Genomic DNA, 57,671 nt, shown 5'->3' with positions numbered 1-57,671 from the left:
CGTGACCACGGCTTCTCCGGCAGGACCGGGCGGCGAGCCCCACGGCGCGCCACGCCCGGGCGCGCGAAGCGGCGCCGGCGTGCGCGTCGCGCTGATCGACTCCGGCGTCGATGCCTCGCACCCCGCGCTGCGCGCAGCGGTGCTGCGGCACGTCGCCCTGGTCCAGCGCGGCGCTGCCGGTGGCGCGTACGGGGTCGCGCCGTGCGCTCCGGGAGATCTCAGCGGGCACGGGACGGCGTGCGCGGGCATCGTCCACCGCATGGCGCCCGCGGCCGAGATCACGAGCGTCCGTGCGCTCGGCGATGACGGGCGGTGCTCGCGTGACGGGCTCGTCGCCGCGCTGCGCTTCTGCGTCCGCGAGCGATTCTCCGTGGTCAACCTGAGCCTCGGCATCGACATCCCGAAGAACGCGCCGCTCCGCCCGGGCGACTACCGCTCGCTGGTCGAGCTCTACGAGGTCGCGGACGCCGCCTACACCGCGGAGGTCGTGCTCGTGGCCGCCGGCCCGAACGCGGCGGCGTTCCGCACCTATCCAGGGCGCTTCAAGTCGCTGATCGGCGTCGGCAGAGGGGCCTTCCAGGACCCGGAGGCGCTCCGGAGCGAGCTCACGCTCGACCACGAGATCCTCGCGCCCGGTGACGACGTGCTCGCGCCCGCGCCCGGCGGGGGCGAGCGGCGCTGGACCGGTACGTCGTTCGCTGCGCCCCACGTGACCGCGCACGTCGCGCGCATCCGCGCCGCGTGGCCGGAGCTCTCGATCGAGGCGGTGAAGGCGGCGCTGCACGGGCTCGCGCGCGGAGCGCGCGGCGAGGCGGTGGAGGAGCGCGGTGCTCCCGCTTGATCCGATCGACAGCGTGTCGCCGCTGTCGCGGCTGCTGCGGAGCGCGCCGGGCGCAGAGGTCCGCGCCGAGCTCGACCGCGTCGAGGCGCTCCTCGGTGTCGGCCGCGATCCTGCGGCGGCGGTGCTTGATGGCGGGCCGCTCGTCGCGGCGGCGCTCGGCTTCGGGCGCGGCGCGCTCGCGTTGCGTGAGGGGGCGCTGGACGCGGCCGTGCTGCACCTCGAGGGCGCTGTCGCCGCGTTCGACCGAGGAGGGGCCGCCGAGGCCCGGGACCTCGCGCGGTGCGAGGCGGCGCTCGCGCGCTTGCGCCGCGACGTCCGAGCGGCCTGTGCGTCCGCCATCGAGGAGCTCGACGCCATCGCGGCCGCAGGCGATCCCGGACGCCGCGCCGCGGTCGTCGCCGTCCACTACCGCGGTACGGCCGAGCGGCTCCTCGGCGACGCGGCGGCTGCGCAGCGCACGCTGCTGTCGGCGCTGCGCCGCTCGGAGCCGTTCCTCGGCGAGCGCGCGCAGATCCTGAACTCGCTCGGCACGCTCTACGTGACCCTCGGCGCGCACGGCGCGGCCGAGGCGCTGCTCGAGCACGCGGCCGAGCTCCACCGCCGCCGGGGCGACTCCGTGGGCGAGGCGATCGCCTGCGGCCAGCTCGGCGCGGCGGCGCTCGGCCTCGGCGCCCTGGAGCGCGCCCGAGCCCCGCTCCAGCGACAGGAGTGGCTGTGCGCGCGCCTCGGCGACGCGTTCGGCCGCGCGCGCGCGCTCACGTTCCTCTCCGAGCTTGCGCTCGAGCTCGGCCGCGCCGACGACGCCCTCGCGCTCGCGACTTCCGCCCGCGAGATTGCCGAGCACGCCGCGCCGCCACTCCGAACCTGGGTCGCTTACGCTTCGAGGGCGATCGGGCGCGCGCGGCGGGATCTCGGCGATCCGGGCGCGGCGGCGGCGCTGGATGAGGCGGGCGCGCTCTTCCGCGCGCTCGGCCTTCCGCTCGGAGAGGCGCTCGCCGCCTGGGATCGCGCCTCGACCGAGGCGCTCGCGCTCGCGGAGCCGGCGGACTGGTTCTCCGCTGCCTGGTCGCTCGGCTCCCTGGGTCTGTCCTCGCGGGTGGCGCAGCTCCTCCGGGAGCGTCTGGAAATCGAGGAAGCCGCGCCGCTGCCAGAGAGGGGAGGGCCAACGTCGGACGGCGGGGCCCGCGAGCGGGCGCTTGCCGCGGCGGCGCAGACCTCGCCTCACGTGGCGATGCAGCGCGAGGTCGAGCTCGTTTACGATCGTCCCGACCACCTTGCCGCGATCGCCGCTCGCCGGACGGCGGCTCAGCGCAACCTCGGTCGGCTCGCGGCGTTGACGCTCGCCCGGCCGGGGCTCATCGTCGCCGCGATCGCGGCATCGCCCCTCGGTGCCTGTGGCCGCGCGCTCCCCCCCGAGCGCGCGATGGCGGTCTGCGTGGCCGACCTGCCCGGTCTCACAGTATGGATCTGGCCGGCGGCTGCCACGCCAGCCACCATCGGCAACGATCTCGCCGTGCTGCGCGCGACGCTGGGCGAGCCGCTGCGCGCAGCGCTGGCGCTCGCGCCGGCAGGGCGCGTGCTGTGTCCGCCGTTCGCGGGCGACGCTGGCGCGGAGCTCGATGCGGTCGAGCTCGTTGATCTGATGGCGCTGCCCGCCGTGCTCGCGCCGGGCGAGCTTCGCCTAGATCCGCAGCTCGGCTGGGACGGCGACGCTCGCGCGAGCGTGGAGGCACTGGGATTCGTCGTCACGAACAACCCGTGCCACCCAGGTTGATCCGCGAGCCGCGCGCGCTACCTCACCCAGGTTGTCCCTGCCCTCTTACCCTCGAAGTACCTACATCGTGAGCACAACATCGGCCATATTGGCGCCGTGAAACGTGCACATCCACCACGTCCCTGCCGGGAATACCACGCTGCGCACGCCGGCACGCCACCGCTCGAGCGCCGCGCGGTACAAGGCGCGAAACCCGCGTACAGTGGCACGAGCCGCGCGCCACGCGTCACCCTGCTTGCGGCCGACAGCAAACGTCGGATTTCCAGCGCGCGGCGCCTCGAGGCTCGTGATGCGCTCATGGGGCGAGACCTTGCCGACTTGTTCGGCGCCGAGGAAGCGGCGCCCTCGCTGCTTCACCTCCGCTTGCGCCTGCAATTCTTGCCTCTCGAGCTCGGCGGCGATGGCATGGCGAAAGTCCTCCGCGCTGTCATGCTCGATGGTCGGCGGCAGCGTGAGTGACAGCGTTGCTTCCTCCGGCCACTGTGGATTTTGGGGGTCGAAGTATGCGGCGGGACGCGCCGCGCACAACACGCCCCGGCCGATCTCGCCCACGTTCACCTTGGCGCCCGGCCACTCATGCGCATGCGGGACGAGTCCAGCGGCCACAGGGTTTGCGAGGACATAGGCGATCTTCTCCACGACCGCCGCGTGTGTCAGCAGCCGCACCACGCTCGTGGCCTCATGATCCCATACCGGCCCTTCCCACGCGCGGAGCACCTTCGTGCCGAGCGCGACGATGCGATGGAAGAACTGCAGGAAGCGCGGCAGAACGCCGTTCACGTCGGTCACGACGAGGTGCAGGTGCGTCGACATCGCGCAATGCGCATGGACCTCGATGCCGTAGCGGTGGGTCGAGACCGCGAGGGCGTAGACCAAGAGCTGAGTGATGGCTGCGTCGGGGCGGAAGAGGAGATGCCGGCGCAGGACGCGACGGGTGATCAGGTAGGTTGCGCCGGGCGCGATCTGGCGGGGCTGGCTCATGGTCGGGCAGAATTCCAAGAGCCGTGCCGGCGATCGTGGTGAACGATCTCAAGTACTTACCAAGTACTTACCCATGCCTGCAGGTGGCGGCGCCATGGCGGACCGTGCTCTGTCACCCGGCGGGTCGGGTCAACCTGGGTGGGTCGGGTTTCCCCTTCCGGTCAACCTGGGTTGGGTCCTGGTTGGGTCAGGTCAACCTGGTTGGGTCGCGCCCGCGCGGATCGCCTTGCTGAGCCAGGAGCGCAGCCAGCGATGGCCTGGATCGTCGTGCACGCGCTCGTGCCAGACAGCCGAAGATCGGTCCACGCCGAGCTCGACGGGGGGCCGGGCCGCGCGTAGGCCGAAGGGCGTCGACACCGCCGCGACCGTCGCTGGACACGTCACCACGAGGTCCGAGGCCGCGATCAGGAAAGGCACCGTCACGAAGTGCTGGACCTGCGCGACGATCCGCCGCCGCCGCCCACGAGCTTCCAGCGCGCGATCGACAAGGCTGCCCGGCATGCCGTGCGGAGCGATCAGCACGTGCCCGAGCTCCAGGTAGCGCTCCAGGGTCAGCCGCCGTGACGCTGCGGGGTGGTCCCTGCGCATCAGCGTCACGAATCCCTCCTCCGGCAAGCGCAGCTGTCGTGATGACGGGGGCACGAGGAACTCCGGGACGAACGCCAGATCCGCCGTTCCCCGCTCGAGCCGCCTCACGAAGTCCGCTTCGGCGCGGTCGGCCTGCACCGTGATGTACGGTGCCTCGCGCGCCAGCATGGGCAAGAGCCGCGGCAGCGCAACCGCCTCCAGCAGGTCGTTGCCGAGCAGCACGAAGCGGCGCTCGGACGTCGCTGGGTCGAACGGCGCGCCGGCCTGGACCGCCGCCCGCAAGCTCGCGAGCGCCTGTGCCAGCGGATCGGCGAGCGCCTCGGCGCGCGGCGTGAGGGCCAGCAGCGGCCGCCCCGGAGCGAGCAGCGCATCGCCGAAGAACTCGCGCAGCCGCCCGAGCCGCTGGCTCGCAGCCGACTGCGTGATGCCGAGCCGCTTCGCCGCGCGCGTTACGTGCCGCTCGCGCAGCAGCACGTCAAGCGCGAGCAGGAGATTCAGGTCGTCGGGGAGCGTCTCGATCATTAGAAACACTAATATATAATATTAGAGCGATATCCTGTACTAATCGTTCGTGCCGCCTCAATCTCTGCGCATGGCCGTCGCTCGCGGAGCCCGGTCTGACGTCCTCTGGAGGATGGAGCGCATCATGGAGAGGAAACTCAAGGTCTCGCGGCGGCGCCTGCTGGAAGGCGTCGCGACGCTCGCCGTGGCCGCGGGAGCGGGCTGGTACGCTGCCGGCCGGGGTGTGTTCGACGATCGGACGGGCGAGCCGTTCGCCCCTTGGACCGCGTTCCGCGGGCAGCGCGGCGGCGAGCTCGCCGAGCTCGTGCGCGCGGCGGTGCTCGCCGCGAGCCCGCACAACACGCAACCCTGGCTGTTCGAGGTCCACCCGGATCGCATCGACGTGTTCTCGGACAGGTCTCGATCGCTCGGCACCATGGATCCGTTCCTGCGCGAGATGCACATCGGGCTCGGTTGCGCGATAGAGAACCTGGCGCTCGCGGCGGGTTCGATGGGATGGGCGCCCCGCGTTGAGCTCGAAGCCGGCCCTCTGCCGGGCTCCGACCCGGAGGGATCTCGCGCTCTCGAGCGCGCGGCGCCGCGGGCGATCCGGGTGGCGAGCATCCGTATCGAGCCAGGCGCAGCGGCGTCCCCGCTCGCGGAGGTCATCGCACGGCGACACACGAACCGCGGCCCGTACAAGGCGCAGCGCGTGCCTGTATCGGCGCTCCAGGAGCTCTCGCGCCTGAGCGAAGCGGGCTCCGATGGTGAGGTCGTCTGGCTGGAGCACCCCGATCAGCGCGAGAGCTTCGCCGCTCACACGCTGCGCGCCACCGAGACCATCGTCCGCGACGCGGCGATGGTGCGGGACAGCGACGCGTGGTTCCGGCTGGCGCCGGAGGCGGTACCGAGCCATAGGGACGGGCTGACCCTCGATGTGATGGGGCTCGGTCCGCTGCTCACCGCGGCGGTCAAGCTGCTGCCGCGCCCGTCGGCGGAACAGATGCACGACGACTGGCTCCGTGTCACCCGCGAGGTCCACCTCGCCGGCGATCCCGCCATCGGCGTCATCGCGGTCCGCGACCGCTGCGACCTGGGCGCGACGCTCCGCGCCGGGCGCCTGTGGCAACGCATGCATCTCTGGGCGACCGCGCGCGGCATCGCGATGCACCCGCTGAACCAGGTGCCGGAGGTCATCGACCGGGAGCGTATGCTCGGACGAGCGCCGGCGATGGAGCGCTCGTTCACCGAGGCGCTGGGTCCAGGCGACCGGCAGCTCACCTTCGCGTTCCGGCTGGGCTTTCCGGAGCGAGAGGGCGTGTGCGGCCCGCGCCGCGCCGCGGAGGAGGTGATCCGCGCCGCGTGAGCGCCGCGCCCCGGCTGGCGTGCTGACCGAGGGCGGCAAACCCTGGACGCCGAGGAACGACCGTCACCGCACGGCGATGCCCTGGGCGCCGCCGCCGGGCGTCAATCCACCCGCCTCCCCGCGTGGGATCAGGCCGCCGTCGCGGCTCACCTGGAATGCCGCGACCGTCCCGGTGCCCGCGTTGAGGGTGTACAGAAACCGGCCGTCGCGCGTCATCGTGAGGTCGATCGGCGCCGTTCCGGTGGGGAACGAGGCGGACACGCCGTCGTCGAGCAGCGTCAGCGCGCCCCGGGCGTCGACCTGGAGCCCGGAGAGCGTGTTGCTGCCCGTGTTGGCCGTGAAGACATAGCGGCTCCCAGGGGCGCCGGCGATCCAGCAGGTCGCCCGCTGGAAGGTGTCGACCGTGTCGCTGATGACAGCGAGGCTCCCGTCGGGCCCGATTTTATACGAGGACACCACGCTCGTGTCGCCGGTCGCAGGCACGCCGTCGCCGCCGACCTCCGCCACGATGAGATGGCCCCGACGATCGAAGGCGAAGTCGAACGGGACAAGGCCCCTGGAGATCGTCGTGACCGGCGCGTCGCTGGGCAGTCCGCGGCCGCTCATGGGGAACACGTGGAGCTGATTGGACCCCTTGCCCGCCACGACCAGCGCCTCGCCGTCGGGAGAGAAGCCGATCTGACCCGGCGTCGCGCCGAGCGACGGCGGCGTCGTGCCGCCGAGGCCGAGGCCGCGGTTCGATCCGTCGAGCGGGACGAGCTCGCCGCACGGGTTCACTTCAAAGCCGGCGATGTTGCCTTCGCCACCCACGTTGAGGACATAGAGCAGGTCGCCGTGCGAGGCGACGCTCACCGGGAAGTCGCCGCCCGAGTCGACCACGTCGAGCAGCGTCAGGCCGTGCGGGCCGACGCGGAACATCGACACCTCGCTGCTGCCCGCGTTCACGGCGAACAGGAGCTTTCCGTCCTCGCTGAGGACGAGCGAGCCCTGGGATCCGAGCGCGTTGATCGGCCGGGTCGGCGCGCCGAGCCCTCCGGTCGCGTACGTGCCGGCGTGCGAGAGTGAGCCGTCCGCCGCCCGGTCATACGCCATCACGGAGTTGCCGTCTCCGGCGTTGGTCATGACGAAGATCTGGCCGTGCCGGTGGACGCCGCTGCCGTGCGCGATGGCGTCGCCGGGCGCGCCCGCCGCGAAGAGACCGAAGCTCAGGGCCGTGATGCTCATCGTGCTGCGAAACATGAGAAAGCTCCTGGGGAATGGCGCCGCGAACCCAGCGGCGCGGGCTTGTCGGTGCGTCGATCGTCGAGGCGCATCTCCGTCGAGACGACGGGCACGGCGCGCCCCGAGCTCGCGGGCGCGCGACTCTGCGCGCTCCGTCGGGCGGGTTCATCCGCTGCTACGCGGAAGCCCCTCCGCGGTTTCGCCGCCATCGACCGGTCCGCTCCGGCGCGCCTCAGCCCATCACCCGGGCGTCGATCTGCCTGTGGCAGCCTGGTCGGCGGCGCGCGTGAGGCGGATCGCCCAACCTGGGTCGGGTTGCTGGGTTGCTGCCCCAACCTGGGTCGGGTCGCGGTCGTCCCAACCTGGGTCGAGGCGGATCGCCCAACCTGGGTCGAGGCGGATCGCCCAACCTGGGTCGAGGCGGATCGCCCAACCTGGGTCGGGTTGCTGGGTTGCTGCCCCAACCTGGGTCGGGTCGCGGTCGTCCCAACCTGGGTCGGGGTCGCCCCTGGGTCAGGTCGCTGCCCCAACCTGGGTCAGGTCGCTGCCCGCCCTCCCAACCTGGGTCGGGTTGCTGGGTTGCTGCTGCCCCAACCTGGGTCGGGTCGCGGTCCTCCCAACCTGGGTCGGGTTGTCGGATCGCCCCCCGGGTCAGGTCGCTGGGGCAGGTCGCTCCAGGGTCAGGTCGCTCTACCCCGGACGGGCGAGCCTGGCATTGCCGCTCGCAGGCGCCGGCTCTGCTTCTTGCGTACCTGAGCAACCGTTCGCTGGGCGCCACGGCACCCCCGCCCTCGGCGGCCCGGATCCAGCGCGAGGTGCCGCGGAAACCGCGCTTCTCCCAGGGCGATGACGTATGGCATCGCCGATGCTTTGGACGCGATCGCGAAAGTCCATCCACTCTCCAACGGGAGTTGAACCATGTCCGTCTCGAACGCCCCTCTCACTGGAACCCCCGAAGCTCGCCGGCCCGCCCGCGGCTACGAGCCCGACGCAGGCGCCAGTGTTCGGGACGAGTTCCTCATGCTCGCGTCGCACGAGCTCCTGACGCCGCTGACCTCGCTCAACTTGCAGGTGCAGCGGATGAAGCGGCTGAGCGAGCAACGGGCGGAGGACGGGTCAACGTGGGTCGCCTCGCTCGAGGTCGTCGGCCGGCAGGTCAACCGGCTCACCCGGCTCTGCGATGACATGCTCCAGGCGATCCGGCTCCGATCGGGTCCGCTCGATCCCGAGCGCGAGACCGTCGATCTCGGGGCGCTCGTCCGGGAGGTGATCGCCGAGCTCCCGGTGGAGCTCCGCTCCCCGTCCTCCACGATCTCCATCGACGCGCCGGAGGGCATCGTCGGCCGCTGGGATCGGGAGCAGATGGGACGCCTCGTGTTCCACCTCGTCAAGAACGCCATCCAGTTCGGCGCCGGCCGGCCGATATCCATCGAGGTGAAGGCCTGTCCCGGCGGAGCGGAGCTCCTCGTCCGCGATCGAGGTGCGGGCATCGCGGAGGAGGACCAGGCCCGCATCTTCAGGTGCTTCGAGCGCGTGGGCGGCGTTGTGCACTTCGGCGGCCTCGGGCTCGGGCTCTACATCGCGCGCGAGATCGTGCGCGCTCACGGCGGAACCATCGGCGTGGAGAGCTCGCCGGGCTGCGGCTCGACGTTCATGGTCGAGCTCCCCCTCGAGCCCGAGCCCGCCAGTCGCGCCGCCATCTCGCTCGCTCCCTGACACCATCGCTCCCTGCGACGCCCGCCCACACGCCGTCGCCCTCCCCATCCCCTCGTCGAGCGCGCGCCCACACCGCGAGGCGCCGCGCGTCCCCCACCATCGACGTGAGCTCACCGGTCACGCGCGGCGCGCCCGACGGCCGCCGCCACGCGAGGTCCGCCGCGCGAGGCAGCGCAGGCACGCGCCCGCGCGACTTGTCCGCTCGCCGCGAGATCTCGTGATCTCCCGCCTCGCAGAGGGCGCGCTCACCCGTCGACGACGGGGCGCGCCCTCCCTGGCACGCAATCCATTGCTCGATTGTGTAGCGGTCCGCGCGCTCATCCCCGCTCGCGCGGCCAGCGCGACGATATCCCCGTGAATCTGCGTGAGCTCCGCCGGCACGAGGTGTGCTCTGGCTCACGTGAGAGCTAGGGCCAGATAGGCAATCCGCGTTCGACGAATGCTCGAACGAAGCGGAGCCGATCGATCGATTGGGCGTCGTCGTGGCGCCCGCGTCGCAGGGAGAACCATGAAGATCGAAGCGACCAGCGACCTCATCAGCATTGTGCTCGGCAAAGGTCACCCCTCCATCGTCTCGGAGGCTGCGAAGAACACCGAGGCTCACGGCGCGCGTCATCCCACGAGCGCGCGACCCGCCGACCTCGCGGAGCTCGGCGGGGAGAGGAAGGCTTGCAGCGGCACCGCCGCCCCTCGCTACCAGAGCGCCGTGACCCAGCCGGCCGCCGGCCTCGCCAAGGCGCCGGAGCTCCTCGCCGCGAAGCAGCGCGTGCTGTCCGGCAGCAGGCTACCTGCGGCCTCGGTCCGCTTCGCCGGGCCTGCCGAGATCGACGTCTTCCTCGGCGAGCTCGATCAGGCGATCCGTTCATTCGAGGACTGCTTGCGAAAGGCAGGGGCCCGACACAGCGACAGGGCCGCCCAGCTCAAGGCCATCGTCAAGAAGGCCTCGATCCAGACCAGCAAGACCCGGTTCGAGTGCCCCCGCGACATGGCCGAGTTCGACGCCAGGCTCGAGCGGATCGTGCGGACGGGTGAGCCCATCGTGCTGGCCATGCCGGAGGGCGGCGGCAAGGTGCCAGTACCGCTCAAGACAGGCAGGTTCGGCCGGGGGCCCGATTTCGCGGAGTTCCTCGGCATCAAGATGCGAGCGGCGCTGGCGCGCGTCCTGCGCGAGTTCCACCCTGGCGGCGCCCACGTGGTCGTCGTGCCGGATACGTGCCTTCACACCCGCGACATGGGCTTCTGCGCGGACGAGGTCCGGAGCCACCTCGAGCAGCTCTGGCGCGATCTACCCCGCCTCGGCGTCCGTGACGAGGTGATCGTCGCCGATACCCTCGCGTACCTGCCCGCGGACTGGGACAGCGTCGTCGAGCGCAGCGCCGCGGAGGTGGTCGCCTCGATCGCGGAGGATGAAGCGGTGAGGGAGGCGGCCGCCGCCCAGTCGAGATCGCTGATGTTCATCAAGGACTGCGGCCTCTCCGACGAGGACGAAGCGGTGCTGTTCTATGCCGCCGTGGCCGGGCACCCGGACGGGATCCCCACCGGGCTCGTCGCCCAGGCCAGGGCCTTCCAGGCGGCGACGGACGAGGTGACGCCCCTCTACATGGCCATCAACCATCATGGCATCCGGGGCCTCGGCCTGATCGAGCGGGTGGTCGACGGGCTCGGCTTCTCGAGCGCCACCTACCTCCGCGCGAGCGTCCACGCCAAGCCCGGCTGTCCGCGGCCCGCCCTCAGCGTCTTCCATGCCCTGGCCCCGGTCGCCCTCTTGCCGATGCACGCCCTCGGCGTGCGCGTGATCGACGAGACGCCTCGCTGGGGGCTCTCGTTCGATGTCGTCGGGCGGATGCGCGGCTGGCAGGCCGTCTGCGAGGCGACCACGGGGCGCTTCCTGTTCTATGAAACGACGCAGGAAGGTGTGGAGATGGGCGGCGCCTGTGCCGAGCGGGCAGCCGCGTGACAGCGCTGCGGAGGCCGGCGGGGGCGCCGGCCTCACCCCCTGTCCAGGAACCGAGGAGGACGCGCGTGCAAGAGTTCGATACGATCGTGGTCGGCGCTGGCATCACCGGCCTCTACTGCAGCTTTCGCCTCGCCCGGCGGGACCCCGGCCGCACCGTCGGGCTCTTCGAAGCCTCGGAGCGGTTCGGGGGCCGGATCGAGACGGTCGACCTCGATGGTTTCCTCGCCGAGTGCGGCCCCATGCGCTTCGAGAAGCGCCGGCAGCGCCTGCTGATGGGGCTGCTCGGCGAGCTCGGCCTGAAGACCAGGCCGTTCACCCCTTATGCGGCCGAGCCCGTCCAGGGGCCGCGGTTCTCCCTCGCCCCCGACGACGCCGGACCCGCTCATCGCCCCCACACGACGCTCGAGCTGATGAAGCTCGGTATCCTGAGGATCTTGAAGGACACCCCGTGGGCGAGCCCCGGTAACCCGGACGACCCCAGGGACGCGAAGCACCGGGAATGGCTGAGGAGCCTCGCGGAGGACGACTATGCCAGCATGCGCCGCGGCGCCAGGCTGGGAGGCGCCTTCCTCTACGAACAGGGGTTCTGGAACGCGCTGAGCGACGTCCTCAGCCATGGGGCCGTGCTCGCGATCCGGGATCAGGGCACGTTCTTCCACCTGATTCCGGAGAACCCCAATGCCATGGACTGGATCGTCTTCTGGCTTCGCGCGCTGTCCAGCGAGGGGGAGGGGGACGCCTCGCTCGTCAGCATCGAAGGCGGCTCCCGGGCGCTACCCCTCGCCCTGGTGCGGGAGCTCGAGCGGCGCCCCGAGCAGGTCGCCATCCACCTTCGCCACGCGCTCACGTCGCTCGCGGCAGCGGAAGGAGGGAAGATCCGCCTGCAGTTCGCCCGCGGCGCGGAGACGGTGGAGGCCGTCGCGAAGCACGTGATCCTCGCCTTGCCCCGCAGCCCCCTGATGCGGCTCGCCGGCTGCTTCTCCCGGGAGATCCAGCGGGATCTCGACGCGGTCTTCGGGTTTCCGCTCCTCAAGTGCTTCCTGGTCACGGACGCGCCGTGGTGGACGGCGCGCACGCCGCCCCACAGGAACGCGTCGTTGATGCCCGCCAGGGAGGTCCACACCACCTACCGCGAGAGCGACGGCAAGGGCATGATCATGCTCTACACCGATCGACCGGCCACGGAGTTCTGGAAGGTCTATGTCCAGGGCGAGGCCCACGATCGCGCGGAGATCGACGGCAGCGAGGCGCTGAAGCGGCAGCTCCTGAAATACCTCGGCGTGGACCTCCAGGACCCGGCCGGGCGGCAGCGCGCCGCCGGCACCGTGACGACCTGGGCCATCCGGGACTGGAGCCGGGAGCCCTACGGGGCGGGGGCCCATACCTGGCGGCCAGGCGTCAGGTCGTGGGAGGTCCTCGAGAGGCTGAGGGCGTTCGACCTCCCCGGCAGCAACGCGCCTGTCGGCAGCGTCCATGTCTGTGGCGAGGCCTACTGCGATTATCAAGGGATCGAGGGCGCGCTCCGCTCGGCCGAGAGCGCGCTCCAGACCGTGCCCTGATCCTCGATGCGGCGCGCGCTACGGCTCCCGGGGGGGCGCGTACCCGAGCCGCTTGATGCCGAGCGTCTTGAGCTTGTACACGAGCGTGCGCAGCGGCATGCCCAGCGCGCGCGCCGCCTCCGTCTGGTTCCCGCTCGCCTTGCGGAGCGCCTCGACGATCAGCTCGGCCTCGCAGCGCTGGAGCCGCGTCTTCAGGTAGTCCCCGCCCGGGGGCGCGGCGGTGAGCTCTCCGATCTGGTACGGCAGCTCCCCCTCCGCCGCCGGCTCCGAGGAGGGAGCCGCCCGGGCGCGCTCCGGCAGATCCTCCTCGGCGATCCACTCGCCCTCGGCGATGACCACGGCCCGCTCGATCGCGTTCCGCAGCTCCCGCGCGTTCCCCGGCCAGGAGTACGCCCGGAGCCGCGCGAGCGACTCGGCGTCGAAGCCGCGGATCGACCGGCCGTTCGCCTGGTTCGCCTGGTCGAGGAAGCGCAGCGCGAGCGGCTCGATGTCCTCCGGGCGCGCCCGGAGCGGCGGGATCGTCATCGTCATCGTGTTCAGGCGGTAGAACAGATCGCTGCGGAACGCGCCGGACGCGCACATCGCCTCGACGTCGCGGTGGGTCGCCGCGACGACGCGCGCGTCGACGTCGATCGGCTTGTTCGAGCCGACGCGGGTCACCTGCCGCGTCTCGAGGACGCGCAGGAGCGCGGCCTGCACCGCGGCCGGCAGCTCGCCGATCTCGTCGAGGAAGACCGTCCCGCCGTCCGCCGCCTCGAACACCCCTCGCTGCTGCTGCCACGCGCCGGTGAACGAGCCGCGCTCGTGGCCGAAGAGCGTGCTCTCGACGAGCTGCTGCGGGATCGCCCCGCAGTTGACGCACACCATCGGCTTGCCGCTCCGCGGGCCGCTGTCGTGGATCGCCCGCGCCACGACCTCCTTGCCCGTCCCCGTCTCGCCCAGCAAGAGGACCGGGATCGAGGAGCGCGAGACCCGCTTGACGATCTCGAAGACGCGGCGCATCGCGGAGCTCACGACGACCGGCTCGAAATTGCAGGTGCCCGGGCTGCTCTTCCAGGTCCCGCCCGGCGCCGAGCGCACCGGCTGCTCCACCGTCGCGCTGCGCACGGCGCTCCAGCACCGATCGAGCAGCTCCTCCGCCACGGTCCCCGCGTCGGGGAACGTCGCGAAGCCCGCGAGCACGACGGGCGACCCGCCCACGGGCGGCGCGGCGAGCGCGCGCGCCACGTCGAGCGCCACCTCGGCCCCGGCCTCGAGCAGCAGCGCCGCTACCACGTCCGAGCTGTAGAGCGCGATCCGGTCCACGGGGCGCAGCAGCGCCCGCACACGCGGGAACAGGTGGCTCACGTGGGCGCTGGGCTGGCGGGCGACCCGGGCCATCACGACGGCGAAGCTCCGCCCGAAGTACCGCGCGCGCTTCACCTCCTCCTCGAGGGCGACGCGGAGCTGCTCGTGGCTCATCAGCCCTGGGAGCTCGTCCTCGGCCGCCGTGATCGAGCGGACGGCGACCACGACCTTGCCGAGGATCACCTCCTCGCCCGGCTTCACCTCGCCTCGCGTGATGCGCTCGCCGCCGAGCCACGTGCCGTTGGTCGAGCGCAGATCCTCGATGACGACCTTGTCGCCGGACTGGGTGAAGCGGGCGTGCTCGCGCGAGAGGCTGACGTCGCCGATCTGGACCTGCGACGGCGGCGCCCGGCCGATCACGACCGGCACGCCCGGGCTCAGCACGGCGCGCTCGGCGCCGTCGCGGTGGTAGACGAGCAGGGCGACGCGTCGATCGTCCTGCCTGACACCCTGGATCGCATCGATGAAGCTGCTGGACAGCGGCGTTGTCTCCGGGCCGATGTCCGTCTCGCGAATGACTGCCACGCTGCTCACCCCCTTCTCACACGACCTCGCCCCCGGGCTCGCGGGCGGCGCGTCGCGCGCGCTCCCGCGGCGTGCGCCGGCGAGCCCGCCCGCCCGCGCTCCAGGCAGGCGCTCGCTGACGCTGAATTGCGCACCAGCACGGGCGTCTCCGGCGGGCGGCGACGCACCAGCTTGTCCATCAGGGTCCGGTGTTCATGAAGCGCATCCCACGCACCCCGCGCCTCCAACGCGTCCAATGCACCCGGCGCACCTTGCAATTCAAGCACCACCTGGGCGTCGAGCTCGCTGGTGACAAGGAGACGGTGTTCCTGATCGGCGAGCGTGAGCGCACCATGCTCCGCGGCCGTGTCGGTCACCTCCTGGGGCCGCTCCTCGACGGCCGGCGGACGGCGGACGAGCTCGTCGCCGCGCTCGACGGGCACAACCGGCCGGTCGAGGTGTACCTGGAGCGGCGGCGCGGCGGTCGCGGGCCGCTCCTGCCGCCGCTCGTCGGCCTGCCCGCGGGCCGGCGCGCGGCGCTCGGGCTCGTCTCGATCTGGATCGCCGCGGGAGGCGCGGGGCCGCTCTTCCTGGAGCTCGTGGAGCGGGATGTGGTCGCGCTCTGGTGGTACAACCGCGCCCGCCGCCCCGCGGTCGATCTGAAGAGCTTCGGAGATCCGTATTTCGACGCGCTCGAGGGGCACTACCGCGGCCTCGGCTGGCGCCTCTGGGTCCTCGACGTCACGAGCGATCTCGGCATCCCCGTGGTGCTCGACCAGATGCGGCCCGACACCGGCCTGTGCGCCGTGAAGGTGGCGGTGCCCGGCCTCCGGCACTTCTGGCCCCGCTTCGGGCCGGGGCGCCTCTACGACGTTCCGGTCCGCCTCGGGTGGCTCGAGCGGGCGAACCGGGAGGAGGACTTGAACCCTGTGCCGCTGGTCGTCTAGGCCAGGTCCGGGGGATCCGGCAGCAGCAGAAGAGGAGATGTCCCGTGCGCGACGGCTATCGCATCCTCGACGCGGATCGTCATGTGATCGAACCGCTCTCTCTGTGGAAGACCCACCTCGAGCCGGAGCTCCGCGCTCACGCCCCGTACCTCGCGTACGCCGGCGACGGCGAGCCCCTGGCCGACCGCGTGGCGCACCTCGGGCCGGAGGGGCTGCTCCGGCTCCCGCCGCAGCCGATGGTGGATGGCCGGCCGGTCCATCACCGGATGAGCGCGCGGACCTGGCGCGCGATCGCCGCCGCCGGCCGCCGGCGGCTCGGGGCGCTCGCGTCGCTCGGGCCGCTCGAGCAGCCGCGAGCGCAGCTCGACGACATGGATCGCGAGGGCATCGACGTGGCGTTCCTCTACCCGACGCTCGCGCTGGCGCTCCTCGGCATGACCCCGCTGGAGCCCGCGCTGGCGAGCGCGCTCGCCAGCGCGTACAATACCTGGTTACGGGGCTTCTGCGATCACGACCCCTCGCGTCTCCGTGGCGTGGCCCTGATGAGCCCGCACGATCCGGCGCAGATGGTGCCCGAGCTCGCGCGCGCGGCCGCGCTCGGCTTCCGCGCCGTCGTGCTCCGGCCGAACCCCGTCGCGGGACGGACGCTGGGCGACCCTGCTTATGAGGCGTTCTGGGCCGAGTGCGAGCGGCGCTCGATCGCTGTCGCCATCCACGAAGGCACGCACGCCTCCTTGCCGGCGGCCGGCGCCGATCGCTTCCGCAGCCGCTTCGCCCTGCACGCCTGCTCGCATCCGATGGAGCAGATGATGGCCTTGCTCGCGCTGATCGAGGGCGGCGTGCTCGAGCGCCACCCCGGCCTGCGGGTGGCCTTCCTCGAGGCCGGCTGCGGGTGGCTGCCTTACTGGCTCTGGCGCCTCGACGAGATCGAGTACCGGGGCCTGGCCGACGAGGTCGCGCCGCACGTCCGCCGCGAGCCGTCCGCGTACTTCCGCCGCCAGTGCTTCATCGAAATCGAGCCGGACGAGCCGTGCCTGGAGCAGGCGATCCCATGGCTCGGCGAGGACAGGGCGATCTTCGGGACGGACTTCCCCCACGTCGATCACGACGCAGGCATGGTGGAGCGGGCGCTCGCGCTCCGCCGCAGGCTCCCCGGCGAGGGCCTCCGCAAGATCCTGTGGGACAACGCCGCCAGCTTCTACGGCATCGATGGATGACTCAGCAGATGATGCCGGACGAGCCGGGGTCGCTCGTGAGCTCGGCCAGCGCGACGGGCTGATCCTCCAGCTCCGGCGCTGGTGGGAGATAGAGCGTGATGGCGCTCGCCGACGGGTCCCAGCCCCTGCGCTGCTCGCAGAAGCGCAGCGCGTCGCCGCCCGGCGAGCCTGGCTCCCGCGCCTCGCGGATGGTGAGCTCGATCCCCGGCGGCAACGCATAGCCGCAGTGAGCCATCAAGTATCCCCGCGGGTCGCTCTTCAACCGATCGAGCTGCGTCGGATCTTCCCAGCAGAGCGCGACAGCGCGCAACCATGCTCCTTCCAGCTCCAAGAGCCCTTCCTCCATCGCGCCTCGCTCGCGCAGGGGGCGCGCCTCCTCGTTGAGCTGCGCGGGAGTCCCGTCGGTTTCCGGGATCCTGGACGTGTACTCGGATGACTGATGGGAAAACATGGCCACCTCCAGTCGCCGGTGCCGCAAGCACTGGCATGGGATATAGAGCTCATGGAGCCGGCGCCGCGCGCCGTCGAGCCCTTCGCGCATCAAATGCACAGAAATGCAAATGCAGATGTGCTGAAAGCGACCGAGGTGCCGCCGCGGCAGATCAATCGGTCACGTCCTGGAGCAGCGCTCGCGCCTTGGCAAAATCGGGAAGATCGGCGCACTCCACAGGCCAGTCGGTGAGCTGCCTGAGCAGGGGGCGCGCCTCGTCGCGCCGGGCCTGCTGCACGAGCATCTGGCAGAGGGCCAGCGTCGAGCGCAGCTCGAACGTCCTCGCGCTCTGCTCGCGCGCGACAGCGATCGATCGCCGCAAGCACCTCTCGCTCTCCTGCTCCGCGTCGGCGCCCAAGGCGTGGAGAGACAGCCCCTTCAGGCGGTAGAGCTCCGCGACGTAGTACACGTCCCCCGACTCGTCGGCGAGCTGCAGGCAGCCCGTGAGCTGCTCCACCGCGGCCTCGTGCTGCCCGCGCTCGGCCTCGAGCTCCGCCACGAGAGAGAGCCAGTACGGCAGGCCGCTCTGCTGGCCGCCGCTCCGGATCATCTCGATGTGCTGTCTCAGCTGCTCGAGGTCGCGCCGCGTCCAGCAGCGCAGGGCCCAGCAGTGCGCCGTGACCCAGAGCTGATGATGCTCCGTCAGCTGGAGGAGGGAGTCGGTCATCGCGGCGACCTGCTCCCGTTCGCGGGCATAGTGATAGACGCCGGCCAGGTGGAGCAGCGCCATCCCGAGGCTGTTCAGGTGATCGAGCTCGCGCGCCCACGCCACCGCGGCCTGCCCGTGGGCGAGGGCCTGGGCTGGACAGCCCATCAGGTAGAGCACCACCGCGAGCGTGTACTGGGCCCAGACCTTGATATCGACGCCGGAGAAGAATGCGTGCTCCCGATGTGCCTGAGGGTCGTAGAGCGCGATGCCGCTATCGAGTTGCTGGCGGGCCTCTGCGAGCTTTCCTTCGAAGAACAAGCACTGTCCCAGCAGCACCATCGACGAGACCAGCTGCCCGGTGTCGTGCGATCGCTTGGCCAGGTCGAGGCACCGCTCTGCCATCGCCCGCGCCGCAGGGCGATGGCTCCGCATATGGTGGTACCAGAACATCGCCCACAGCGTCGGCGGGGTCATCGAGCTCTCCCCGAGCTCGTCGCTCAGCTCCTCACAGCGGTGGACCGCCGCCTCGAGCTCCTTCGGCATGTACCCGCGCCGGCCCATGAGCGCCAGGATCAGCAGGCTGTTCAGGCGCAGCTCCGCCAGCGCGCGCTCCCGCGCGTCCGCAATGCCTGACAGCCAGCCGAGCGCCTGCGTCACGTGGACGATCGCCTCGGTGTCGTCGGCGTTCGCAGGCCGCTTCAGCGCGCGCTCCGCCGCGATCTCCGCGTACGCGATCGCCCGCTCCAGCTGCTCGGCCGCCGCGTGGTGGTGCGCGAGCAGGTTGGGCCGCGCCGCGACGATCTCGGGGAAGCGCGCCTCGAGCGTCCGGGCGATGATCGCGTGCACCTTCCGCCGGCTCCGCTTCGAGAGCGACTCGTAGGCCGCGTCCCGGATGAGCACGTGCTTGAACTGGTATGTCGGGTTGTTCAGCCGGCGCTTCCTGTGGATGAGATCCGCGGCCATCAGCCGCTCGAGGTCCTCCTGGACCTGCTCCCCGTCGAGCGTGGACACGGCGTAGAGCACGTCCTGGCAGAACTCCCGGCCGAGCGCCGCGGCGATGCGGGCCGTCTCCTTGGCCCTGCCGAGCCGGTCGAGGCGCGCCACCAGGAGGCCCCGCAGCGTCGTGGGGATCGCGAGCGCCGAGAGCGGCTCGGCGAGGCGGTAGTGGTCCCCCTCCTCCACGAGCGCCCCGGACTCGAGCACCATCCGCGTCAGCTCCTCGACGTAGAGCGGGACGCCGTCGGTCCGGTCGACCACCTGCGCCAGCACGGGCCCAGGCAGCGCGCGGCCGCCGGCGAGGCGCGCCACCAGGTGCTCGACGTCCGACCGATCCAGGCGGCTCAGCTGGATCTGGAGCATGCTCGACATCGACCAGGGCGGCGAGAACTCGGGCCGCGCTGTGAAGACCGCCATCAGCCGCGCCGAGGGCGCGTCGGCGATCATCACGCCCAGCCACTCGAGGGTCGTCGGATCGGCCCAATGCAGGTCCTCGACCACGAACAGGACGGGCTGCTCCTCGGCCATGTCGAAGAGCATGGTCGCAAGCGCGTTGAGCGTCCGTTCCTTCTGCCGCGGCGGCGGACCTGCAGGGGCGGCGTAACGTCCTTCGAGGGGGATCGACAGCAGCGCCGCCAGCAGCGGCACCATCTCCGAAAGGTCGAAGCCGCGGCGCGAGAGGAGCGCCTCGAGCCGGGCGAGCCGGCGCCCCGGCGCGTCGTCCCGGCCGGTCTCGATCAACCGCTCCAGGAGCTCGATCAACGGGTAGAGCGCGCTGCTCCGCTGATCGGGCACGCAGCGGCACTCCAGGCAGCTGTGCCGCTCGCCGCGGAGCCGCCGGACGAGCTCCCCGGTGAGGCGCGACTTGCCGATCCCGGGGCCGCCGGTGATGAGGATGCTCTGCCCGAGGCCCTGCCGGACCTGGCCCCAGCGCTGGAGCAAGAGATCGAGCTCCTGGCTCCTCCCGATCAGGGGCTCGGTGTCGCGGCCGGCGATGTCCTGGTCCTGGGCCGGGGGAGGGATCTCCTGCCCCATGCGGTAGATCGCGAGCGGGCGCGCGACGGACGAGAGATCGGGCGGCGTCATCGGCTCGAGCGCGAACCGGCTCCGGAGGAGCCTGAAGGCCTCGCCGCTGACCACGACCGTGCCCGGCGCCGCGGCCGCGCTCAGCCGGGCCGCGATCTGCGGTGTCGTCCCGAGGTGCTGTGTGTACCGATGGAGCTGGCCGGCGACCACGAGGCCGGTGTGGAGCCCGATCCGGACCTCGAGCGCCACGCCCCGCGCCGCCGTGAGCTGCGCGCTGCGCGCCTCCACGTCCGCCACGACCTCCAGCGCCGCGCGGGCGGCGCGCCGGGCGTCGTCCTCCTGCGCGGAGGGATAGCCGAAGTGCAGCAGGACCTGATCCCCCAGCGCGCCCGCGAAGCGCCCCCGGTGGCGGCGGGCGATCTCGGCGCAGACGTCCTGTTGCTCGTCGAGCAGATCGTCGATCTCCTCGACGTCGGTGGTCTTCAGCCCCGGGCCCGAGGCCGTGAAGGTGCAGCAAACGACGGTGAGGGGCCGCCGCTCGCCGTCGGGTCGCTCCAGCGCCGGTGCCTCTGGCCCCGGCGGGGCCGGCGCGTCCACGCGCCGGGGCGTGGCCGGAGACGGCATCGTCTCGGCCGCCGCGTGGTCGCTCGGCAGCGCCCGGGGCTCCCGCGAGGGCGCGTCGAGCGGCGCCGTCTCGCTCGCGACGCGGCGCCACGGGCTCGCGTCCGCCGCGCCTCGGGTCGGGGCCGGGGGCGAGCGCGGCGCTCGCGCGGGCTCGACGAGGTCCTCGCGGCTCAGCGCGTCCACGTCGCAGGCCTCGAGCTCGCGCAGCAGGCTCGAGGCCGTGACGACGCGCGCGGCCATGTCCTTGAGGGTCGCGCGCCGGAGGAGGGCGCCGAGCGGGTGCCCGAAGAGCGCCGGGGGGATGGGGATCGGCTCGGGGCTGGCCTGCCGGAAGAGCACCTCTTGCAGCGACCTGCCGGTGATCGACGGCCTGCCGGTGAGGCACTCGAGGAAGACGAGCCCCCAGGCGTACAGGTCCGAACGCACGCTCACCGGCTGTCCGAGGAGCTGCTCCGGCGCCGCGTAGGCGGGCGTGCAGAGGATCTCGTTGCTCGGAGTGAGCTTGGGATCCACGCCCTCCATGGCCCCGGCGATGACCGCGCCGATGCCGAAGTCGAGCACCAGCGCGTTTCGCCGCGCCCCGGTCGAGACGATCATGATGTTGCTGGGCTTGAGGTCGCGGTGGACGACGTTCTGCCCGTGGGCGCAGCCGAGGGCGTCGAGGACCTGGAGCATCAGGTACCGCGCCTCGCGCGGATCGAGGGCGATCTCTTCGGCCAGCACCTCCGCCAGGTTCTGGCCGGGCACGAACTCGAAGATGGTGTAGAGGGTGCCGTCGTCCGTCTGTCCGGCGTCGATGAGCCGGACGATGTTGGGGTGGTGGAGCTGCGCGCAGAACCGCGCCTCCTGGTGGAAGCGGGCGCAGCGCCGCGCGACGTCGGCGGACTTGCTGCCCCGGATCGGGTGCATGACCTTGATGGCCACCGTCTGTCCGGTGGCGAGCTGACGCCCCTTGTAGACGTCGGCGAAGCCGCTCTCGCGCAGCGCGGAGACGATCTCGTAGCGCTCCTGGAACACGGCGCCCGACGCGATGGCGCTGCGGCTCATCCCCTCTCCCTCCGCCGGGCGGCCCGGCGCGACCGGGGGAGCGGGCATGAGCCGGGGAGGGCGGCGCGCTGCGCCGGCCGGCCCGCCTCATCGATGAGGCGTCTGGACAGAGCGGCTGTCGATCTCGTCAGCACAGCTTCTCCACGGCCGACCTCGCTGCTCACGTTGGTTCATATAGGGTGGTACTCCGTCGACGTCCGTCGATGCCGACGGGGTTCCGGCGCCTTCGGCGAAGAAACCCCGGAGGACGCTCGCGCCCGGTCGGCTCCGTGGGGATCGGCTTCGGGGAGGCGGGCCGACGCGCGCGGGCGCGCCTCTCGCGGGGCGGCGGCCGAGCTCCGCCTGTCGGTTTGTTTTGGCTACAATCTTTCATCCTGGCTGCTGCCATGGCGACCGGGCGAGTCGCGGCGAACAGCAGCGAATTGACCTCTGGCACGGCCGGTGAGAGGGCGGATACGCGGACTTCGTCGGCGCTCGACGCGCGAGGGGAGCCGCGAGCTTTCCTCGGACGGTGAGAGACGATTCAATGCTTTTCAATCCTTTGTGGAAGGAGCACGAAACATGCTGAGGCAACTGGCGACCCACATCGTTTTGCTCGCGCTCGCGGCGGCTGGTCCGGTCGCGTGCGCGGGCTCGGGTGACAGCCCGGCGGACGCCGGCAGCGTCGCCAGCGGGAGCGGCGGCGCCGCGGCTTCCGGCGGACACACCTCGGGAGGCGGCGCGACCGGCGGAGGCGGAGACGGTGGAACGGGCGGCAGCGCCTCGGGGAGTGGCGGCGCGGGCGCGGGCGAAGCGGGCACGGGCGGCGGCGGCGCGGGCGACGGCGGCGCAGGCGACGGCGGCGCAGGCGACGGCGGCGCGGGCGAAGCGGGCACGGGCGGCGCGGGCGACGTCGGCGCGGGCGGCGCGGGCGCCGGCTGCCCCGGGACGGGGGGAATCACCTATACGCTCGCGACGGTCGCCTCGCCGACGGCGGAGCAGCAGTCTGCGTACGACAAGATCACGAGCGCGATGGACGAGGCGCTGTCGTATTACAACTGTCACACGAGCATCGAGAAGCGCCTGTCGGTGTCCTACGTGCCGTCGGTCGCGACGGCCGACGGCAACGTCAATGGGTCCATCCGGTTCGGCGCGACGAGCTCCATGAACTACATCACCGCCATGCACGAGATCGGTCACACCGTGGGGGTCGGCAGCCGCGAGTTCGGCGCGCTGGTGGTGGACGGCGTCTTCACGGGCGAGGCGGCGACGCGCCAGCTCAGGGCCATCACGGGCAACGAGAGCGACGTCGTGCACGCGGACACGCAGCACTTCTGGCCGTACGGTCTCAACTACACGACCGAGGTCAAGACGACGGACGATCTCGTGAACCACTGCAAGATCGTGGTCGCCATCCGCGAGGACATCGGGTTCTGACGGAACGATTCCGCGGGGGCGAACTGTTGCGATCCGTCGGATCGCAAGAGCTCTCGCACCTGACGCATGAAGAGCGCGCCCCCGGCGCAAGCGCGGGCGGGTCAGTACGTGAGCGAGGGCGTCGTGCAGCCCAGGCCGAAGGCGCCGATGGCTCCGCCCTCGACGACGGTCTGAACGAGGTTCGCGACCTGGTCTGCACCGCAGAAGGTGTCCGGGAACTCGCTGCCGCCGTCGCCGCCCACGCCGTCCGGCCACGTCACGGGGCCGAGCTCGACGCGGAGATCGCCGGGAGGTCCCGTCACGAGGAGCGGCGCACAAGCGATGAAGAGGAGATCGAGGTACCTGCCAGACCAACCGCTGAAGCCCACCACCACCTCGTTCTCCGGGCACACCATCTCCCAGGACTCGGTGCCCTCGCTGCCCTGGAAAGGGGTCACGTCGCCGGGCATCGTGGTGATGGTGTACGGGCCGTCTCCCGTGAGCTCCAGGTGGCCGCACTGCGCCTGGATCTTGGCATGGATGAGCGACTCCCCCAGCGGTCCCAGGGACCCTCGAAACCCGAGGAGCACCTGGCTCTCCGGGCACCGGTCCATGGCAGGGGTGGCCGTACCGGGGCTGCCGCGCAGCTCGGTATAGGTCTGCTCCACGACGTCGACGCCTGTCGGCGCCGGGCACGGCTCCCCGTCGCACTCGCCGCCGCCGCCGCCCGCGCCGCCCACCTCACCGCCGCCGCCCGCCTCACCGCCGCCGCCGCCCGCGCCGCCCGCCTCACCGCCGCCGCCGCCCGGCCCGCCACCCCCATCGCCAGGCGGGGCGCCGCCTCCTCCGCTCGCGCCCACGCCGTCGAAGGTCAGGCTGCCGATACCCGAGATCGCATTGCATCCGGCGAGGACAAGACCGGAGATCAGCGCGGAGAGGCCGAGCAGATGGCGCGTCACCGAGATCAAGTACTCGATCCGCGGCCGGACCGGTAGCTGGTCGCCCGAGCGCCGCTTCGTCCTCGATCGCGGTGGGCTCGGCCGCGACATCAACGCCTGTCGAGCCCCGATGGTCGCCCCATGTGCGCGCGCCGGCTCGCACGTCCGAGAATGACGACCGATGGAGCGCTGAAAGGCAACGGATCCGAATAAGGTTCGGTTCGATGAACCGACAGGTCTTCGGGGCCACCCGCTTCAACGCGCCCGGCAGCTTCACTGGTCTCGATTTTTCTCCGGACTCCAGAACGCTCGTGGCTCTCGTGACCGGCGAGAAGCGCACGAAGGTGCATCGCTTCGCCATCGACGACGGTCGTGCGCTCGACGAGCAGACAGTGACCGGTCGCTTCACTGGCGTCTTCGCGTTGCCTGACGGCGACCTTCTCCTGTGGGCGCGTGGATCCATCGCGCGCCTCGGCCAGGACGGCGAGCTCTCGTGGAAGCTCGGAGAGAAGGCGACGAGGAAGTTCGCGTTCGCGACCGTGAGCGCCGACGGTGCGATCGTCGCGACCTACGGCGGAGACTCCGTCGCCAACGTCCTCGACGCGCGTACCGGCAAACGACTTCACGACCTGAGCGAGCCCGCAGGCGAGATCTTCGCGTTCGCCTTCTCACCCGACGGAGCGACGTTCGCGACCGGCGGACAGAAGGGCATCGTCCGCGTCTTCGATCGCAAGTCGAAGAAGGAGCTCGCCCAACGAAAGAGCTCCAAGATCCTCGTACTCGCGTTCTCACCCGAGGGCAGCGTGCTCGCCGGCGGCCACGGACAAGGCGACGTCCACCTCTGGGACGGCGCATCGCTCGAGCCCGTGCGACTCCTGGGCTCCCATCGCTTCCAGGAAGATGATGGCTCGGGCGAGCAGGACGGGGGCCCGGCCGGTTGTCGCTGGCTCGCGTTCCTGGCCGACGGCGAGACGGTGGTCTCGCAAGGCAACGATCGCTACTTTCGCTGGTGGAAACGCAGCGGCGCGGAGGTCCGTCGCGTCCGCACGCCTCGCCACCACGCGTACGGCCAGGGCCCCGCGATGGCGCTCTCGCGCGACGGGAAGTGGCTCGCCGCAGGCTCGACGGCGTCTGGCATCGGCATCTGGACCTCGGACGGTGAGCCGGCTTCGAGCGAGCTCGGGATTAACGCGCCACACGCGATCGCGCTGAGCCGCGAGCGCGTCGTCGTCGCCGGCTCGTCGGGGATCTGGTCTTGGCGAAGGACCGACGGCACGGTCAGCGAGCGGCGCGCGAGCGGCCCAGCGGCGCTCGCGAACCTCCCGCAGGGAGAGCTGCTCCTCGTCGAGCGCGAAAACGCCGTCGTGGTGCGCGAGATCACCGACGAGGGCAAGGCGATCTTCGCGAACGACGCGATCTCTCCCCAGGGCGTGGCGGCGGTCTCGCGCGACGGAAAGACGGTGATGCTCCCCGTCGCGTCGAACGTCGAGCTCTGGGACCGTGCGCGCGGCGTCCGCACCGCGACGCTCTCGCACGACGCCAAGGTGTCGGCCTGCACGTTCGGGTCCGACGACACCTGGGCCGTCTCGGTGTCCGACGCGGTCCGAGTCTGGCGGCTCGACGATCCGGAGACACCCGTCCATGCGATCGAGCTGGAGAGCGGTGCGCCCGAGCGCTGCGGCGGCGTCGCCGTCTCGCGCGTCGGATGGATCGCCGTCAGCATCGATCGTGACATCAGCAATCATTCGTCGGACAGCGCGCTCGTCTTCATCGATCCGCGTTCGGGTGAGGTGACAGCTACCCTCTCCCATCCAGACAAGCGCCTCGGGCAGGTCGCGTTCGTCGACGATGCCCGCGCGGTCGTCGTCGACTCCGCGGGCCGTACGAGGACGGCCGACGCCGAGGAGGGCCAATGGCTCGACGAGCCCGAGGCTCCGGAGGACATCGAGTTCCACGGCTTCGAGATCCTCCCGCTCACCGCCTCCGAGGACGGAACCGAGATCGCGTACATCGACGGGCACGGCAACCTCGCCATCCGCGCGATCGAAGGCACGAAGAAGCGCGTCACTCCCTTCGAGCTCGGCTTCACCCCGCTGGCGGAGAAGAAGCCGCAAGGCATGTTCGAGGAGCGCCTCGCCGGGAGTTGCATTCTCTACGCAGGCAGATTCCAGAGCTCGGCGATGGATGTGCGCACGTCGCGCGAGTTCCGCGAAGACATGCTGATCGAGCTGGGCGGCGCGGTCGCGAAGAAGGCGAAGGACGCGACGCACTTCGTCGGCGCGCGTATTCCGTACGTGAAGCACGTCCCGTCGAAGGCGGAGACCGAGATCGACGCGCGCATCGCCAAGGGCGACAAAGTCATCAAGCTGAGCGAGAAGAAGCTCATCGAGATGCTGCTTCCTACGTTCGAAGAGTCGCGCGCGATGCTGCGAGGTGAGGTCAAAGACGGCATCGAGCGTTGGAACCGCTGGCGGTCGCGCTGGCGCACGTCGAGCGGCGGGTTCGTGCAGCTCTCGGGCATCGATCTCACGGGAGCCGACCTGCGCAAGGCAGACCTCATGGTGATCCCGTTCGAAGAGGCGAAGTTCGCTAGCGCGCGCCTCGAGGGGGTCGATCTCTACGACTGCGTCTTCCGCCGCGCCGACCTCCGCGGGGCGGATCTCGAAGGCGCTCGCTGCGGCCGCGTCGTCTTCTCGAACGCCGACCTCCGCGAAGCGAAGTTGGCCGGCGCCGAGTTCACCGGCGCCGAGTTCGACGGCGCCGACCTCCGCGGCGCCGACCTCCGCGACGCAGACCTGCAGTACGCGAAGCTCACTGGCGCCAAGCTCGACGGCGCCAAGTTCGACGGCGCCAAGCTCCCGCGCGCCGGCGCGGATCACTCGAGGTACGCGGCCAGGCCGAGCTTCTGATCGCGGACGGCGCCGGCCATGACCTTCGCGATCTGCTCCGCGCCGGAGCGCGAGAAGTGCGTGTGATCATCGCAGAAGAACTCGCCGACGGGGCCGCTGGTCGTCGCGCTCACGTCGCCCCCGGGGACCGGGCAGAAGCCCAGGGCGTCGTAGAGCGCTACGCTGAGCTCGTGCAGGTCGATGACCGGCGCGCCGTACTCCTCGCCCGCCTCGTGGGTCGCGGTCACGTAGCCGCCGCGCGTCCCCCGGGCCGTGCTCCCGCTGCAGGAGATCGCGCTCACGGGGGTCACGAACACGGGCTGGGCGCCTCGCTCCTCGGCGGCGCGGGCCATCATCCCGTAGCTCGACTTGAAGGCGTCGAGCCCCACGTGCCGATCGCACGTGCGCGAGCCGTCGTTGATGCCGAACTGGATGAACAGATAATCGCCCCGCTTCATGCCGTCGAGCATCTGGACCCACCTGGCCTGCAGCACGGGCTCGCCGCTCGAGTCGCGCGCGAGCTCGCACTCCCCCGCGCTATCCATGGTGGTCTGCACGTTGTAGAGCCACGTGCGCACGCTGCGGCCGCCGACGGCGCTGTTCACCACGGTGACCCGGTCGTCGAAGAGCGCCGCGAACTGGCCGCCCCAGCCCGCCGGGCAGGGGGTCTGCCCGTTGGCGACCGTCGAGTCCCCCGCGATCCAGATCGTGATGTCCGGCAGCGGCCCCGCGCCGCCCGCGCCGCCGCTGCCGCTCGGCCCACCTGAAGAACCCGCCGAGCCTCCCGAGCCGGCGGGCGCGTCGCCCCCAGCCCCCGCGCCGCCCGTGGAGCCGGCCGAGATCGCGGTGCTGCCCGCGCTCGCGCTCGAGCTGCTCCCTTCCGGCTGGGAGCTCCCGCCCGCGCCGCCCGTCCCCCCGCCTCCGCCGGCGCCGCCCGCGGCCGTCTCCGGATCAGGGGAGCAGGCGGCGGTGAGCAGCGCGAGACAGGACACCCGGGCAAGCATCCGGCCGCGCGCGCGCGCGGCCGATCGAACGTTCCAGTCCATGAACATGCCTTTCCTCCAGTGACGACACGAGCATCAGCCCATCCACGCCGGATGGCGCTGGCCCTTCGCCTCCCGGTCCCGCAGGCCGCCAGGGCACGCTCGGTCGAGGTGCCGGGCCGGCGGCACGACGAGCGCGCACCGCTGCGGGCGCAGGGCGCGCCGCGAGCGGCAAGGCAACGCCGGCGAGGCGAGCGGCGGGGGTGACGGGGGGCGAGCACGGCTCGCGTCACTGTGTCGGGAACGGCTCCCAACCAATCACGGACAGGAGTTTTTTTTCGGATCTGCGTGTCGGGGTGCGCTCCGGAGCACACTCATCGCAAATCTGAAGCAGTGGAGGAATCGAGGCCGGCGCTCGCGCCGGCGCGAGCGCGCCCGCCTGTCCACCCGCCGCGCCGACGCCGCGCTCGTGGAGAGGAGACCCGCGGCGGTTCGTTCACGACACACGGCGATGTCCGGCGACGGATTGGCCAGTTGGCTGTGCGACCAGGGCAATCACGGTGATGCAGGGCAGGGCAGGGCAGCGCAGCGCAAGGAGCATGAGGGCGGAGGGTGGACGGAAATCCGTTGAACGGAAATGTGCTGTGAAGGGCATTATTATGCCGTTGACTGACACAAACTTTGTCACGTATGTTTATCAAGGGTGGCGCTGGTTGAGGGGTGGCGTCGCACCAGACGTGCAGACGTGTAGACGTGTTGTAGACGTGACCGATGGCACGGATCGTCCAGGCGTGCTCTTGTGCGCCCGCGACGCAGCGGCGCGAGACTCGGGCGCGCGATGGCCCCAGGGAGACGGCGCTTGTGTCAGTGTCTTTAAGAACTCATTCCAAGCTCTCCCACGGTCGAGGCGACGGTGGCGTCGGCGCGATGGTGCAGAGAAGGGTTCGAGTGCTCCTCGCTGGCGGCGACGGGCGAGCCGCGCTGCGCGCGAGGGCCGAGGAGCGAGGATCGGCATGAACAGCTGGGATCCCCTGGGTGCGGCGGAGCAGGCCGCGGTCGCGGACGAGATCCTGTCCGTGCTGCGTCACGACCTGCGCAACCGCTTTGCGATCGTCCGGAATGCGTCGTTCTACATCAAGCGGAAGGTCGCGCGTGACGCGGCCTACACGGCGGATCCGAGGATCGAGGAGTTCTTCGGGATCATCGACGAGGAGGTGATCGCGGCGAGCGCGCGGCTCGAGGAGTCGGTCGACGCCGCACGGCTCTTCACCCGCAGGAGCGTGTGCGTGAGCGCGGCGGGCTGCGTGCGCCGCGCGGCGGCGTGCGCGCGCATCGGCGCGTCCGGGGCCCGCATCGTCCTCTCGGCTCAGGACGGCGACGTCGAGGCGGACCCGATCGAGCTCGCCGTCGCGGTGCGGTGCCTGATCGAGAACGCCGTGGAGTCGACGCCGGGGGACGGCGTGGTCACGGTTCGGGGCACCTCGAGCGCCGCGCGGTACTGCATCGAGGTCACGGACGCGGCGGCTGTCCCCTGCGAGGCGGACAGCGAGGCGATCCTGCGGCCGTTCTACACGACCAAGCCGGGTCACTCCGGCCTGGGGCTGAACATCGCGAGGCGGGTCGCCCGTCGCTACAGCGGGTCGCTCGCCGTCGAGCCTCGGGCGCACGGCTCGTCGGTCGTCATCGCGCTGCCGCTCGCCGCCGCGCCGGTGCTCCGCGACGCCGGATCGGAGCCGGCGCCGTGAGCGTGAGCGGTCCGCCCGCAGGGCGCGCGCCGGCGGCCCGGGAGCCAGCGGCCGTGCCCTCCGCGCGGCGGGCGCGCCCCCGGGCCTCGCTGGTCTCGCTCCTGGTCGCGTCGACGGCGGCCGCGCCCGCGGAGCCGGAGCGGACGGAGGCAGAAGACGAGGCGGCGCGGCCGCCGATCGAGGAGCTGTTCCTTGGCGAGACGGCCTTTCCGCAGGAGGCGCTCGAGCTGCAGATCACGAGCGCGCCGAGGTGGGAACGCGACGGGCGCCAGGTCGGCTTCCGCATCCCGCTGCTGCTGGAGCTCGGGATCACCGATCGCCTGCAGCTCGGGGGAGAGCTCCCCCTGGAGCTCGCGCGCCAGGACAGCGGCGTCGTGGCCGGGCTCGGCTCCGTCGAGCTGGAGGCCCTGTACAACCTCGTCAACGAGCGGGGGCTCGGGCTCGCGCTGTCCGCGGGGCTCGGGGCCGGGCTCCCCGCCGGCGCGCGCGAGCTCGGCGCGCCGGGTTACGCGCTGGAGCCGTTCGTGAGCCTCGACAAGGCGATCGGGCGCGTGCACGTGGGCATCTCCGCGTCGGCCGAGATCCGGCTCCCGGCCGCCGGGAGCGACGCCACGGAGCTCAGCCCCGGCGCCTCGCTGGGCTTGATCCTGCCGCTCGGCGACGTGGTGCCGACCATCGAGCTCGCCGCCGAGATCGAAGACACGACGTCGCTGCTCCTCGCGCCCGGCGTGCTCTGGCACCCGGCGCCCGGCCTGGAGCTCGGCGCCGCGCTCGAGCTCGGCCTCGCGGGGGAGACGCCCGACGCCGGGCTCATGCTCCTCGTCACGAGGGAGATCGAGCTCGCGGGCGACGGCGACGACCACGTGAAGCACGCAAGCAGGAGCCGCTCCCCATGAGCATTCGAGCCACACTGGCCGCCATCTTCGGCGTCGCGCTGGCGGCGGTCCTCGTCGCCGGCGGCGCCTTCTACTTCGCCATCGCGGAGATGCTCGTCTTTCAGCGGCGCGCCGAGGCTTCCTACGACGACCTGAAGCTGCACGTCACCCTCGCCAGCAACGCCAGCCGCTACATGAACGAGGCGGTCAAGTCGGTGCTCCACGGCAGCCTCAGCGAGGAGCTCACGAGCGCGGCCGAGGCCACGGTGCGCGATCTCGACGCCATCGAGGCGCGCAAGAGGGCGATGATCGCCGACGAGGAGATCAGGGAGAGCGACGAGGAATCGACGGAGGAGATCGAGCACATCGGCTTCATGCGAACGAGCTTTGCGCGGATCGTCGAAGGCGTGGCGGCCGCGACCCGTGTCGAGCGCGAGCGCACGAACGAGCGGCACGAGATGCTCGTGCAGCTCGCCGACCGCGAGTACAAATCGGAGTTCCTCCCGCACATCAGCGCGGCCGTGCACGACGCGGAGCGCGACGTGGCCAGGATCCTCGACGACGAGCGCCACCTCCGGGCGCGGGTGGCGTTGCTCGGCGCGGTGGCGACCGGCGGCGCGCTGCTCGTCCTCGTCGTGCTGCTCGGGCGGCTCCTCCGCTCGGTGGACCGCGGCTTCAACTCGCTGCTCGACGGCTCCCGGCGGATCGCCCAGGGGGATCTCGGGCTGCGCCTCTCGGTGCTCGATGAGCACGAGTTCGGTCGCATGAGCGCGGCGTTCAACGAGATGGCCTCCAGCCTCCGCGACGCCCAGGAGGCCAGGATGCGCATGGAGAAGCTCGCCGCGGTGGGGCAGCTCGCGGCGAGCGTCGGGCACGACCTGAGGAACCCGCTCGGCGCCGTCCGGAACGCGAACCATTACCTCAAGAAGCGCCTCTCCGGGACCGAGCTCGGCGCGGAGCCCCGCGTGGCGCAGTTCCTCTCGATCATCGAGAAAGAGCTCGCGGCGTGCGCCAAGATCATCAGCAATCTGCTCGACTTCGCGCGTGAGCGGCGGCCGCGCTTCGCGGCGTGCGCGCTGAGGCCCCTCGTGGACGACGCCATCTCGGTCGTCGAGATCCCGCCGCGCGTGCGCGTCGACAACGACGTACCGGACACGCTCCCTGTCGTGGAGATCGACAAGGACCAGTTCCGGCAGGTGCTCGTGAACCTGATCCAGAACGCGGCCGAGGCGATCCCGGCCGAGCGCGAGGGGCGCGTGCGCATCGCCGCGGAGCGGACGGGCGACGGGGTGACGCTCTCGGTCGTCGACGATGGGACGGGCATCTCCGAGGAGACGCTCGCGCGGATCTTCGAGCCGCTGTTCAGCACCAAGCTGAAGGGGACGGGCCTCGGCCTGGCGATCAGCGCCGGGATCGTGGAGCGGCACGGCGGCACGATCGAGGCGACGAGCTCGCTCGGCAACGGCACGACCTTCGTCGTGCGGCTGCCGGTGCGCGAGGAGCCCGAGGCCGCGGAGCCAGCGCTGACGCCGACCGGGACTCAGGGCGTATGACGGGGGGGCAAGCCATGCAGGTGCAGGAGGCCGCGCAGCGGGGCAAGCGGGTGCTCGTGATCGACGACGAGGAGGGCATGCGCATCACGCTCGCCGCCAGCCTCGAGCTCGAGGGCTACGAGGTGGTGGAGGCGAGGGACGGCATCCACGCGCTCGAGCTCGTCCGGCAGCAGGCGTTCACGCTGGTCATCAGCGACATCCGCATGCCCGGGCTCAACGGCGTCGAGACGTTCCGGGAGCTCAAGAGGATCCAGCCGGAGCTCACCGTCGTGCTGATGACCGCGTTCGCGCTCGAGAGGCTCATCGAGGAGGCGATCGCCGAGGGCGTGTACACGGTGATCCACAAGCCGTTCTCGATGGACCACCTCGCGCGCATCGTCGCTCGCGCGGTGGACTCGCCGGCCGTCCTCGTGGTGGACGACATCCCGAAGGTCGCCGACTCGATCGTGGCGGTGCTCCGGGACGCGGGGCTGTCGGCCCACGCCGTCCACGATGGGCGGGCCGCCGTCCAGTACGTCATCGAGCGGGGCATCGACGTCTGCGTGCTCGATCTCGTCATGCCCGATCAGGACGGCGTGACGACGTGCGCGCAGATGCGGGGGCTGAAGAAGCGCGTCACGGTGATCGCCATGACCGGCCACGCGGTCCCGGAGATGGTCAGCGCGATCATGAGCAAGGGCGGGTACGCGTGCCTGCACAAGCCGTTCGACGCGCGCGAGCTCATCCACACGATCGCCCGTGCGCGCGGGGACGCGGCGCACGGATGATGGCGACGTCGCGCTGGCGTCGGCTCAGGTAGCGCTCGGCCAGCTGGCCAGCTCTGCCGCGCGCCGGTACTGCTCCGCGGCGCGCGCGGGGTCGTCGCCCCGCGCGAAGTGCTCGGCGAGCACCATCGGATCCTGCTCGCCGGCCGCGAGCAGCCACTCGCCGGCGAGCCGGTGGCCGAGCGCCCGGTCGCGATCCGTCAGCATCGCGTAGGCCCCCTCCCGCAAGAGCGGGTGGCAGAAGGCGATCTCCTCCTCGCCCGCGAACCGGGAGCTCGGCCGGCGCTCGATGATCTCGCGCTCGACCAGCTCGGCCCACGCGTCGCGCTCGCTCGTCCCCGACGTCCCGGCGCCGAGCAGCGCGCGCACGCCGCCCACCCAGGCGACCTCCCCGAAGACGCTCGCCGCCCGCAGCTGCCGCCGCGCCTCGAGCCCGAGCGCCGCGAGGCGCGCCTCCGCCATGCCCAGCACCGTCTCCGGCAGCGCGCCGCCGCGCCCTTCCGAAAGGGCCCGGATGAGCTCCTCCAGATAGAAGGCGTTGCCTCCGGCCCGGTGGATGAGCGCGGAGATCTCCCCGGGCGCGAGCTGCCTGCCCGCGCCGCCGAGCGCGCTCCGCACGAGCTGCTCGGCCGCGCGGGCGGGCAGCTCGCGCAACCGGAGCTCCGAGAGGCCCCGCTCGGCCCAGAGCCTCGGGAAGGCCGCGTGAACCTCGGGCCGGGCGAAGGCGAGCAGCGCGTACGGCCGGTCGCCGAGCTCCCGCAGCGCCCGGTCGAAGATCCCCATCGAGGGCGCGTCCCCCCAGTGGAGATCCTCGAGCACGACGAGCACGGGGCGCGCGGCCGTCACGGCGCGCGCGTAGTCGATGTACGCGCGCTGGATCCCCTCGGCCATCAGCGCCGGATTGTGCCGCGCGGCCCGCAGCGCCGGCAGGTCCTCGTCGGGGAGGGGGGCGACGCCGAGCAGCTCGCCCAGGAACCCGCCCACCCGTAGCCCTTCCTCGCCCGAGAAGAGCGGCGCGAGGGCCTGCGCGAGCTTCCGTCGCCGCGCGTCGACGGCCTCGCCCGCGGCGATCCCGAGCGCGCCCCGCAGCGACCCGGCGAGCATCGCGAACGCGGCGCCCGTGCCGATGGAGTCGCCGCGGACGACGCTCAGGCTCACGTCGGGGTGGCGCTGGCGCAGCACCTCGACGGCCTCGTGGCGCAGGCGTGATTTGCCCATGCCCGCCGCGGCGGTCACCAGCGCCACCGCGGCGCGCCGCTCGGCGAAGCTCTCGTCGACGAGGTCGAGCAGGTGGCGCAGCTCCCGCTCGCGCCCGACGTGGGGGCTCGGCTTGCCCAGGAGCTTGCGCGGCCCCTCGCCGATCTCGCGCTCCGCCTTGAGCCAGGAGAGCCCGCCCCGCTCCACGACCTCGAAGCGCACGTCGAGCAGCGCGCGCGTCACCGCGTCGATGTGGACCCCCTCGCGCCGGCTCTCCGCGCGGCCGGTCGCGGCGGCCTCGTCGAGCAGGGCGGCCGCCCTGTCCAGCACCTCGCTGAGCGGCGATCGACCCGCCGGCTCGCCCCACCCCGTCACCAGGACGACCGCCGCGCCGGGGAGCTGCGCGCAGATCTCGAGCGCGCAGCGCGCCACGAGCGCCGCCTGGTCGGTCGCGCTGCCCGCGCTCACCACGAGCGTCACCACCATCCCGTCGCCGAGCTCCTCCACCTGCGCGCTCAGCGGCATGGCCGCGCGGCGCACCACGGCGAGCGTGTTCGGCGGTGACGCGTGCAGATCGAGCGACTCTGTCGACTCGAAAAACGAGGCTTGCGCCGGCCGGACCGCCACCATCGAGACCAGGCGCTTCTCGCCCGTGGTGATGACCGCGCCGGGAAGGGGGGCCGAGGACACCTTGCTCCTCGTCCAGGCGCCGAGCGTGTCCAGGGTGCGCGCCACGGCCGCGCCGTCCTCGGGCCGCGCCGAGGGATCCTTGGCCAGCATCTGCGCGACGAGCTCGTCGAGCGCGTGGGGCACGTCGGGCCGCAGCTCCCTCGCCCTCGGCGGCTCCTCCAGGAGCAGCTTCCACACGAGCGCCATCGGGTGTTGCTTGCGGAACGCCGGCTTCCCGGTGAGGCACTCGTAGAGCACGCATCCGAGCGAGAAGATGTCCGCGCGCGCGTCCAGGCTGTCCCGCTCGCCCCGCGCCTGCTCCGGCGCCATGTAGCCCAGCGTGCCCAGCACCGCCTCCGTCCGCGTCAGCCGCTTCGAGGCGTCCGCCAGCTGCGCGATGCCGAAGTCGAGGAGCTTGACCCGATCGAGCGCGCCTTCGACCAGGAAGAGGTTGCTGGGCTTGATGTCGCGGTGCACGATCCCGCGCGCGTGCGCCGCGCCGAGCGCATCTGCCACCGTCCTCACGAGGGCGATCGACTCGTCGATGCGCAGCTCCTGCCGCGCCAGCCGATCCGAGAGGCTCTCGCCGGAGAGCCACTCCATCGCGAGGTACAGCTCCCCCGTCGGCGCCATGCCGTGCGTCGCGTAGCGCACGATGTGGGGGTGCTCCAGCCGGGAGAGCGTCTCTGCCTCGCGGAGAAAGCGCGCCTGCGCGCGCGCGTCCGCCGCCCTGCGCAGCAGCTTGACGGCGACCACCGTCCCGCTCGAGCGATCGAAGGCCCGGTAAACGGTGCCCATGCCTCCGGATCCGGCGATCTCCGCCAGCTCGAAGCGGCCGTCCAGCAGCCTGCCAGGCAGCATGCGCGTGAAGGATGCACTCTCACTGGAGCGTGAGGCAAGGCGGACGAACGGTGCGAATGTGCCGTGGCACCTGCGCGGGGCGCGATGGCGGACTCGGCCGGCGCGGACGCGCGTCGTGCGTGTCGCCCTGATTCCGAGCTCCGCGAGGATCCTGGCCCGATCTCGCTCCCTCGTTCACGACGCAGCCGGCCTGTCGGGAGGCTGGGTTGTCTCGATGCGTTATGTTTTCGGGTCGGCGCCCGATCCGCGCCGGAGCTGCTCCAGCAAGAGCGGCATCGCGCCGGTGCCAGCCGCGAGGAGGCGCTCGTCGAGCGTGGCCAGGCCGCAGCGGAACTCATAGACCCTGAGGTGCGCCTCGTTGTGGAAGTACCTGAGGTTCAGGCTGGCGCCCGTGGCGGCGTCGATATCCATGGCGACGATGCGGAACCCTGCTTTCAGCTTGGCGATGAGCACCGCGTTGTTGCCAGGGGCGTGCTCGCTGACCACGTAGTTGAAGCCGAGCTCTCGCGTGTAGGCGAGGACCCGGCGGAGGAACTCCCGGTACAGGCCGCGCCGGCGGTAGTCGGGGTGAACGGCCGAGTGCCACATGCGGTAGGTCTCTGCGTCCCTCTGGTGGCCCGAGAACATGGCCACGACCGCCTCGCCGTCGCGCACCGCCCAGAAGTCTGCGAGGCGGTGGGCTCCCTCCGACGCCGTGAGGCGGGCGCGGGCGCGCTCGCCCTCCTCGCCGGACAGCGCCCCGAGGTTGAAGAAGACCTCGGGCGGGAAATGGCGGAGCAGCTCGGCTTTGTGCAGCGCCCAGTAGGCCTCGCCGTCGGCGAGGCGCTCGAGCGGGTAGAGGCCTCCGAGCGGCTCGCCGAAGTGCTTCTGTCGAATCGGAACGACCCAGTCCCACGCGGTGCTCATGGATCGAGCCCTATCATGGCGGCTCGCTCCACCCCAAGAAGGCCGTCCGCGGAGGCGCTCAGTCCGTTCAAAGGCCCGATCGCGGCGTGGACCGCGTTGGACAGGAGCCGTTACGAAGCGCTGTCGCCGCGATCGAGGTCGAGCCGCATGGCGCAGCGCTGCGTGGGGTCGAGGCCCTGGCGCGCCTCGTTCTCGAGGATCTCCGCGAGCCGCGGGGACGCCTCGGCCGGCGACAGCTCGCGGAAGCCCATCGAGGCGTAGAACGGCCCGTTCCAGGGGACGGTCCGGAAGGTGGTCAGGGTCATCGCCTTCAGCCTCGCGGCCCGCGCCCACGCGATGACGTGGGCGAGCAGGCGTCGCCCCAGCCCTTGCCCCTGGCGGTCGAGGACGACGTCGAGCTCGCGGATGTGGAGCTCCTCGCCGGCCGTCTCGGCGCCCAGGAACGCGATCGGCTCGCCGGCGCCGTCGTCCATCACCCAGAGCGTCCCGGCCCGGAGCGCGCCGCGCCAGCCCTCCGCCGGCGTCACGTTCGCCAGGGCCTCGACATCGAGGTCCGTCCCCCGGAACGCGTCGCTCGCCGAGCGCTCGATCTCGGGCAGGTGAGGCAGGTCGGACTCGACGGCAGGTCGGATGAACGTTGATGTCATCGGGGCTGCGCAGGCTAGGCAGCCACGGGCGCCCCCGCAACCTCGGGGCGCGACGGGGTTCCGGGGGAGGGCGACCCCGGGGGGCCGTCGGCGCCGCGCGCCGCGGCTGCTCGGGCCGCCGTGCACGGAAGAGCGGCGTCGATTGAACGTTCCGCGAGCGTCCGGGAACTGAGGTCCATCCAGTCACGCCGCGGCGCCCCCACGGAGGGAGGCCCGAGGCGTGCTCGCAAGGAGCCACAGATGACGCTCGTCTCCTCGGCCCGCGCGGCGCGGAGCTCCGCGCCGCGATCCGCCCGGCGCCGGCTCGTGAAGCCGCTCCTCGGCCTCACGGTCTTCGCGGCGCTCTTCGTCGTGCTCGCGTGGCGGCTCGACAGGCCCTCTGTGGCCGCCGGGCCGCTCGACGCGGCGGCCGGGAACCCGCTCGGCCAGCTCTCCCGCGACGCCGCCGACCGGGCGCCCATCGCCGGCCTGGTCGAGGAGCGACTCCCGGCCGGCTCGTACACCTATGTCGCCGTGCGCACCGGCGAGAACCTCACATGGGCTGTCACCCTCGGCGACGCGCCGCCGCCCGGCACCCCGGTGCAGGTGCGGAGCATGGGCCGCAAGGCGAATTTCCACTCACGCCGCCTCGCGAGGACGTTCCCGGACCTCGTCTTCGGGATCGTCTCGCGCGCTGACTGAGCCCCCGACAACGGACAGAGCCTCCGGCAACGGAAAGAGCAGAGAGGACCAGGACCATGACGACACGTGGATTCGACCAGATGCCGAGCGCGACGAACGCGCGATCCTCGGGCGCGCTCGCCGCCGCCGTCATCGCGGCGCTCGGCGCGATCCTGTCGGGGTGCAGCTCCGATTCCGGCGGGAAGACGACCGACGCCCCCCTCCCCGAGTGCACGGGGGGCGTGCTCGAAGCCGATCTGGAGGCAGAGCCGCTGAGCGGGCCCGGCGTCGATCCGGAGACCGGGAAGCTCCGGCCGCCTCCGGAGGGGTCGTCGTACACGGTCAGCGCGACGTACGGGGTCCCACGGCCGGGCGACGCCGTGATGGAGCGATACGTGCCGATCTTCGGGGCGATCCAGGGGCAGCTCGCGTCGCAGCCCGGCCTCCTGGCCCTCCAGCTGGGCCAGTCGCCGTCCTGCGGCTCCGGGCGCACGCTGGCCGTGTGGGCCTCGACCGACGCGATGTACGAGTTCGTCACGAGCCCGGCTCACCTCGCGGGGATCGACGCCGCGGACGAGCTGCTCGAGCCCACCTATGTGGTCACCCACTGGGAGACGGCCGAGACCGATGGCATCACGCTGGCCGACTCGGTCCGTCGCATCCGGGCGCTCGACGCTCCGGCGCCATGAGCCGGCGCGGCGGCGGCCTCGCCCTGCGTGCGCCGGCGACGCCTGCGTCGGCGACGCCCGAGCTGGCGGGGCGTGCCCCCGGGCTCAGCGGGCGGCCGCGCGCTGCGCGCTGAGGCGGCTCATCGCGTAGGCGAGCCCGCTCTGGAGCGTGCCTTGCGTGGTGATCCGGCCGAAGTCGATGCCCAGCCCGACCAGCGTCCTGGCGATCTCCGGGCCGATGCCCACCATCACGCTCCGGCAGCCGAGCAGCTCTGCCGCCTGCACGGCGCGCACCAGGTGGCGCGCCACGGCGGAGTCGATCACCGGCACGCCGGTGATGTCGAGGATCACGAACTCCGCGCGCCGCTGCCCGATGGCCGCGAGCAGGCTCTCCAGCGCCTGGGCCGCGCGCCGATCGCTCATCTCGCCGACCAGCGGGATGAGCAGGATCCCCTCCCAGACCTGGATGACCGGCATGGCCACCCGATCGAGCAGCTCCGCCTGCATCTGGATGATCGCGCGCTGCTCCCGGTTCTCGGCCGCCATCCGCTCGGCCTCCATGTGCCGCTGCTTCAGGTCGGTGATGTCCGTGATGAGCCCGCACAGGCCGACCACCTCCCCCTGAGCGTTCTTCATGGGGAACTTGCGCGTCCAGATCGTGCGCGCCACCCCGTCCGAGCCCGTGGCGCTCTCCTCGTTCTCGTTCGGCTCACCCGAGTTGAAGACGACGTCGTCGTAGCTCCAGAAGACCTCGGCCTGCTCCTTCGGCCAGTAGTCCGGGTCGCTGCGGCCTATCAGATCGTCGTAGCGCTGCCCGATCAACCTGCAGAAGCCCGGGTTGCAGGCGATCCAGCGATGTTGCCGATCTTTGACGAAGATGGGATCCGGGATGGTGTCGATCACGAGCTGGAGCAGCCCGAAGGTCTTCCAGTCCGAGACGTCGATGCAGCGGAGTGTGAACGCCATTCAGCCAAGCCCATCTCCCCCGACCCCGACCAGCCTCCCTTTATCAGCCATCGTGGATGGCCATGCAAGGGCAGAAATGCGGCGGATCACCGCGGAGACCCGGAGACGTGTGCCCCGCTTCAGGGAGCGCCTGAGTGTGCCTCGCCTTGCTAACTACCGCTACATGATGACGCGAGGGTTCGACGGGAGACGCGCGCGAACTCGATTTTATTTCGTCTGCTTGGTCTGCTTGGTCTGCTTGGTCTGCTTGGTCTGCTTCGTCTGCTTCTGCGCTCGTCGCGCGGCCGAGGGGCGACCCTGCCGGCGTCCTCTCGCGGGGTCTCCTCGCCGGCAGCAAGCCGGAGGGGGCGGCGACCTCCGCGCCCACCTCCCCCGCTTCACCGGCGAGAACCGAGAGAAGCACGAGGATGCCGTGGTCGCCCTCCGGCGGTTCGCGGAGGAGCGCGACATGACGGCCGGGCAGCTCGCGATCGCGTCGGCGGTGAACCCCCCGGCGAGGCTCAGGCGTGACAGCGCGGTGCGGCAGCGACCTCGGCGCGCGCTCCCAGAGGTCCCCCCTGCCGTCGTCCCGACGAGATCGAGCTCTCCGTCCAGATTCGACCGCGAGGCGTGATCAGTCCGGCACGGTCCGGGAATTCATCGGGGCCGTTCGGCAAGGCTCTTTCCAAATGGAGCCTCTACAGATAAAACTCGCCACCTCGCCGATTCATTCCCCGCGCTCTGCGAAAGGAAAGATCGAGCGATGGCGCCCCGAGGGCAGGTGTCACTGCCCGGTGGGATGCCTTTGTCGAGGCTCATTGGACCGCTGGGGGCCCCTGGAGTCCCGTCCTGCATGAAAATCGTCGATATCCGCGCCACCACCGTCACCGTGCCGCTGGAGGCGCCCCTGCGTCACGCCAACGGCTGTCACTGGGGTCGCTTCGTGCGCACGATCGTCGAGATCGAGGCGGATAACGGGCTGATCGGCCTCGGTGAGATGGGCGGCGGCGGCGAGTCGGCCGAGGCCGTGTTCCGGGCGATGAAGGGCTACCTCGTCGGCCACGATCCCGCCCGCCTCGAGGAGATGCGGTTCAAGATCGCGAACCCGACGGCCTCTCTTTATAACAACCGCACCCAGGTCCTCGCCGCGCTGGAGTTCGCGTGCCTCGACCTGCTCGGACAGGCCTTCGGCGTGCCGGTCCACGATCTCCTCGGCGGCAAGCTGCAGGACGAGGTGCCGTTCGCGTCCTACCTCTTCTTCCGCTACCCGAACGCCGATGGGTCAGGCGAGGTGCGGACGCCAACGCAGCTCGTCGAGCAGGCGAAGGCGCTGAAGAAGACGTACGGGTTCACCTCGCACAAGCTCAAGGGCGGCGTGTTCCACCCGGACTACGAGCTCGAGTGTTACCGCGCGGTCGCCGCCGCCGTGGGCGAGGATCGCGTCCGCTTCGATCCGAACGCGGTCTGGTCGACGGAGCAGGGAATCCGCTTCGGGCAGGCGATCGAGGACCTGAACAACGACTACCTCGAGGACCCCGTCTTCGGCCTCCACGCGATGCGGCGCACCCGCGAGAAGGTGCGGATGCCGCTCGCGACGAACACCGTGGTCGTGGGCTTCGAGCAGCTCGCCGCGAACGTCCTCGACACGGCGGTGGACGTCATCCTGCTCGACACGACGTTCTGGGGCGGCATCCGGCCGTGCGTGAAGGCGGCGGGGATCTGCGAGACGTTCGGCCTCGGCGTCGCCGTCCACTCCTCGGGCGAGCTCGGCGTGCAGCTCGCGACGATGCTGCACCTCGGCGCCGTCATCCCGAACCTCTCGTTCGCCGCCGACGCGCACTATCACCACCTGCGCGACGACGTGATCCAGGGAGGCCCGCTCCCGTACCGGAATGGCCGCATCCGCGTCCCCGCCGGTCCCGGCCTGGGCGTCCGCCTCGATCGCGAGAAGCTCGCTCACTACGCCGAGGAGTACCGCCGGCTGGGCTCCTATCCGTACGACAAGGACCCGCTGCGGCCGGCCTGGTGCGCGACCGTGCCGAACGACCGCTGGGCCGATCCGAAGGACGACCGAACCCCCGAGGTGCCGAGATGACCCTCGCCGAGCGCGTGGCCGCGGCCGTCAACGCCGCGCCCATCATCGATCTTCACACCCACCTCTTCGCGCCCCAGTTCCCCGCGCTGAACCTCTGGGGCGTCGACGAGCTCCTCACGTACCATTACCTCGTCGCCGAGACCCTGCGCGCCGAGCCGAAGGTCACGCCCGAGGCGTTCTTCGCGCTCGACAAGAAGGCGCAGGCCGATCTCGTGTGGGCGTCGCTCTTCGTCCGCCGATCGCCGCTGTCCGAGGCCACCGCGGGCGTCGCGACGGTGCTCGCCGCGTTCGGGCTCGACCCCGCCGCGCCGGATCTGCGCGAGGCCCGCGCCTTCTTTGCCGAGCGCCGGGTCGAGGATCACCTGGAGGACGTGCTGCGGCTCTCGGGCGTGAGCGCGCTCGCGATGACGAACGATCCGACCGACCCGGTGGAGCGCGCGATCTGGGACTCGGGCGCCACGCCCGATCCGCGGTTTTACACCGCGCTGCGCCTCGATCGGCTCATCCACGCGGACGATCTCGCGCCCGCGCTCGAGCGGTGGATCGCCCGCATGCGGCCGCGCTACCTGGCGATCTCGGTCAACGAGGTCTCGGCGCCGCCCCGGGCCGTGCTGGACGCGTGCCGCGATCACGGGCTGCCGTTCGCCATGATGATCGGCGTCCGGCGCGCGGTGAACCCCCGCCTCGGCGTGGCCGGCGACGGGGTGAGCACGGTCGACCTGACCCCGCTCGAGCGGCTCGCCGAGGAGAACCCCGACGTGCGCTTCCTCGTCACGACGCTCGCGCGCGAGAACACGCACCCCCTCTGCGTCGTGGCGCGCAAGTTCGCCAACGTCCTGCCGTTCGGCTGCTGGTGGTTCATGAACAACCCGAGCCTCATCGAGGAGACGACGATGATGCGCCTGGAGATGCTCGGGCCGACCTTCGTGCCGCAGCACTCCGACGCGCGCGTCCTCGATCAGCTGATCTACAAGTGGCGCCACTCGCGGCGGTCGATCGCTTCAGCGCTGGCCCGGCGCTACGGGGCGATGCCCGTCCCGCCGACCGACGCGCAGATCGAGCGCGACGCGCGGGCGCTCCTCGGGGGCATCGCGAAGGACTGGCTGGGAGCATGACGAACCGTTTCGACATCTCGGGCCGCACGGCCGTCGTGGTCGGTGGCACCTCCGGTATCGGGCGCGCGATCGCCCTCGGCCTCGCCGAGGCGGGCGCCCACACCGTCGCCACGGGCACCCGCGCGGACCGCGTGCAGGCGGTCGCCGCCGAGATCCGCGAGCGGGGCGTCCGCTCGATCGAGGCGGCGTGCGACGTCAGCGATCGCGCGACGCTCGACGCCCTGCGCGACCGCGTGATCGAGGCGTTCGGCGGCGTCGACATCCTCGTCAACTGCGCCGGTCGGACCTTCCGGAAGCCCACCGCCGAGGTCGGAGAGGCCGAGTGGGGCAGCCTGCTCGACACGAATGTCACCGGCATGCTGCGCGCCTGCCAGGCCTTCCATGGCCCGTTGAAGGACAGCGGCCGGGGCCGCATCGTCAACATCGCCTCGCTGTCGAGCTTCGTCGCGTTCCACGAGGTCGCGGCCTACGGGGCGTCGAAGGCGGCGGTGCTGGCGCTCACCCGGAGCCTCGGCGCCGAGTGGGCGAAGCACGGTATCCGGACGAACGCGCTCGTGCCGGGCGTGTTCGTGACGGACCTCAACCGCGCCCTCCTCAACGGCACAGGGCGCGGGCAGGAGCTGCTCGCTCGCACGCCCCTCGGCCGCTTCGGCGACACGCAGGAGCTGGTCGGCGCGGCCATCTTTCTCTGCTCTGACGCGGTGAGCTTCATCACCGGTACGAGCATCACAGTCGACGGTGGATTCCTCGCCTCCGGGGTGAACCAATGACCGCAGCGTCTCCCGTGGCCCCGGCGACCGCCGGCGTCATGTCCCGCACTCGCTGGACCATCTGCGCGCTCCTCTTCTTCGCGACGACGATCAACTACCTCGATCGGCAGCTGTTCTCCCTGCTGATACCGTTCTTCGAGAACGAGCTGAAGCTCGGGCCGACGGACCTCGCGCTCATCAACGTGAGCTTCCTGCTCTCCTACGGCTTCGGCATGGTGTTCGTCGGTCGCTGGATCGACCGCGTAGGGCCGCGCAAGGGGCTCAGCGCGACGTTCCTGCTCTGGAACATCGCCTCGGCCGGCCACGCCATCGTCGGCAGCTTCGCCGGCTTCGCCGGTATCCGCTTCCTGCTCGGGGTCGGCGAGGCCGGCAACTTCCCGGCCGCCGTCCGCACCGTGGCCGAGTGGTTCCCCAAGAAGGAGAGGGCGCTCGCGACCGGGCTGTTCAACTGCGGCTCCAACGTCGGCGCCATCCTGGCCCCGCTCCTGGCGGTGCGCATCGCGGAGGCGTACGGATGGCGGACCTGCTTCCTCATCCTGGGCGGCGTCGGCGTCGTGTGGATCTTCTTCTGGACGCGCCTCTACCGGCGGCCCGAGGAGCACCCGAAGGTATCGCCCGAGGAGCTCGCGCACATCCGCTCCGACGCGAAGGAGGCGACAGAGTCCCTCGGCGTCGGCGAGGTGTTCGGGATGCGGCCCGTCTACGCGGTCGCGGCGGCGAAGTTCTTCACCGACGCGCCGTGGTGGTTCTACCTCACCTGGCTGCCGAAGTTCCTTGTCAGCGAGTTCAACCTGAAGCCGACCTTCATGGCCTACGCCATCCCCGTCGTGTTCCTCGTGGCGGACGGCGGCGCGATCGGCGGCGGCTGGTTGTCCTCCAGGCTCATCGCGAGCGGCCGCTCGGTCGGCACGGCGCGGAAGCTCGCGATGCTCGCGTGTGCGCTCTCCGCGGTGCCCGTCATGTCCGTCGGGCTCCTCGTCGATGTCCCGAGCGTCGCGGGCATCCCCACGATCTACGTCGCGGTCGCGATCCTGTCGCTCGCCGCGGCAGCGCACCAGGGCTGGAGCAGCAACCTCTACACGCTCGTCTCGGATGCCCTCCCGCGCCCGGCGATGGCCACGGTGGTCGGCGTCATGACCGCGTTCGGCGTCGTCGGCGGGGCGCTCTTCCAGATCTTCGTCGGCTGGGCGCTCACGGCCACGGGCTCGTACGTCCTGCCGTTCCTGCTCGCGGGGACGCTGTACCTCGTCGGCCTGCTCGCGCTGCACGTCATCCTGCCGCGCGTCGAGCCGGTCGCGCCGAAGCGGCGCGTGCCGAGCGCGGCGGTCGTCGCCGGCGGCCTGGTGATGCTCGCCAGCATCGCGGGGCTGCAATTCGCCCTCAACCGTCCTGCGTACACCTCTGTCGACCAGTACCGGGCGACGCGGCCGGCACAGCTGAAAGCGACGGGCGCGCCGGTCGAGGGCCCCGCCGCCCACGTGGGCTGGATGGACGCGCGCTGGTACCTCTGGCCGACGGCCGCGGGGACCAAGGCGGAGCTCGTCAAGTTCGACCGCGATGGGCGACCCATCGTCGAGGGGAAGGGCGCCGCCGCCAAGGGCTACACAGGCCCGTCCGCCGCAGAGGTCGAGTCGTCCCGCGCGCCAGGAGGCGATCGGTAATCACCGCCATCGGCCCGCCTCATCGCGATCTCCGCGATGGCGGCGGCCCCTTGAACCCTGCTTGTCCACCAGCTCTTCCGCCACGCGGCCTGCACCACTGCAAGGTATCCATGTCCTTCACGCTCCGTGATCCTTCCACCTGCCGCTGGGATCTCGTGTCCCTCGGCGAGGTCATGCTGCGCCTCGATCCCGGCGACGGGCGGATCTCCACCGCCCGCAGCTTCCACGCCTGGGAGGGAGGCGGCGAGTACAACGTCGCCCGCGGCCTGCGCCGCTGTTTCCGGCTCAGATCGGCCATCGTGACCGCCCTCGCGGACAACCCCGTCGGCCGCCTGCTCGAGGATCTCATGATGCAGGGCGGCGTGGATCTCACGCACGTTCGCTGGGCGACGCACGACGGCGTGGGGCGCCTCGTGCGCAACGGCCTGAACTTCACCGAGCGGGGCTTCGGCATTCGCGGGGCGGTCGGCCTCTCGGACCGTGGCCACACGGCCGCGTCTCAGCTGAAGCCCGGCGAGATCGACTGGGATACGATCTTCGGCGCCGAGGGCGCGCGGTGGTTCCATACCGGCGGTATCTTCGCCGCGCTCTCGGAGACCACGCCTTCCGTGGCGAAGGAGGCGATGGAGGCGGCCAGGCGGCACGGCGTCGTCGTCTCCTACGATCTCAACTACCGTCCGTCGCTCTGGAAGTCGATCGGTGGTCAGGCCCGCGCGCAGGAGGTCAATCGAGCGCTCGCGCCGTACGTCGATGTGATGCTGGGCAACGAGGAGGATTTCACGGCTGCCCTGGGCTTCGAGGTCGAGGGCGTCGACGAGGGGCACGCCAACCTGCGCGTCGGCGCGTTCGAGAGCATGATCGAGCGCGTCATCTCGGTGTTTCCGAACATCCGGGCGGTGGCGACGACGCTCCGTGTGGCGACCTCGGCGACGCGCAACGACTGGAGCGCGGTGCTCTACCAGGGCGGCCAGCTCTACAAGGCGCCCGAGCGCAAGGACCTGGAGATCTTCGATCGCGTGGGCGGCGGCGACTCGTTCGCCTCGGGGCTCATCTACGGCTTCCTGATGGGCAAGGGGTCGCAGTGGGCGGTCGATTGCGGCGCGGCGCACGGGGCGCTCGCGATGACGACGCCCGGCGACACGACGATGGCGACCCTCGACGAGGTGCTCAAGGCGATGAAGATGGGCACGGCCCGGGTGGACCGATGAACAAGCAATCCGTGCTCGAGTGGATCGCGCGCGGGCGCATCGTCCCTGTGGTGCGCGCCGGCTCGGCCGACGAGGCGCTGCAGGCGGTCGAGGCCCTCCTCGAGGGGGGGATCGACGTGCTCGAGATCACGATGACCGTGCCCGGCGCGGTCGAGGTCGTGCGCGAGGTCGCCGCGCGCCACGGCGATCGGGCGCTCGTGGGCGCCGGGACGGTGCTCGACGCCCGCGCCGCCGAGGCGTGCGTCGACGCCGGGGCGCGCTTCGTGGTCAGCCCCGCGCTCGACGAGGCGACGGTGAGGGCGTGCGTCGCGATGAACGTCGTCCACGCTCCCGGCGCGCTCACGCCCACCGAGGTCGTGGCGGCGCACCGGGCGGGCGGAGATGTCGTGAAGGTGTTCCCCTGCGACGCCCTCGGCGGCGCCTCGTACCTCAAATCGCTCAAGGCGCCTCTGCCCCATATCCCGCTCATGCCCACGGGCGGCGTGACGCTGCAGAACGTGGGCACCTTCTTCGCGGCGGGCGCGGTGGCGGTCGGCGTCGGCAGCAACCTCGTGGATCTCAAGCTCCTGCGCGACGGGCGGCGCGACGAGCTCGTCGCCCGCGCCCGCGCGTTCTGCGACGCGGGCCGCGCATCTTGAGGAAGCGTGCCGGCGGCGCAAGCGCCGTTCGCCGCCTCGACGCCGGCTGATCCGCCGGGGAGGCGGCTGCGGCGCCCGGGCCGCGATCCGCGCGGCGCGACGTGAAGCTTTGTTGAACTCACCATTTGCGGCGTTTGCAGGGGATTCCCGGCGCCATGGATAACCCAGGGGCTTCGAACATGAATCAATCGAAGGTTGCGAACCTAGTCGGTGCGTCGATTTTCTTCGTGGCGGCGGTCGCGCACGCCCAGACTCCCCCGCCGGCGCCGGACGCGGCCGCTCCGCAGGCCGCTGCGCCGGCCACGCCGGCGGACGCGCAGGCGCCGGCCACGCCGCCTGCGGACGTGGCTGCTCCGGCGGCGCCGCCGGCGGAGGCCGTCAAGCCGGCCTCCAAGGATCCGGTTCCCGTCACCGCCAAGTGGAAGGCCACGATCTACGGGATGGCGGAGTTCGACATCATGCACGACTCCACCCAGAGCTTCGGGGAGTCGGTCGGGGCCACGGTGATCCAGCGCGAGGACACCTACGCCGGCTCGCACGGCCGCACGCACTTCACGACGCGGAACTCCAGGTTCGGCGTCAAGGTGACCGCGCCCGAGGTGTCCGGGATCAAGACCACGGCCATGCTGGAGCTCGACTTCTTCGGCAATCAGCCGCCCACCGTCTCCGAGGCCTCGCTGGTGAGCAGCGGCACCTTCCGTTTGCGTCAGGCCAACATCAAGGTCGAAACGGACTACGTCGACCTGTTGATTGGACAGGGCTATCACCTGTTCGGGTGGCAGCCGTACTTCTTCCCGGCCACGACGTCCTTCTTCCCGGTGATGAACCAGGTGTTCGGGCGGATGCCGCAGCTGCGCGTCGGCCACAACTTCAAGTCGGACGCCGCCAACGTGGAGCTCGCCGCTGCCGTCCTCAAGCCGCCGCAGCGCGACTCCGAGGTGCCTGACATGCAGGCGGGGTTGCGCGTCGGCTTCAACGGCTGGAAGGGGATCCACACGCTCGGTGCTGCCGGGATGCTGCACGACCCGCTGACGCTCGGCGTCTCGGGCATTTTCCGCAAGTTCAGGGTCAACGAGCACACCGCGGCCCCGGTCGAGTCGAGCTCGGCCAACGGCTACGGGATCTCCGTCGATGCGCTGCTCCCGATCATCCCGGCCAAGTCGCTGGAGGAATCCGGCAACGCGCTGACATTGACCGGCTCGTTCTTCACGGGCACGGGCATCTCGGACGTGGTCGGCGTGGCGAGCAACGTGCCGCACCCGGCGCTCCCTGACGCTGGAGCGACCTATACGCCGAACATCGACAACGGCCTCGCGGTGTACGACGCGAACAACAACCTGAAGACGATCGGCTGGACGGGGTTCATGGTCGGGCTCCAGTACTATCTGCCCCCCTCGGGGCGCTTCTCCGTCTCCGGCAACTACACCCAGGGCTCGAACGACCGGGTGACCGAGGAGAACGGCTACGGCGCGCTCCGCACGGCCTACCACAAGTCGCGCTACATCGACGGCAACCTGTTCGCCGACATCACGCCGGCCATCCGCGCGGGCCTCTCGTTCCAGTACTCGGAGCAGACCTTCGCGGACGACGTGACCGCGACCAACGAGCGCATCAAGCTGTCCCTCTACAGCTTCTTCTGAGCGACGGCGGTGGGCGACCCGGGTCGCGTTTGAGCCGCACGCTCTCGCGCGACGCCTTCGCGAGCCAGGTCGCGGAGGCAGTGCTCGCGCTGCTCGACCCCGATCGCGTCGCCTCGACGTCGCGCCACCGGCGCATAGCGACGCCGGAACGCCATTTGCTACGAATGGCTTGACTTCCGCGACATGGTGGCCGAAGGGGGAGGTGCATGAGTACTGTACATTTTGTGGGCGGCGAGAAAGGTGGCGTCGGCAAGAGCGTGGTCGCTCGACTGCTGGCGCAGCTATTCATCGACCGAGCGCTTCCGTTCGCGGCACTCGATGCGGATCTGTCGCATGGCGCGCTCCGCCGATACTACGCGGACTACACGCAGCGCGTGGATCTCGATCAGCTCGATAGCGCCGATCAGATCCTGGACAGCGCGCTCGGAGGCGATCGCGTGGTGCTCGTCGACCTGCCTGCGCAGAGCCATCGGGCTCTCGAGCGCTGGATCGAGTCGACCGACGTCCTCAACTACGCGCGGGAAATGGGCGTCCAGCTCGTGTCCTGGCACGTCACCGACGGCGGCTTCGATTCGGTGTCCCACCTCGAGCGGGTCCTCGCGGCGCCGGGCGACGGGCTGCAGCATATCGTGGTGAAGAACCAAGGTCGCTCGAGGGACTTCAGCCAGCTCGACGCGTCACCCGCGTACCAACGCCTCCTCGAACGCGGCGGGCAAATCGTGACATTGCCCGAGCTCGACTCGTCGGTGATGTACAAGATCGACCGTTTCGGTTCGAGCTTCTGGGCCGCCATCAACACGAGCGAGGGGCCGCAAGCGCTGTCCGTCCTGGAGCGTCGCCGCGCCAAGCTCTGGTTGGAACGCGCGCAGGCTGCGCTGGAGGCAGCGGGCAACTGGCGGCCAGCGACGGAACGCGCATCTGCCGTGGTCGTGCCGCAACATCCCGAGTCGGCGCAACAGCAGCTCGAATCGGCCGCGAGCAACGAACGGGTCGCGACCTGACCAAGGCGCCGGGGGCGCTTGATCAGGGCCTTGTGGGTGAGCCGCCCCCGTGGTCTCGGGTCGACCCCTGGCCTCGGCCCGGCCGCGCGGGAGCGCGCCTCGGCGCTCGCCGCCGACGAAGCGTCGCGCCACGGGCCCCTTGCTCCCGCTCGCGAGATTGCTTCGGATGGCACGCTCGGAAGCGTACCATCGGCTCCGACCCATCATGGACGCCGCCACCACGACGTACGAGATCTTCGCCGCTGCGCAGTGGGGTTGCCTGCGCGCGGCCACGCCGCTCACCCTCACCGAGGCCGACCTCGTGGTCTTGCGGGGCCTCAATGATCGGCTCTCGCTCGACGAGGTCGCGACGATTTACTTGCCGCTCTCGAGGCTGCTCAACCTGCACGTAGGCGCGGCACAGCAGCTCCGCCGCGTGAAGGACACCTTCCTTGGCCGCCCCATCGCGCGGCGGCCTTTCGTGATCGGCATTGCCGGGTCGGTCGCGGTGGGCAAGAGCACGACCGCGCGCGTGCTGCAAGCGCTGCTCGCGCGATGGCCTGACCACCCGCGGGTGGACCTGGTGACCACCGACGGCTTCCTGTACCCCAACGCGGTGCTCGCCTCGCGCGGCGGCCTGCACCGCAAGGGGTTTCCCGAGAGCTACGATCTCGGGCGGCTGGTGAAGTTCCTCGCCGACCTCGAGGCGGGCGTCGAAGCGATCGACGTGCCGGTCTACTCGCACGCCACCTACGACGTGATCGCCGGGAAGGTGCAGACCGTGAGGCAGCCCGACGTCGTGATCCTCGAGGGCCTGAACGTGCTGCAGGGCGCCGACCGTGCCGCGGCGATCGCCGTCAGCGACTTCTTCGACATCGGGATCTATGTCCACGCGGACGAGGCCGACATCGAGCGCTGGTACATCGAGCGCTTCTTCGCGCTGCGGGCCACGGCGTTTCGTGACCCCTCCTCGTATTTCCACCGTTATGCGGCGATGGGGGACGACGAGGCGCGCGCCTTCGCGTTGCAGGTCTGGCGCACGATCAACGGTCCCAACCTGACCGAGAACATCCTGCCGACGCGGGCACGCGCCGACGTCGTGCTGGAGAAGGGGCCCGACCACGCCGTGCGCGCCGTGTGGCTCCGCCGGCTCTGATATAGAGGTTCACGGCCGGCGCAGAGCGCCTGTCGTGTCCAGGTCCACGCGCTTTCCGTCGGTGGCGTCTTGACACCGCTGTCGACGACGACGGCCGTGAACTGTTGTATGCTGCTGTCATGGAATGGAAAGAGAGCTGTCGCTCCCGCCTCCGCGAGCACGTCGACCAGCACGGCGACATCGCTCCTCCATGGGAGCGCTTCCCCGACTACGAGCGCTACACGCTCGGCTGGCGAATGGGCTCCGGTGAAGACTGGTTGGGGATGTGGGGCGTCTTTCTCGAACAGCTCGCGCCGGACCGCGATACACGCATCGCCTACCTGCGACGCCACCCTCCCGCGCCGATCACCTGGGCAGAGGCCGTTCACAAGGTCTTGCACCCGACGGATGAACGGGCAGATGACGAGGGCGGCGACGAGGAGGACGGCGACGACGAGGACCCGATCGCGGCGGCCTCGCGTCGATCGGCGCTCCTGGAGCAGGGGCTCATCGCGGTCGACGTCTCCTTCACCATATGGCTCAGCCAGCAGGACGGCGTGCGTTGGCCGTGGGAATCGTACGAGACGCCCGAGAAGGCGGCCCGCTACAACACCCGCGAACTCTGGTTCTGGTCGCGCCAGGTCGCCGAGCTCCGGAGAGGCAACGGGTGGATGCCTCCCGCCGTACCGGAGGGTTGGCGAGCGTGCGCGACCGCGCTCGCGAGCGGCGACGCAGATCCGATCGAGCCTCGCGACGGGCTCCTTTCGCTGGCTCGACTGCTCTGCGCCGGGGACGTCAAGGCGCCCTGGCAGCTCGGCTTGGAGCTCGCCGACTTCGCCGATTCGTTTGAGGACGACATGGGTTATGTCGACGCGTTTCGCTTGTGGGGAATGTCCGCCTTCGACGACGCCCACCAGCTGCGTCGCTACCTTGAGGCCACCCGAGTACCGCCGGGCTGGGAGGCCTGGATCGCGGAACAATTCCCGGTGGATTGAGCGGCGGAACCGGTCTGGCCGACTCGACCTGGGTCAGCCGACGCAACCTGGGTCGGGTGGCCACACCGGCCGACGCAACCTGGGTCAGGTCGCCTTCTGGGCCGGGTGGGCGCCCAACCTGGGTCGGGTGGGCGCCCAACCTGGGTCGGGTCGGCGGCCGGCGGCGTGGCCGAGCGGGCCAACAACTTGGCCGTACGGGCAAAGGCTGGCGCCAGCCGCGGCGCGTAGCTTCCCGGCATGCTGCTCGCCGCTCATCGCACCTCGCGCTTCCTCCAGACCCGCGCCCTCGTGGCCGCTGCCCTGCTGGTCGGGCTCGTGGCCGCCGGCGGCTCGCTCGTCTTCCACGCCGCTGCGCATCCTGGGACGCACGCTGACCGGAACGTCGCGGGAGACGCGCCGCCCGGCAGCCCGCTCGGCGACCTATCGAGATCCCTCGGCGACCTCGCGCCCGTGGTCGGCATCGTCGAGGAGCGGCTCGCGGCAGGGAGTTACACCTACCTCGCCGTGCGGCCGGACGGCGGCAGCCCGATGTGGGCCGTGACCCTCGGCAGCGGACAGCCGGTGGGCGCGCGCGTCTCGGTCAGGAGCTTCGGCCGGCGCACGGAGTTCACGTCTCGCCGCCTGCAGCGGACCTTCCCCGTTCTCGTCTTCGGCGTGGTCTCGCCCGCGCGCGCGGACGAGCGCTGATTCGCACCCGACAACATCACCTTCTTTCCTGTCATGAGGTCCACCATGTCTCGAATTGACTTTTCCCTCTCTCGCGTCGCGCTTGTCCCGCTCCTCGTCGCGGTCGCCGCCTTCGTCCCGGCGTGCGGCGCGGACGACGGGACACCGAGCAACACGAGCGGCGGCTCGGGCACACAGACCGCCGCCTCCGAGTTCACGTGCACAGATGACGATCTGCAGAGCGCGCCGTTCGGCGGGCCCGGGTTCGCGGACGGCGCCCTCACGGGCGCCGCGCAGGACTCCTATGTCGTCTCGTCGACCCTGCTCTGGATGAAGCCCGACGAGGCGGCGCAGCGGAGGTTCGGCGAGCTGATGGGGCCCATCCTCGCCCAGCTGCCCGCGCAGGAAGGGCTGATCGGCTTCACGCTCGGAACGTCGGCGAAGTGCGGCTATGCGAGGACCATCACGGTGTGGAAGGACGAGGAGGCGATGGGGAAGTTCGTGATGTCGGACGCCCACCTCTCGGCGATGAGCGCGGCGAGCGCGGTCAGCGTCCACGGCGTCGTGACCCAGTGGACCGTCGGCGCGGGTGATCTCCCGATGTCGTGGGAAGCGGCGAGAGAGAAGGTCGCCGCCGCCGAGATATCGTACTGAGACCGGGCGCGCTGGACGGCCGCGGCCCGAGGCCCCGGGCCAGGCGGGCCATCGCCCCGGCGGTCAGCCGTCGTCCGCCGCGCGGTCCACGCCCGCTGCGGCGCGGCGCCCCGGGGCGCCGCGCGCCTCCTCACGGAACCGGCCGGGCGTGCTCCCGGACCAGCGCTTGAAGGCCCGCGCGAAGGCCGTCACCTCCGAGAACCCCAGCAGAAAGGCGATCTCCGACATCGACGTGTCGCTCTCGCGGAGCAGCTCCTCGGCGGTCTGACGGCGCACCCCGCCGACGATCTGCCGCAGCGTCGTCCCCTCGTCCTCGAGGTGCCGCCGCAGCGTGCGCTCGCTCGTCCCGAGCCGCCGCGCGACGGCGGTCGCCGACGGCTCGCCCGAGGCGAGGAGGTGCGCGATGACGTCACGCACCCTATCGGACATGGCCGACGCGTCGGCGACGCGACGGCGGCGCAGCTCCTCCGCGTGCTGGTGGAAGAACGCGCTCAGGGCCGGGTTCGCGTCGCGAGGCACGAGGTCCAGCAACGACGGCGGGAAGGCAAAGCCATCGCGGGGCGCGTCGAACTCGACAGGGCAGCGGAAGAAGTCCCGGTGCGCGGCGAGATCGCGCGGCGCGGCGTGGCGGAAGTTGACCCGGAGCGGCGAGAACTCGACGCCAGCGCACTGGCGGAAGCAACGGAGGTGCACCGCCAGGCTGCACTCGGTCGCGACGCGCGCGCCGAGCGTGAAGCGGGGCCAGCGGTGCAGCTCCGCGAACGGAGCGTCCCGGTCCGTCGTGTAGTCGATCACCCAGCGTGGTGTATCCGCCAGGAGCACCATATAGCGCTCGACACGGTCGAGCGACTCACGGGCGCTCGCGCTCGTCATGACCGCGAAGCCCATGACGTGCATCTCCTCCATGCGCGTCCGCGCGGCGAGGCGGATGGGCGCCCCGGGATCGTCGAGCGCGCGTACCACGTGCGCCCACAGGGCGTCGAACGACGTCACCGGTATGCGGCTGTCCGCGTCGGTCAGCGACTCGCCGGAGACGCCGGCGACCTCGAGAAGATCGCTGTGGCGGAGGCCGCGAGAGGCGGCATACGAGATCACCCGGCCGGCGATGGCCGTGGACACCGTGGGCCGCGACGGGGAAGACGGCATGCCCGAGCGAGTCTATCACCCGCCGTGGACCGCGAGACGAACGGGGTGAGCGGGGTGAGCACTGCGCTCGCCGAGCGCCCGTGATACGGCACGACGGCGACGGGCTCGATGACCGCGTCAAGTTGTCGTCATAGCCGGCACACAAGAAATTCATGGCGACGATTCGTCGTTAACCCGGTTCGAGCCCGCGCTCCGCCATCAAACGGCGCGCATCGAGCGACCAACAGAGGACATCGTCGCGTGGCACCGATGTTGCTCAGTATCCGATGTTGCTCGACATCCACGAGCATTCGATGGAGGTATGACGATGTCGTTCAGATCCGAGCGCGTCGCTGCGATCGACCGGCCGGGCCAGGGCCGCGAAGCGCCCCGGCCGCCCACCTCGCAGCCTGCTCCGGCGCGGCATCGGATCCCGGTGGCGTCGGCGCTCCGGCGCTGCCTTGGCAAGGGGTACGGCCTCGGGGATCTCCAGGCCGACCTCCTGGCAGGCACCGTCGTCGGCGTCGTGGCGCTCCCGCTCTCGATGGCTCTCGCGATCGCGGTGGGGGTTCCTCCTCAGCACGGGCTGTACACGGCGATCGTGGCCGGCGCGCTGGTGGCGCTGCTGGGCGGCTGCAAGTTCCAGGTCACCGGCCCGACGGCGGCCTTCGTGGTGATCCTCGCGCCCATCGTGGCGGAGCACGGGCTGTCCGGGCTGATGACGGCGGGGCTCCTGGCCGGCGTGCTGCTCGTGATCATGGGGCTCGTGCGGCTCGGCCGGCTCATTGAATACATCCCGTATCCGGTGACCACGGGCTTCACCGCCGGGATCGCCACCGTGATCGCGACGCTCCAGGTGAAGGACGTCCTGGGCCTAGAGGCCGGGCCGCTCCCGGAGCACTACACCGCCAAGGTGGCGGCCTTGTGGGCCGCGCGCGGGACGGCCGACCTCTTCGAGCTCGCCGTCGCCGCCTCGACGCTCGCCCTGCTCTTGCTCGTCCCCCGCGTCATCAAGAAGGTGCCGGCGCCCCTCATCGCCATCACCGTCGTGTCGCTCGCCGCGGTGGCCGTCGACGCGGTTTACCCTGCGTTCTCCGTGGCGACGATCGGCAGCCGCTTTCGCTCCACGGCCTTCGGCGTGGAGATCGCCGGGATCCCGTCGATCCTCCCGACGCCCTCGCTGCCGTGGGGCGATGGGCTCTCGCTCGAGCTCGTGAGGGAGCTGCTCCCCGCCGCCTTCGCGATCGCCATGCTCGGCGCCATCGAATCGCTGCTGTCGGCGGTCATCGCCGACGGCATGACAGGGACCAAGCACGATCCGGACTCCGAGCTCATCGGCCTCGGTATCGGGAACATCGTTGCGCCGATCTTCGGCGGTATCGCGGCGACCGGAGCGCTCGCGCGGACGGCCACGAACATCCGGGCTGGCGCGCGCTCTCCGATCGCGTCCGTGACCCACGCCGTGGTCGTCCTCCTGTCGATCCTCGTCTTCGCCCCGCTCGTGGCCTACGTCCCCATGGCGTCGCTGGCGGCGCTGCTGCTGCTCGTCGCGTGGAACATGTCCGAGCTCCACCATTTCATCCGTATCGTGAGGCTCGCGCCGAGGAGCGATGTGTTCGTACTCCTGACCTGTTATGGGCTCACCGTCATCCTGGACATGGTGATCGCCGTGTCGGCCGGCGTGATCCTCGCCGCCATCCTCTTCATGCGCCGGATGGCCGAGCTGACAGGGAGCCGGACGGTGCTCGAGGCCGCCGGCGGATCGAGCGAAGTCGAGCTCCCGAGGCGGGTCGCCCTCTACGAGATCAACGGCCCGCTGTTCTTCGGCGCCGCCCAGAAGGCGATGGCGGCGCTGCACGCCATCCGCGGGGACAGCTACGAGGTGATGATCCTCGACCTCGGCAAGGTGCCGTTCATCGACAGCACGGGGTTCGTCGCGCTCGAGAACGCGCTCGACGGGCTCGCGCGGCGCCAGAAGGCGGTGATCCTCGCCGGTCCGTTGCCCAGGCCGCGCGAGATCTTCGACAAGGCGCGCCTCCAGGAGCGGTCGCAGCGCGTGTACGTCGCGGAGGATCTGGCGGCGGCGCTCCGCCTCGCCGGCGAGCTGGTGAACGGCTGAGCGCTCGCTGCCGGCAGGTCCGCGGTACCGCTCCTCTCTCGCCGGACATCTCTGCGGCCTCTGCGCGCCGCGCGGCTCGCTACTTCAGCGCGTCGCTCAGCCGGGCCGCCTGCGTCGCCAGGTAGTTCTGCTCCGGGATGCTCGTCGTGCGGCTGGCCGCGCGCCTGTAGTGCGCGATCGCCGCCTCGTGCTCGCCGGCCCGCTCCAGGAGGTGCGCGCGGGCGGCGTCGAGTCGGTGATGACCCGAGAGGCGCGCGTCGGCGTCGAGCGCGTTCAGCAGATCGAGCCCCGCCCGAGGGCCGTGCACCATGGCCGTCGCGATCGCGTGGCTGAGCGCCACCATCGGGTTGTCGGACATCCGCATCAGCACGCCGTACAGCGCCAGGATCTGCGGCCAGTCCGTGTCCTCGGCCCGCGCTGCCTCGTCGTGCACCGCCGCGATCGCGGCTTGCAGCTGGTAGGCGCCGATCGAGCCCCTGGTGGACAGCGCCCCCGTGACGAGCGCGACGCCCTCGGCGATCGCGCGCTGATCCCACAGGCGCCGATCCTGCTCCGCGAGCGGGATCAGCTCGCCCAGAGGCCCGGTCCGCGCCGCCCGCCGCGCGTCCGTCAGGAGCATGAGCGCGAGGAGGCCCGCGACCTCGCCGTCGTCCGGGAGGAGCGCGTGCACGGCGCGCGTCAGGCGGATCGCCTCGCCCGACAGATCGTCGCGGTGCAGCGCGGGGCCGGAGCTCGAGGTGTAACCCTCGTTGAAGATCAGGTAGAGCACGTGCAGGACGGCGCCGAGGCGCGCTGTGCGCGCCTCGGGCGTCGGCCGCTCGAACGGCACGCCGGACGCCTTGATGCTCTGCTTCGCCCGGCTGATCCGCTGCGCCATGGTCGCCTCCGGGACCAGGAACGCCCGTGCGATCTCGGCCGTCGTCAGGCCGCCGACGGCGCGCAGGGTCAGCGCGATCGCGGACGGCGCGGAGAGCGCGGGGTGGCAGCACATGAACAGCAAGGTGAGCGTGTCGTCCTCGAGCGCCGCCTCGTCGCTGTCGGCGGCGAGGGCGATCTGCAGCTCGGGCGGCACGAGGCTGACCACGATCGCCTCGCGGCGGCGGCGCGCCGCCTCGCTCCGGACGTGATCGGCGATGCGCCGCGACGCCACGTGGATCAGCCACGCGCGCGGCTCGTCAGGCACGCCCTCGCGCGGCCACTGCGTGGCCGCCGCGATCAGCGCCTCCTGGACCGCGTCCTCCGCGGCGCCGAAATCTCGGAATCGCCGCATGACGGCGCCGAGCACCTGCGGCGCGAGATCACGCAGCAGGCGCTCGGCCGTGGCGCCCTGGGACGGAGAGGTCACTAGAGATCGCTGGGCGGCGCGCTCATCACCTCTCGCACCTCGATCCCCATGTTGAGCGGCGCGCCGCCGGGGCCGGGCGCGGCGGACGCTTGCGCGGCGATCTCGTACGCGCGCTCGGGGCTCTCGACGTCCACGATCCAGTACCCGGCGAGGAACTCCTTGGTCTCCGGGAACACCCCGTCGGTCATCGGCGTGCCGTCCTTGCCAGCGCGCACGAGCTTGGCCTGGTCGGGCCCCGCCAGGCCCTCGGCCGCCACGAGCTCGCCCGACGCGCTGAGCTTCCTGTGGAAGCTCTTCATGAACGCGATGTGCGCCTGGAAGTCCTTCTGCTGCCAGTTGGCGACCTGGTACGGCCCCGCGCACGGGGTGTTCATCATCAGGATGTACTTCATGATCGGCTCCTTCTCTTCGCTGTCGCCCCGGGATCGGGCGCGCGTTCGTGGGGTTGTCGGAGCCGAGGGCGGGTCCTCGACATCCCGG

At 71.3% G+C, this 57,671-nt stretch carries 44 protein-coding genes and 1 pseudogene (1 of these 45 running past the window's edge); 30 read left to right on the top strand and 15 right to left on the bottom strand.

The genetic code is table 11. The features are described from left to right. The 3 genes in view from WMF12_RS27335 to WMF12_RS27325 are tightly spaced (each overlapping or abutting the next) and all read left to right on the top strand, a layout consistent with a single transcriptional unit that may run on beyond the window. A protein-coding gene (locus tag WMF12_RS27335) for a hypothetical protein (protein WP_437850170.1) crosses the window boundary here: on the top strand, positions 1–5 show its 3' portion. Its footprint begins 946 nt before the window's first position; 5 of the gene's 951 nt are visible here — the last part of the coding sequence; the start codon falls outside the window, past its left edge; the stop codon is at positions 3–5. Then, the gene (locus tag WMF12_RS27330; protein ID WP_437739624.1) at positions 2–841 is read left to right on the top strand and encodes a S8 family peptidase; all 840 of its coding nucleotides are present in this window, start codon (positions 2–4) and stop codon (positions 839–841) included. Before WMF12_RS27335 ends, WMF12_RS27330 begins: the two co-directional genes overlap by 4 nt. After that, positions 828–2,615 (top strand): hypothetical protein, encoded by a 1,788-nt coding sequence (locus tag WMF12_RS27325; RefSeq protein ID WP_437850169.1) that lies wholly within the window; start codon positions 828–830, stop codon positions 2,613–2,615. The genes WMF12_RS27330 and WMF12_RS27325 overlap by 14 nt, the downstream gene beginning before the upstream one ends. A 60-nt stretch (positions 2,616–2,675) precedes the next feature. Here WMF12_RS27325 and WMF12_RS27320 read toward each other — a convergent pair whose 3' ends face one another. After that, entirely contained in the window at positions 2,676–3,596 is a 921-nt protein-coding gene (locus tag WMF12_RS27320) for a transposase (RefSeq protein ID WP_437850168.1), read from the bottom strand. A 192-nt stretch (positions 3,597–3,788) separates the two neighbouring features. Continuing rightward, complete coding sequence (locus WMF12_RS27315) at positions 3,789–4,706, bottom strand: LysR family transcriptional regulator (RefSeq protein WP_437850167.1); 918 nt, start codon at positions 4,704–4,706, stop codon at positions 3,789–3,791. Positions 4,707–4,830: 124 nt separating this feature from the next. Between WMF12_RS27315 and WMF12_RS27310 the strand changes: the two genes are divergently transcribed. Then, on the top strand, positions 4,831–6,051 hold the full coding sequence (locus WMF12_RS27310) for an Acg family FMN-binding oxidoreductase (protein WP_437850166.1): 1,221 nt from the start codon (positions 4,831–4,833) through the stop codon (positions 6,049–6,051). 63 nt (positions 6,052–6,114) lie between these two features. Here the strand turns inward: WMF12_RS27310 and WMF12_RS27305 are convergent, their stop codons facing one another. Further along, positions 6,115–7,290 carry a lactonase family protein gene (locus WMF12_RS27305; RefSeq protein ID WP_437850165.1) on the bottom strand — a complete coding sequence of 392 codons (1,176 nt, stop codon included), beginning with the start codon at positions 7,288–7,290 and terminating at the stop codon, positions 6,115–6,117. A gap of 900 nt (positions 7,291–8,190) precedes the next feature. On the opposite strand from WMF12_RS27305, the gene WMF12_RS27300 reads away from it, so the two are divergent. The 3 genes from WMF12_RS27300 (at position 8,191) to WMF12_RS27290 (ending at position 12,504) form a co-directional block, all read left to right on the top strand. Next, complete coding sequence (locus WMF12_RS27300) at positions 8,191–8,988, top strand: sensor histidine kinase (RefSeq protein ID WP_437850164.1); 798 nt, start codon at positions 8,191–8,193, stop codon at positions 8,986–8,988. A 508-nt stretch (positions 8,989–9,496) separates the two neighbouring features. Next, the gene (locus WMF12_RS27295; protein WP_437850163.1) at positions 9,497–10,945 is read left to right on the top strand and encodes a hypothetical protein; all 1,449 of its coding nucleotides are present in this window, start codon (positions 9,497–9,499) and stop codon (positions 10,943–10,945) included. 65 nt (positions 10,946–11,010) lie between these two features. After that, complete coding sequence (locus WMF12_RS27290; RefSeq protein WP_437850162.1) at positions 11,011–12,504, top strand: flavin monoamine oxidase family protein; 1,494 nt, start codon at positions 11,011–11,013, stop codon at positions 12,502–12,504. A gap of 18 nt (positions 12,505–12,522) precedes the next feature. Here WMF12_RS27290 and WMF12_RS27285 read toward each other — a convergent pair whose 3' ends face one another. Beyond that, positions 12,523–14,376: a sigma 54-interacting transcriptional regulator gene (locus WMF12_RS27285; protein WP_437850161.1), complete on the bottom strand. Its 1,854-nt coding sequence runs from the start codon at positions 14,374–14,376 to the stop codon at positions 12,523–12,525. Between the two features lie 569 nt (positions 14,377–14,945). Here WMF12_RS27285 and WMF12_RS27280 point away from each other — a divergent pair. Beyond that, positions 14,946–15,302: pseudogene (locus WMF12_RS27280) on the top strand (YcaO-like family protein); the annotation flags it as partial. Positions 15,303–15,346: 44 nt separating this feature from the next. After that, entirely contained in the window at positions 15,347–16,519 is a 1,173-nt protein-coding gene (locus WMF12_RS27275) for an amidohydrolase family protein (RefSeq protein ID WP_437850160.1), read from the top strand. 1 nt (position 16,520) lies between these two features. Here the strand turns inward: WMF12_RS27275 and WMF12_RS27270 are convergent, their stop codons facing one another. Both WMF12_RS27270 and WMF12_RS27265 read right to left on the bottom strand, forming a co-directional pair. Continuing rightward, positions 16,521–16,970 (bottom strand): BMA_0021/BMA_0022 family TOMM bacteriocin, encoded by a 450-nt coding sequence (locus WMF12_RS27270; RefSeq protein WP_437850159.1) that lies wholly within the window; start codon positions 16,968–16,970, stop codon positions 16,521–16,523. 151 nt (positions 16,971–17,121) lie between these two features. Then, complete coding sequence (locus WMF12_RS27265; RefSeq protein WP_437850158.1) at positions 17,122–21,351, bottom strand: TOMM system kinase/cyclase fusion protein; 4,230 nt, start codon at positions 21,349–21,351, stop codon at positions 17,122–17,124. 561 nt (positions 21,352–21,912) lie between these two features. On the opposite strand from WMF12_RS27265, the gene WMF12_RS27260 reads away from it, so the two are divergent. Continuing rightward, positions 21,913–22,767, top strand: a complete 855-nt coding sequence (locus WMF12_RS27260) for a hypothetical protein (protein WP_437850157.1) — start codon at positions 21,913–21,915, stop codon at positions 22,765–22,767. A 101-nt stretch (positions 22,768–22,868) separates the two neighbouring features. On the opposite strand, the gene WMF12_RS27255 is transcribed toward WMF12_RS27260, so the two are convergent. Continuing rightward, positions 22,869–23,705, bottom strand: a complete 837-nt coding sequence (locus WMF12_RS27255) for a hypothetical protein (RefSeq protein WP_437850156.1) — start codon at positions 23,703–23,705, stop codon at positions 22,869–22,871. Positions 23,706–23,827: 122 nt separating this feature from the next. Between WMF12_RS27255 and WMF12_RS27250 the strand changes: the two genes are divergently transcribed. Then, complete coding sequence (locus WMF12_RS27250) at positions 23,828–26,593, top strand: pentapeptide repeat-containing protein (protein WP_437850155.1); 2,766 nt, start codon at positions 23,828–23,830, stop codon at positions 26,591–26,593. Here the strand turns inward: WMF12_RS27250 and WMF12_RS27245 are convergent. Then, positions 26,560–27,618, bottom strand: coding sequence for a GDSL-type esterase/lipase family protein (locus WMF12_RS27245; RefSeq protein ID WP_437850154.1), 1,059 nt, complete (start codon positions 27,616–27,618; stop codon positions 26,560–26,562). The genes WMF12_RS27250 and WMF12_RS27245 overlap by 34 nt on opposite strands. Positions 27,619–28,568: 950 nt before the next feature. Here WMF12_RS27245 and WMF12_RS27240 point away from each other — a divergent pair. Genes WMF12_RS27240 through WMF12_RS27225 form a run of 4 tightly spaced genes read left to right on the top strand, consistent with a single transcriptional unit; the run spans position 28,569 to position 32,495 of the window. Then, the gene (locus tag WMF12_RS27240) at positions 28,569–29,300 is read left to right on the top strand and encodes a sensor histidine kinase (RefSeq protein WP_437850153.1); all 732 of its coding nucleotides are present in this window, start codon (positions 28,569–28,571) and stop codon (positions 29,298–29,300) included. Continuing rightward, the gene (locus WMF12_RS27235) at positions 29,297–30,196 is read left to right on the top strand and encodes a hypothetical protein (RefSeq protein WP_437850152.1); all 900 of its coding nucleotides are present in this window, start codon (positions 29,297–29,299) and stop codon (positions 30,194–30,196) included. Before WMF12_RS27240 ends, WMF12_RS27235 begins: the two co-directional genes overlap by 4 nt. Continuing rightward, positions 30,193–31,728 carry a sensor histidine kinase gene (locus WMF12_RS27230; protein ID WP_437850151.1) on the top strand — a complete coding sequence of 512 codons (1,536 nt, stop codon included), beginning with the start codon at positions 30,193–30,195 and terminating at the stop codon, positions 31,726–31,728. Before WMF12_RS27235 ends, WMF12_RS27230 begins: the two co-directional genes overlap by 4 nt. A gap of 14 nt (positions 31,729–31,742) precedes the next feature. Next, on the top strand, positions 31,743–32,495 hold the full coding sequence (locus tag WMF12_RS27225; RefSeq protein ID WP_437850150.1) for a response regulator: 753 nt from the start codon (positions 31,743–31,745) through the stop codon (positions 32,493–32,495). A 24-nt stretch (positions 32,496–32,519) separates the two neighbouring features. Here the strand turns inward: WMF12_RS27225 and WMF12_RS27220 are convergent, their stop codons facing one another. The 3 genes from WMF12_RS27220 to WMF12_RS27210 form a co-directional block, all read right to left on the bottom strand. Beyond that, positions 32,520–35,219: a protein kinase domain-containing protein gene (locus WMF12_RS27220; protein WP_437850149.1), complete on the bottom strand. Its 2,700-nt coding sequence runs from the start codon at positions 35,217–35,219 to the stop codon at positions 32,520–32,522. 219 nt (positions 35,220–35,438) lie between these two features. After that, positions 35,439–36,125: a GNAT family N-acetyltransferase gene (locus tag WMF12_RS27215; protein ID WP_437850148.1), complete on the bottom strand. Its 687-nt coding sequence runs from the start codon at positions 36,123–36,125 to the stop codon at positions 35,439–35,441. A gap of 110 nt (positions 36,126–36,235) precedes the next feature. Further along, entirely contained in the window at positions 36,236–36,772 is a 537-nt protein-coding gene (locus tag WMF12_RS27210; RefSeq protein ID WP_437850147.1) for a GNAT family N-acetyltransferase, read from the bottom strand. Between the two features lie 240 nt (positions 36,773–37,012). Between WMF12_RS27210 and WMF12_RS27205 the strand changes: the two genes are divergently transcribed. Together WMF12_RS27205 and WMF12_RS27200 are read left to right on the top strand one after the other, a co-directional pair. Then, entirely contained in the window at positions 37,013–37,453 is a 441-nt protein-coding gene (locus WMF12_RS27205; RefSeq protein WP_437850146.1) for a hypothetical protein, read from the top strand. Positions 37,454–37,509: 56 nt separating this feature from the next. Further along, positions 37,510–38,121 (top strand): antibiotic biosynthesis monooxygenase family protein, encoded by a 612-nt coding sequence (locus WMF12_RS27200; protein ID WP_437850145.1) that lies wholly within the window; start codon positions 37,510–37,512, stop codon positions 38,119–38,121. A gap of 84 nt (positions 38,122–38,205) precedes the next feature. Here WMF12_RS27200 and WMF12_RS27195 read toward each other — a convergent pair whose 3' ends face one another. Beyond that, the gene (locus tag WMF12_RS27195) at positions 38,206–39,066 is read right to left on the bottom strand and encodes a PAS domain-containing protein (RefSeq protein WP_437850144.1); all 861 of its coding nucleotides are present in this window, start codon (positions 39,064–39,066) and stop codon (positions 38,206–38,208) included. A gap of 832 nt (positions 39,067–39,898) precedes the next feature. Here WMF12_RS27195 and WMF12_RS27190 point away from each other — a divergent pair. From WMF12_RS27190 to WMF12_RS27135, 12 genes are all read left to right on the top strand, one after another. After that, entirely contained in the window at positions 39,899–41,140 is a 1,242-nt protein-coding gene (locus tag WMF12_RS27190; protein ID WP_437850143.1) for an enolase C-terminal domain-like protein, read from the top strand. Continuing rightward, the gene (locus WMF12_RS27185; protein ID WP_437850142.1) at positions 41,137–42,255 is read left to right on the top strand and encodes a hypothetical protein; all 1,119 of its coding nucleotides are present in this window, start codon (positions 41,137–41,139) and stop codon (positions 42,253–42,255) included. The genes WMF12_RS27190 and WMF12_RS27185 overlap by 4 nt, the downstream gene beginning before the upstream one ends. Then, positions 42,252–43,025 (top strand): SDR family NAD(P)-dependent oxidoreductase, encoded by a 774-nt coding sequence (locus tag WMF12_RS27180; protein ID WP_437850141.1) that lies wholly within the window; start codon positions 42,252–42,254, stop codon positions 43,023–43,025. Before WMF12_RS27185 ends, WMF12_RS27180 begins: the two co-directional genes overlap by 4 nt. Continuing rightward, positions 43,022–44,686 carry an MFS transporter gene (locus tag WMF12_RS27175; protein ID WP_437850140.1) on the top strand — a complete coding sequence of 555 codons (1,665 nt, stop codon included), beginning with the start codon at positions 43,022–43,024 and terminating at the stop codon, positions 44,684–44,686. The genes WMF12_RS27180 and WMF12_RS27175 overlap by 4 nt, the downstream gene beginning before the upstream one ends. Positions 44,687–44,796: 110 nt before the next feature. Next, positions 44,797–45,894, top strand: a complete 1,098-nt coding sequence (locus WMF12_RS27170) for a PfkB family carbohydrate kinase (protein ID WP_437850139.1) — start codon at positions 44,797–44,799, stop codon at positions 45,892–45,894. After that, a complete protein-coding gene (locus tag WMF12_RS27165; protein ID WP_437850138.1) occupies positions 45,891–46,532 on the top strand; it encodes a bifunctional 4-hydroxy-2-oxoglutarate aldolase/2-dehydro-3-deoxy-phosphogluconate aldolase in 642 nt (213 codons plus the stop codon). Before WMF12_RS27170 ends, WMF12_RS27165 begins: the two co-directional genes overlap by 4 nt. Positions 46,533–46,711: 179 nt before the next feature. Beyond that, on the top strand, positions 46,712–48,172 hold the full coding sequence (locus tag WMF12_RS27160; RefSeq protein ID WP_437850136.1) for a hypothetical protein: 1,461 nt from the start codon (positions 46,712–46,714) through the stop codon (positions 48,170–48,172). 224 nt (positions 48,173–48,396) lie between these two features. Continuing rightward, positions 48,397–49,173, top strand: a complete 777-nt coding sequence (locus tag WMF12_RS27155) for a mobilization protein (protein WP_437850135.1) — start codon at positions 48,397–48,399, stop codon at positions 49,171–49,173. Positions 49,174–49,378: 205 nt separating this feature from the next. After that, positions 49,379–50,308: a type I pantothenate kinase gene (coaA, locus tag WMF12_RS27150; RefSeq protein ID WP_437739586.1), complete on the top strand. Its 930-nt coding sequence runs from the start codon at positions 49,379–49,381 to the stop codon at positions 50,306–50,308. Between the two features lie 119 nt (positions 50,309–50,427). Further along, positions 50,428–51,282 (top strand): hypothetical protein, encoded by an 855-nt coding sequence (locus tag WMF12_RS27145; RefSeq protein ID WP_437850133.1) that lies wholly within the window; start codon positions 50,428–50,430, stop codon positions 51,280–51,282. A 237-nt stretch (positions 51,283–51,519) separates the two neighbouring features. Then, positions 51,520–51,969: a hypothetical protein gene (locus WMF12_RS27140; protein ID WP_437850132.1), complete on the top strand. Its 450-nt coding sequence runs from the start codon at positions 51,520–51,522 to the stop codon at positions 51,967–51,969. Between the two features lie 45 nt (positions 51,970–52,014). Next, a complete protein-coding gene (locus WMF12_RS27135; protein WP_437850130.1) occupies positions 52,015–52,602 on the top strand; it encodes a hypothetical protein in 588 nt (195 codons plus the stop codon). A gap of 63 nt (positions 52,603–52,665) precedes the next feature. On the opposite strand, the gene WMF12_RS27130 is transcribed toward WMF12_RS27135, so the two are convergent. After that, positions 52,666–53,748, bottom strand: a complete 1,083-nt coding sequence (locus WMF12_RS27130; protein ID WP_437850128.1) for an AraC family transcriptional regulator — start codon at positions 53,746–53,748, stop codon at positions 52,666–52,668. A gap of 307 nt (positions 53,749–54,055) precedes the next feature. On the opposite strand from WMF12_RS27130, the gene dauA reads away from it, so the two are divergent. Next, a complete protein-coding gene (gene dauA / locus WMF12_RS27125; RefSeq protein ID WP_437850126.1) occupies positions 54,056–55,846 on the top strand; it encodes a C4-dicarboxylic acid transporter DauA in 1,791 nt (596 codons plus the stop codon). 79 nt (positions 55,847–55,925) lie between these two features. On the opposite strand, the gene WMF12_RS27120 is transcribed toward dauA, so the two are convergent. Then, positions 55,926–57,191, bottom strand: a complete 1,266-nt coding sequence (locus WMF12_RS27120; RefSeq protein ID WP_437850124.1) for an RNA polymerase sigma factor — start codon at positions 57,189–57,191, stop codon at positions 55,926–55,928. Then, complete coding sequence (locus tag WMF12_RS27115; protein ID WP_437850123.1) at positions 57,191–57,583, bottom strand: YciI family protein; 393 nt, start codon at positions 57,581–57,583, stop codon at positions 57,191–57,193. Before WMF12_RS27115 ends, WMF12_RS27120 begins: the two co-directional genes overlap by 1 nt. Positions 57,584–57,671 lie beyond the last annotated feature (88 nt).

The organism is Sorangium sp. So ce363, assembly GCF_051520435.1.
Classification (GTDB): Bacteria; Myxococcota_A; Polyangia; order Polyangiales; family Polyangiaceae; genus Sorangium; species Sorangium cellulosum_B.
Note: the sequence above shows the minus strand (reverse complement) of the source record. Positions and strands in the feature narration are given on the sequence as shown.

What these genes read in the sequence shown, in the direction of transcription:
- WMF12_RS27320 (WP_437850168.1), bottom strand. Translation starts at nt 3,596, where the DNA reads ATGAGCCAGCCCCGCCAGATCGCGCCCGGCGCAACCTACCTGATCACC.
- WMF12_RS27315 (WP_437850167.1), bottom strand. Translation starts at nt 4,706, where the DNA reads ATGATCGAGACGCTCCCCGACGACCTGAATCTCCTGCTCGCGCTTGAC.
- WMF12_RS27310 (WP_437850166.1), top strand. Translation starts at nt 4,831, where the DNA reads ATGGAGAGGAAACTCAAGGTCTCGCGGCGGCGCCTGCTGGAAGGCGTC.
- WMF12_RS27305 (WP_437850165.1), bottom strand. Translation starts at nt 7,290, where the DNA reads ATGTTTCGCAGCACGATGAGCATCACGGCCCTGAGCTTCGGTCTCTTC.
- WMF12_RS27300 (WP_437850164.1), top strand. Translation starts at nt 8,191, where the DNA reads ATGTCCGTCTCGAACGCCCCTCTCACTGGAACCCCCGAAGCTCGCCGG.
- WMF12_RS27295 (WP_437850163.1), top strand. Translation starts at nt 9,497, where the DNA reads ATGAAGATCGAAGCGACCAGCGACCTCATCAGCATTGTGCTCGGCAAA.
- WMF12_RS27270 (WP_437850159.1), bottom strand. Translation starts at nt 16,970, where the DNA reads ATGTTTTCCCATCAGTCATCCGAGTACACGTCCAGGATCCCGGAAACC.
- WMF12_RS27265 (WP_437850158.1), bottom strand. Translation starts at nt 21,351, where the DNA reads ATGAGCCGCAGCGCCATCGCGTCGGGCGCCGTGTTCCAGGAGCGCTAC.
- WMF12_RS27260 (WP_437850157.1), top strand. Translation starts at nt 21,913, where the DNA reads ATGCTGAGGCAACTGGCGACCCACATCGTTTTGCTCGCGCTCGCGGCG.
- WMF12_RS27245 (WP_437850154.1), bottom strand. Translation starts at nt 27,618, where the DNA reads ATGGACTGGAACGTTCGATCGGCCGCGCGCGCGCGCGGCCGGATGCTT.
- WMF12_RS27240 (WP_437850153.1), top strand. Translation starts at nt 28,569, where the DNA reads ATGAACAGCTGGGATCCCCTGGGTGCGGCGGAGCAGGCCGCGGTCGCG.
- WMF12_RS27230 (WP_437850151.1), top strand. Translation starts at nt 30,193, where the DNA reads ATGAGCATTCGAGCCACACTGGCCGCCATCTTCGGCGTCGCGCTGGCG.
- WMF12_RS27225 (WP_437850150.1), top strand. Translation starts at nt 31,743, where the DNA reads ATGCAGGTGCAGGAGGCCGCGCAGCGGGGCAAGCGGGTGCTCGTGATC.
- WMF12_RS27220 (WP_437850149.1), bottom strand. Translation starts at nt 35,219, where the DNA reads ATGCTGCCTGGCAGGCTGCTGGACGGCCGCTTCGAGCTGGCGGAGATC.
- WMF12_RS27215 (WP_437850148.1), bottom strand. Translation starts at nt 36,125, where the DNA reads ATGAGCACCGCGTGGGACTGGGTCGTTCCGATTCGACAGAAGCACTTC.
- WMF12_RS27210 (WP_437850147.1), bottom strand. Translation starts at nt 36,772, where the DNA reads ATGACATCAACGTTCATCCGACCTGCCGTCGAGTCCGACCTGCCTCAC.
- WMF12_RS27205 (WP_437850146.1), top strand. Translation starts at nt 37,013, where the DNA reads ATGACGCTCGTCTCCTCGGCCCGCGCGGCGCGGAGCTCCGCGCCGCGA.
- WMF12_RS27200 (WP_437850145.1), top strand. Translation starts at nt 37,510, where the DNA reads ATGACGACACGTGGATTCGACCAGATGCCGAGCGCGACGAACGCGCGA.
- WMF12_RS27195 (WP_437850144.1), bottom strand. Translation starts at nt 39,066, where the DNA reads ATGGCGTTCACACTCCGCTGCATCGACGTCTCGGACTGGAAGACCTTC.
- WMF12_RS27190 (WP_437850143.1), top strand. Translation starts at nt 39,899, where the DNA reads ATGAAAATCGTCGATATCCGCGCCACCACCGTCACCGTGCCGCTGGAG.
- WMF12_RS27185 (WP_437850142.1), top strand. Translation starts at nt 41,137, where the DNA reads ATGACCCTCGCCGAGCGCGTGGCCGCGGCCGTCAACGCCGCGCCCATC.
- WMF12_RS27180 (WP_437850141.1), top strand. Translation starts at nt 42,252, where the DNA reads ATGACGAACCGTTTCGACATCTCGGGCCGCACGGCCGTCGTGGTCGGT.
- WMF12_RS27175 (WP_437850140.1), top strand. Translation starts at nt 43,022, where the DNA reads ATGACCGCAGCGTCTCCCGTGGCCCCGGCGACCGCCGGCGTCATGTCC.
- WMF12_RS27170 (WP_437850139.1), top strand. Translation starts at nt 44,797, where the DNA reads ATGTCCTTCACGCTCCGTGATCCTTCCACCTGCCGCTGGGATCTCGTG.
- WMF12_RS27165 (WP_437850138.1), top strand. Translation starts at nt 45,891, where the DNA reads ATGAACAAGCAATCCGTGCTCGAGTGGATCGCGCGCGGGCGCATCGTC.
- WMF12_RS27160 (WP_437850136.1), top strand. Translation starts at nt 46,712, where the DNA reads ATGAATCAATCGAAGGTTGCGAACCTAGTCGGTGCGTCGATTTTCTTC.
- coaA (WP_437739586.1), top strand. Translation starts at nt 49,379, where the DNA reads ATGGACGCCGCCACCACGACGTACGAGATCTTCGCCGCTGCGCAGTGG.
- WMF12_RS27145 (WP_437850133.1), top strand. Translation starts at nt 50,428, where the DNA reads ATGGAATGGAAAGAGAGCTGTCGCTCCCGCCTCCGCGAGCACGTCGAC.
- WMF12_RS27140 (WP_437850132.1), top strand. Translation starts at nt 51,520, where the DNA reads ATGCTGCTCGCCGCTCATCGCACCTCGCGCTTCCTCCAGACCCGCGCC.
- WMF12_RS27135 (WP_437850130.1), top strand. Translation starts at nt 52,015, where the DNA reads ATGTCTCGAATTGACTTTTCCCTCTCTCGCGTCGCGCTTGTCCCGCTC.
- WMF12_RS27130 (WP_437850128.1), bottom strand. Translation starts at nt 53,748, where the DNA reads ATGCCGTCTTCCCCGTCGCGGCCCACGGTGTCCACGGCCATCGCCGGC.
- dauA (WP_437850126.1), top strand. Translation starts at nt 54,056, where the DNA reads ATGTCGTTCAGATCCGAGCGCGTCGCTGCGATCGACCGGCCGGGCCAG.
- WMF12_RS27115 (WP_437850123.1), bottom strand. Translation starts at nt 57,583, where the DNA reads ATGAAGTACATCCTGATGATGAACACCCCGTGCGCGGGGCCGTACCAG.